The organism is Luteococcus sediminum (genome assembly GCF_054783495.1).
This window is the reverse complement of record NZ_BAAGQL010000019.1, coordinates 111,214-162,246: the sequence shown is the minus strand read 5'-3', so window position 1 is coordinate 162,246 and position 51,033 is coordinate 111,214. Positions and strand designations below refer to the sequence as shown.

The following is a 51,033-nucleotide window of genomic DNA, read 5'->3' as shown; positions in this document are numbered from 1 at the left end:
GGACGATGGGTGTCTTGGCAGAAACCGATCCTGCACCACCCGACCCGCATGCACCCACCCGAGTCGACCATCACCCCTTGCCAGAGCATCACTGCCGATGTTCTACAGGCAGCCCTGATGAGAAAACCTCACTGCTCCACAACTTCATCGACAAGATCACCGCCAGCAAGCACAAGCTGACCATCACGACACGCTACTACGACGACGGGGAACCCATCACCCACGAACAGCTCACCAGACACAACAACATGGGTACTCGTTGAACTCTCAAAGAGAGTTCAACGAGTACCCTCAGGGGGTATTTGTGGAGGTGGCGGGAATTGAACCCGCGTCCTCGAGAGGCGAACCAGGTCTTCTCCGGGCGCAGCTGCGGTTGATGCTTTTCTCGGCCCCCACGCTCTCTGCAGCACGTCGTGGACAGGCCCAGTGGCAGTAAAGTCCCGATCAACCCCTGCCACACGGGTTGATCAGCAAGCCTCCTTGATGAGGCCAGGATCCGGACGGAAGGCTACATCCGGTCTGACCCTTCGGTCACTGCTCAGGCAGCGAGAGCGAAGTCTGCGCGATTGGTGTCGGCAGTTATAGGTTTCCGGGGAACATTAACGTGTTGACCCTGGATTCACGGCCCGCTTCACCTGGAACTACCGTCCCAAGTCGAAACCAGTCACCCCCTGTTGAGTTGTACCCCGGGCTGCACCAACAGCCCGGTTTTTCCATACTACCTGCCCGCCGGCATCAGGCCAAGCGGTTACCCTGCCAGCCGTGCGCCGGTGACGCCCGAATCAGCGCCCCAGCTGGCGCGGCGCGCGCCCCTCATCGAGCAGCTTGAAGGGCACGACGCGCGAGACCGGATTGGTCCAGTCCTCGCCGCTGGCGGCTCTGGCACCACCCACGACGGTGAGCACCAGCCAGACCAGCGCGCCGACCGGCATCGCCAGCTCGCCTGCACCCAGGACGCTCGTGAGCATCCCCACCAGTCCAGCGAGCACGCCCATGACCAGCTGGAAGTTGAAGGCCTTGGCGGCCTCCCGGTGGGTGTGGCTGTGCCGGGGCGTGGCCGCGTAGAAGACAGCTGGGCCGAAGACCCAGGTGCCCAGGCCACTGAGGTGTGCCAGCGCGCTGCCGGTACGAGCCACCGGGCCCGGCTGGCCCGAGGCGCGGCGCGCCATCAGGACGGCGCCGGTCCCCACCGGGATGCGGGCCAGACCGTCGAAGGCCCGGTTCATCTCACGACGCGTGCGCGCCTGGAGCACCATCTCGATGCGCTGGTCGAGCTCCCACTCGGTCAGCCGTTGCTCGGCATAGGCCTGCTGCAGGTAGCCCAGCGCACGCTCACGGTCTGGAGCGGTGACGGGCAGCTGGAGGCTGGGGTGTTCGAAGGCCGAAGGCATCTGTGCAACTCCGCGAGGGGCGAGGGCGTCGAGAGGGCTTGACGTGGTGCGGCTGGACAGGGTGGTGGACATGGTCCAATCCTTGTTCACCAGCGTGGGCAGGCCAATCGGGGCCGGCCCTGAGCCGACCCCGACTGGTGTGGTTCGTTCGCGCCACAGCGGACGCGGAGGATGGCTCAGCGCACGCCCAGCAGGTCGCAGACGAAGATCAGCGTCTCGCCGGGGGCGATGACGCCGCCGGCGCCACGGTCGCCGTAGGCCAGATGGGCGGGGATGACCAGCTTGCGACGGCCACCCACCTTCATGCCCTGGATTCCGGTGTCCCAGCCGGAGATGACCTGGCCGGCGCCGAGCTGGAACTGCAGCGGGCCGCGGCCATAGCTGGAGTCGAACTCCTCGCTGCTGGAGTAGGCGACGCCCACGTAATGGACGGCCACGGTCATGCCGGCCTTGGCCTCGGGTCCGTCGCCGATGGTGATGTCGGTGATCTGGAGCTCGGTCGGGGCCGGGCCCTCGGGGAAGTCGATCTCAGGCTTTTCAGTCATGCCCACCAGCCTGCCACATGAGCAGCGAACCCAGTGTCACCAGCTGCCGATGCCACCGCCGCCACCGCCGCTGCCCGAGAAGCCCCCACCGCCACCGAAGGCCGAGGGCCCACCGAAGCCGGTACCCGAGGTGCCGATCGAGGTGGGTGCCGGCATGGCCGGCGTCGCCGCGTGGTCGATGGTGTTGAGCGAATGCGTGAAGACGTAGAAGTTCCACTGGTCGTAGGGGCCGTAGTACCAGACCGGCGGCTCAGCACTCAGCCGACCCATCCGCACCAGCTCGGCACACAGGTCGGCCCAGCGGTCAGCGAGGCCGAACATGATTGCCCACGGCAGGTAGCGGGAGAAGATGTCCTCCCCCTCCTCGAAGCGCAGCTGCTCCGCCTCGGCGGTGGCCAGGTAGGTGCGGAAACCCTCCACCTGGTCGGTGATTGCACGCCCCAGCCCGGTACGTTGGCCACGCCGCAGCCGGCGTCGGACCACATAGCTGGTGATGATGAGCGGGACCACCGGAGCCAGCAGCCACAGCGCGGGCGAGAGCTCGCCGCCCAGGAAGAACCAGACGAAGACCAGCATGAGCACGCCGGAGCAGCCGACCCCGGCGCCCGCGGCCGAGGGGATCGCGGTGAACCAACCGCGCTGGGCCACCTGGTTGCGGACACTGGTGACCATCGCCTCGTGCGCCGAATGCATGCTGCCCTGGCCGGCCAGGTCGATCTCGCCCCTTGTGCCGGCGAAGAGCCGGTTGAGCAGCACCTGCTCGTGGGGCTCCGTGGCACCCGAGGGGTCGACCAGCGCCACCCGCGTCGAGCCCTGGTCATTGGCCAGCTGCACGACGCCACGCACCGCCAGGTCAACCAGGGTCGCCGTGGTCTCGCGGGTGTCGACCACTCCGTCCACGAGCAGCCCCGCCTCGGCGACGCTCACCTTCGGGGGCGAGAAGGCCACCGGGATCTCGATCTTCCCGGACGGCTTCTGGGCCACCCGCTCCCCCGGCCCCGGCACCACACCGGGCGGCAGCCCGACGAATCGCAGGTCGCGCCCACGTCGTCGCCACCACAGCAGCCCCAGCACCGGCGAGGCCACCAGGCTCGCCAGCCCGGCACCCATGCCCACGCGCTGCAGGGCCAGTTCGTCGGCATCGGCCCGCGGCACCAGCTGCGCACCGCCTCCGGCGACCGCCCCTTGGGCCAGTTTCGCCGAGACAGTCATCACCTCGCCGGGCATCTTGCCGCGCTGCACCCAGGTGGCGCGGCCGTCGGTGAGCGTGCCCGAGGTGCAGTCGCGCTCGGTCGGCGGCTTGGCCGTCGAGCACTTGATCGCCTGCACACCCTTGGGCACCTCGGCGGTCACGGTGATCTCGTCCACCGGGGGCGTTTCGCCGCTGACCGCATCCCAGCTGAACTCGCGGTGGTCTGCATAGTCGCGCAGCGCGCCGTTGACGGTGTAGCGGATCGTCCACGAGGCGGTGCGGCGCGCGATGTAGCGTCCCGGCGTGCCGATCCTCAGGGTGACGAACTCCACCCGGCCTTCGGAGTCGCGCTGGATCGCGTACTGGCCGGAGGCGTCATCACTGGTGACCTGCTGCACCTGCACGTCGTAGACGATGTCCTTGCTGTCGGCATCCTTGCCCGGTGCCGGCTCGCGCACCACGAAGCTGCGCGTGATGCCCTGCTGGTTACCCGGGTTGCCGAAGCGGTAGTCGATCGTCTCGACTGCCTCGACGATGCCGTCGGGACGGAGCCGGTAGTCGATGGTCCACGAGTCGATGGAGTCCTGCGCCGCCCAGGCCGGCTGGGGTGCCAGGGCCCCCAGGCAGCCGAGCAGCAGGGCCGCCCAGAAGGCCCCCCAGCGCCTGGTCATCACTTGCGCCGGCGATTGCGCTCGGCCAGCTCGCGCTGCGTGTCGCGGTTCATGTCGCGCTCGCGGATCGTCTGGCGCTTGTCCCAGTCCTTCTTGCCGGTGCCGACGGCGATCTCGACCTTGGCGTAGCCGTCCTTGAAGTAGATGCTCAGTGGCACGATGGTGCGGCCCGAGTCGCCGACCTCGCGCTCCAGCTTGTCGATCTCGCGACGGTTGAGCAGCAGCTTGCGGGTACGCCGGGCGGCGTGGTTGGTCCAGGTGCCGAAAGCATACTCGGGGATGTGCGCATTGCGCAGCCAGACCTCGCCGTCATCGACCGTCGCGAAGGCATCGGCCAAGGAGGCGCGCCCACTGCGCAGGCTCTTGACCTCGGTGCCCTGCAGCACCATGCCAGCCTCGATGCGATGCCCGATGTGGTAGTCGTGCAAGGCCTTCTTGTTCTGGGCGACGAGCTTTTGCCCCTTTTCGCGTGGCACCTGTATCCCCTTGTCGAGGTCGAATGTGGTGGGCACCGTCACGGTTGACGATCCCACATCACCCTAGCTCGTGCAGCCCACCGGATCGAGCGACGATCCGGGGGCGCCGCTCAGAAGATCGAGGCAGGATCGACCAACACACCGTCCGACCAGGTCATCAGGTGCAAGTGGCAGCCGGTGGAGTAGCCGGTGTTGCCGACGAAGCCGAGCACGTCGCCCTTGCTGACCCGCTGCCCCGGTGAGACCACGTAGTGCGTCGCGTGGTTGTAGCTGGTGGTCACGAAGCGGCCGTCGACATTGCCGTGGTCGACCACCAGGCGGTTGCCGTAGCCCTCATTGAAGTAGCTCTCGGTCACCACCCCACCGCGGGGGGCGATGATCGGGGAATTGCAGGCGGCTGCGTGGTCGAGTCCGTCGTGCAGCTTCCAGATCTTCAGCACCGGGTGCAGCCGCATCCCGAACAGCGAGGTGGTGCCACCGGCGACCGGGGCGATCCAGCCCGAGCCGGAGGTGACGAACCGCGCCGCCTGGCCCCCACCGCCGGTCTCGCTCTCCGCCCGGCTCGCAGCGGCCTCCGCACGACGGGCCGCTGCCGCCTTCTGGGCGGCATCGGCGGCACGCTGCCGGGCAGCCTCGGCGGCGGCCTTCTGGGCAGCGGCCGCCTGCGCCCGGGCACGAGCAGCTGCCGCGGCCCGCGGCCTTCTCGGCCGCGATCCTCTCGGCGATCCGCCGTTCGACGGCGCTGGACTCCTGGGTCCACGCCTGCTGCCGGCGCTGCTCGGCGGCCAGCTTGTCCTCGACTGCCGCCTGGGCCCGCTCATTGCTGGCCACCAGGTCGGTGACGGCCGCAGCCGCCTGGTCGGCAGCCCTCTCAGCCGCAATGGTGGACGCCACCTGGGCCGCGGCAGCCTCCTTCTGGCGCGCGACCGTCGCCTCCGCGGACGCCTGCTCCTCGCGAGCGGCCTCGAGCTTCATCTGCAACTCCTGCAGGCGGTCCATCTGCGCCTGGGTGGCGTTGAAGACCGTGGTGGACCACTGGAACTTCTGGTTCACGTCGCCGGTACTGACATCGGTGACGAAGGCCGCCAGCCCGACCAGCTCGGCGTTCTGCTGGTGGGTCTCGCGCACGCTGTTGCCGATCAGCCGGGCCTCGGCGTCCACCTTCTCCTGGTTCTCGGCCACGTCCTGCTGGGCCTTGCGCAGCTGGGCACGGGCCTGCTCAAGGGCCTTCGCCAGACGGGCATCCTCCGCCTCGGCGCCCTGACGCTGCTGCTGCGCCTGCGCGAAGTGGGCCCTGGCCTGCCCAAGTTGGGTCCTGGACTGCTGGAGGGCTGCCGCCGCTTGGTTGAGCTCTCCGGAGAAGGCGGTCAGCTCCTGCTTGCTGCGGGCCTGTTCGGCAGCAATCCGGTCGCGCTGGTCGGTCAGCTCGTCGGCACCGGCCAGGGGCGCGGCCCAGACGGCCAGGCCGAGGGCACACAGGGTGGCCAGGGCGGTACGCACTGGGTGGGGGCACAGCATGGACGAGGGGGCCGTACGGAGCTCGGGGGAGCCATTCGAAGTCACGTGCATGTCTCTCTTCCAGTACCGAGCAAGGACGCGGGGGCGTCAGACGCGCAGGTACTTACGGGTTGCCAACAGCGTGGGAATGATAGACAGCACGATTCCGACCACTGCAACTCCGGCCATCGCGATCCCCGCGTGGTCCCATCCGATCCAACGTAAAGCCTTGATCGAGACTTCAGCGTTCTTGACGATGATCGTCCAGTAGCCGAAGGCCAGAGTCGCGCAGGCCAGCGCCGCCCCCACAACGCCCGCCACCAGGCTCTCCAGCAGGAAGGGCAGCATGATGTAGAGGTTGCTCGCGCCCACCAGCCGCATGATGCCCAGTTCCCTGCGACGGCTGAAGGCCGCCATCCGGATGGTGTTGCCGATCTGCAGAGCCGCGGCCAGCAGCAGCAGGCTGCTCATGCCGATCGTGGCCCACTTCAACGCGTTGAGCCAGCTGAACAGCGGGTCGAGGACCGTGTGCAGGTCCTGCACGTTCTGCACCCCCGGCAGTGCCTGCGCTTCGTCGACGACGCCGGCGTACTGGGCCGGGTCCTTCAGCTTCACCCGGAACGAGTCCTGCATCTGGTCGATGTCCAGGCTCTCCAGGATGGGCGAGTCGGCGAAGGTCTTGCGAAACTCCTGGTAGGCCTCCTCCTTGCTCTCGTAGAAGACCTGCTGCACCTGCGGATTGGACTCCAGGGTGGTCCTCACCTGCTCGCGCTGGGCGTCGGTGATCCCTTTGCCCCGCTCGCAGGTGCCGCCCTGGGAGTCCTCGACGCACAGGAAGACCGAGATCTCGATCTTGTCGTACCACTTGCCCTTGATCAGGTCGACCTGTTGCATCGTCATCAGGCCGGCGCCGAACAGGCTCAGGCTCACCCACATGGTCACGATGACGGCCAGGGTCATCGAGACATTGCGGCGCAGTCCCGACCATGTCTCGCGCAGTGTGTGTCGCATCTCTTCCTCGTCAGCTGGGGTGGGGCTCAGGCGGTGCCGTAGACGCCCTTGGTCTGGTCACGCACGATGCTGCCGGCGTCGAGCTCGACGACACGGCGGCGCATCTGGTCGACCACCGTCGAGTCATGGGTGGCCATGATGACGGTGGTGCCGGTGCGGTTGATCCGGTCGAGCAGCTTCATGATGCCGACACTGGTGGCCGGGTCGAGGTTGCCGGTGGGCTCGTCGGCGATCAGGATCTGGGGCCGGTTGACGAAGGCGCGGGCGATGGCGACGCGCTGCTGCTCGCCCCCGGACAGCTCCTCCGGCAGCCGATCGGCCTTTCCCTGCAGGCCCACCATTTCGAGGGTCTCGGGGACCACCTGCCGGATCTCTGCCTGCGGGCGACCGATCACCCGCAGGGCGAAGCCGACGTTCTCCTGGACGCTCTTGCCCGGCAGGAGCCGGAAGTCCTGGAAGACCGTGCCGATCTGGCGTCGCAGGGCCGGCACCTTCCAGCTGCGCATCTGCTTGAGGTCCCTGCCCAGCACGTGGATCGACCCATAGGTCGGCAGGTACTCGCGCAACACGAGCCGCGTGAAGGTGGACTTCCCGGAGCCCGACTGGCCGACGAGGAAGACGAACTCCCCCTTGTCCACCTGGACGCTCACATTGCGCAGGGCAGGCTTCTGCTGGCCCTCGTAGATCTTGGTGACGTCGTCGAAGATGATCACGATGATTCCTTGGCCGCACTAGGGGATGGCTGGGGAAGGCGCCGGGAACTGCGTTCTCTGTCGGCCGAGTGGGAGTCTAGGCCCCCGCCCCCGGGCATCCGCGGTGGACACACGAGACGTCAGCCGAAATCTCGGCTGCCGTCTCCTTCCCGTGAGGGTGCCGTTGGTCGCTCAGTCGTGCTCGCGCATGCGCCAGCGGATGCCGGCATCGATGAAGTCGTCGATCTCGCCGTCGAAGACCGCGTCCACGTTGCCCACCTCGTGGCCGGTGCGCAGGTCCTTGACCATCTGGTATGGGTTGAGGACATAGGAGCGCATCTGGTCGCCCCAGCTGGCCTTCACGTCGCCGGCCAGCTCCTTCTTCTTGGCGTCCTCCTCCTGCTTCTTGAGCAGCAGCAGGCGTGACTGCAGCACGCGCATGGCGGCGGCACGGTTCTGGATCTGGCTCTTCTCGTCCTGCATCGAGACCACCAGGCCGGTGGGCAGGTGGGTGATGCGCACCGCGGAGTCGGTGGTGTTGACCGACTGGCCGCCGGGCCCCGAGGAACGGAAGACGTCGACGCGGATGTCGGACTCGGGCACGTCGATGTGGTCGGTGTCCTCGATCAGCGGGATCACCTCGACCGCGGCGAAGGAGGTCTGGCGACGGCCCTGGTTGTCGAAGGGGCTGATCCGCACCAGGCGGTGGGTGCCACCCTCGACGGACAGGGTGCCGAAGGCGAAGGGGGCGCTCACCTCGAAGGTGACCGACTTGAGCCCTGCTTCTTCGGCATAGGAGGTGTCCATGACCTTGACGCCGTATCCGTGGCGCTCGGCCCAGCGGGTGTACATCCGCAGGAGCATCTCGGCGAAGTCCGCGGCATCGACGCCCCCGGCGCCGGCACGGATCGAGACGACGGCATCGCGTTCGTCGTACTCACCGTTGAGCAGGGTCCGGATCTCCAGGGCCTCGATCTCGCCCTTGAGGGTGCCGATTTCCCGCTCCACCTCGGCGGCCGCGTCCGCATCGGACTCCTCGGCGGCCATCTCGATCATCAGCTCGGCGTCCTCGAGGCGCTGGTGCAACTTCTCGACGCGCTCGACGTCGGACTGCAGGTTCGACAGCCGCGAGGTCACCTTCTGGGCATTGGCCTGGTCGTCCCACAGGTCGGGTGCCTGGACCTGCTTCTCCAGCTCGGCGATCTCGGCCCGCTTGGCCTGGGGGTCGAGCACGGCCTCGATCGACGCCAGGGAGGACCGGAGCGTACTGAGGATGTCTGAAAGATCTGCGAGAGCCACGTCGACAGAGTCTACCGGGCCGTCGCGCAATCCCACAGCCGCGGACGGGGCGCCCCACCCGCGCCCTGTGAACGGCCTGTGGTCACCGTGTCCCGCGAGGGCCTGCGTGACAGTGTGGATCCTCTGGGAAGGCACAGCATCCATGCAGGACAAGGAAAGCCTGGGCCGTCCTGATGAGACGGAAGGATTCGGAGGGTCGGGGATGGCAGGTGCACAGCCCGCGCGTCAGGCGTGGATCGACATGGCCAGGGGTGGGTGCGTCCTGCTGGTCGTGCTCTTCCACGTGGTGATCTGGCACCTGCCGATGCTGGACGGTGACCTGCATGCCCAGGCCTGGGCCGCACTCAACAACTTCGTCGGCGGCATCCGGATGCCGCTGTTGCTCCTGCTGTCGGGAATGCTGGCCGCCGGCAAGGTCTCGCGCGGACGTCCTGCGCTGCGTTCAGCCGCCGCCAACTACTGGCTCTACGTGGTGTGGCTGACCATCTACGCCCTGGTCATCCCGCCGCTGCACACCGAGGCCGTCGGGACGGTCCACCCGGGCACCGACTGGCTGGTGCAGCTCGTCGCCCCCGCCACCCCGCTGTGGTACATCTTCGGCCTCGCCGTCTTCATGACCGGCCTGTGGTTGCTGCGCAGCCTGCACGTGCCGATCCCGGTCATCCTGGTGGCCCTGCTGGTCCTCACCCTGTTCGTGCGCCCGGGCGATGTCATCGCCCTCAAGGTGCCCGACCTGGCCTTCTACTACGTGCTCGGCGTCTGGTCGGCCCCGTGGCTGAAGCGTCACGTCCACGCCCAACCATGGCTGCTGCTGGCGGCCGGTGCCGTGCTCGCCGTGACCCCGAGCATCTTCTCGCGTCTGGGAATGCCGCCGATGGCGATGAGCCTGAGCTTCGTCGCCGGCAATGTCGGCAAGGGCCTGGGCGCCCTGGCGATCATGGCGATGTGGGAACGCTGGCTCGGTGCGCTCCGTCCGCTGGCCTGGGTCGGGCGCCGCACCCTGTCGGTCTATGTGATGCACCCGGTCCTGCTGGCCTGCTGGATTGCCCTGGACATGCACTTCGGCGTCGCCTCGAGGCTGGTGGAACTGATGGGACCGGTCGCGGTCATCTACCCGGCCCTGCTCACGATTGCCACCGCCGCCGCCGCGCTGGCCATCGAACAGGTGGTGCGCCGTGGGCCGATGGAGATGGCCTTCGAGCTGCCCAAGCCCTGGATGGCCCGGCTGCAACGCTGGGAGCGCGGGCCGGTCGCGGCCATCGACGCCCCCGCGCGTGGGACGTCGACGCCCCCGGCGCATGGGACACTGTAGGGCGACTAGGAAAGGACATTCCCGTGGGAGCACTCAAGGACCAACTGAAGAGCGAGCTCGTCACCGCCATGAAGGCACACGACGACCTGGCCAGGGGCACGATTCGGATGGCGCTGACCGCCATCCACACCGAGGAGGTCGCTGGCGAGTCCGCCCGCGAGCTCACCGACGCCGAGGAACTGGGTGTGCTCACCAAGGAGGTCAGCAAGCGCAAGGACTCCGCCGAGGCCTACACCTCGGGTGGACGCCAGGAGTTGGCTGACAAGGAGCTCGCCGAGGCCGACTTCCTGTCCAAGTACCTGCCGGCGCCGCTGACCCCCGACGAGGTCACGGCGATCGTCGAGGAGGAGGTGGCAGCCGCCACCGATGCCGAGGGCAACAAGCCGTCGATGCGGCAGATGGGCCAGGTGATGAAGGCCGTCACCGCCCGCACCCAGGGCCGTGCGGAGGGCAAGACCGTCTCCGGCCTGGTGCGCGCCGCACTCGCCTGAGCCCTCGCGGCTGACAGGACCTGCTGCGAGCTGCCACAATGGCTCGCAGCTCCGGGGCACATAGCTCAGTTGGTCAGAGCGCTTCCCTTACAAGGAAGGTGTCGGGGGTTCAAGTCCCTCTGTGCCCACCAGATTGGACGTATTAGAACACCTGACATGGTTGGGTGCGAGGGCGGCGAACGGCTCGTTGAGCTGGATCGCCGCTTTTTCGTCTTCGGTGATGAGGATGCGGTGGTAGAAGGCTTGGTTGGCGAGCCATTTGTCCAAGTCGTCGGTGCGCTCGTACATCCGGCCGCAGTCAGCGAGGAGTCGTAGGGCGGTGGCGAGGTGTTGGCGGGGGCCTTCGTGGTCGTGCCGTTCGGCGTCCAGGCGTTTGGTGACGTCAGCCAGGGCGATCCTGATCCGGTCTTGGTGGCGTTTCAGGGTCGGTAGGTCGATGGCGTCGGCGAAGTGGGCTTCGAGGAGCTTGTCTGCCTCGGCTTCGAGCCGGTGTTTGGTGGTGGTGAGGTCGTCGATGGCTTGGGACCGTTCAGCGAGGCGCTCATCGAAGGTGGCCTCGACTCGTTGCGCGAGCTGCTGGTAGGTCTGCTCGGTGATGGCGATCTGTTGGTAGCAGTCAGTGACGAGTTGTTCGGCGATGCCGACGGGCACGGCCTTCCTCGTGCACGTGGTGCGTTTGGTGGCTCGGCCGGTGCAGATGTAGTAGGCGTAGCGGATGCCTTGTTTGTTGCGGGCGTAGTCGAGCTGTAAGCGGGCGTTGCACGTGCCGCAGTACAGGGTGCCCTTGAGGTAGTGGTCGTGCTTGCGGCGGCGTTCCCCAGCGGTGGCGTGGGTGTCCAAGAGGGTCTGGACCTGCTGCCACGTCTCGGGGTCAACGATGGGTTCGTGTGCGCCAGAATGGAGGGCGCCTTGGTAGCGGACCTGCCCGATGTAGTACGGGTTGCGCAGCAGCTTGAAGAACGTCGAGCGCCCTACGGGTCCAGATGGTCGCTTCGGCGTCGGCACGGTGGTCAATCCTCTCGCGGTGGCTTCGGCCAGCAGGTCGGGGACGGTGTGCTCACCCTTCGCGTAGGTGTCGAAGACCCAGCGGATGAGCGGTGCTCGGTCGGGGTCGATCTCAACGGTGCGGTACTCCCGGCCCTGGTCATCCTTGCATCGGATGTTGCGGTAGCCGATCGGCGCGCGGGATGGGGTGCCGCCGTTGGCGACTTTCTGGGTCATGCCTTTGGTGACTTCGGCGGCGAGGTTGCGGGAGTAGAACTCCGCAATCGAGGACATGATGCCGTGCAGCAGCATCCCGGAGGGGGTCTCGTCGATGTTCTCGGTCGCGGAGACCAACTGGACGCCGGCGTCGATGAGGTGGCGGTGGATGTCGACGTCATCGAGCCGGTTGCGGGCTAGCCGGTCGACCTTGTGCACGATGCAATACGTGACCTGATGGGTCGCGATGTAGTCCAGTAGCTGCTGCAACCCCGGCCGCTTTGCCGACCGGGCCGACTCACCCGCATCGACGATCTCCGCCACCACCTGGGCGCCGAGGGTGTCGGCTTTGCGGCGGTTCGCCTCCCGCTGTGCCGGGATGGAGAACCCTTCGTCGCGGCCACCAGCGGTGGCTTGTTCTTTGGTGGAGACCCGCTGATAGGTCACCGCCGTCACCCGCCCCTCACCCGAGACGGTCAAGGTCTTCGTGCCGGCGGTCGTGGTCATGGTCGGTGGTCCTCATCATCGAGCTTGCATCGGGTTCGGGCTGCGGGGTCTCGGCATGGAGGCAATCGGCTAGGTGCAGCACCAGCGCAATCAGCCGGTCCATGTCCGGCTCGCCCCGGGGCACGGGCTCGGCGATCAACCGGCGCCTGTTCGGTGTGGTGCGTGCATACCTCATGCCCCACAGGTGGACACCCCACCCCAGTACCCGCGGGGACGGTTGGGGTGGTGACGGTTCCGGAAAATGTCCGGGACCGTCTCGTCCTCCGGCGTCGGGCACGAGGGTGCCGGGTGGGGTGGTTCACGGCTGGAGAAAATTTCCCCAGCCGTCCATCCCCACCGAATGACGCACGATCCGAGCCGCTCCACGGCGTCACGCGACACGGCGAGCCCAATGGAGGCTCACCAGCCAGGTACGCACCGCGCCCCGGATGGAGCACCGTGACGGTGGCCTTCACGACTATCTCAGGTGAGGGATACATGTCGAGCAGATCAGCCATGGATGAGCGGATCACCGTCCGATCTGCGCGTTTTCCGGTCATCGGCGGTGGTGGGGAGGGGTTGTCCGCACCACAAGCAACCGGTCAGGTCATCTGCCGTCTGTCGGGTCCGCTGGCGATACTGGTTGCGGTATGCGGTTGGGGTGACTCCCACGAGCTTGGCGAACTGCTCCGCCGCATGGCCTCGATTCCGCCACCCCACCCGGACCCCGATCTCGCCGATCGTCATATCCGACTCCCGCAACAGCCGAGCCATCTCCCGCACCCGCAACCGAGCCAACATCATGATCGGCGGGACGCCGAACTGCTCCACGAACAGGCCCCCGAGCCGAGACGGCGATAGATGTGCATCCTGTGCGAGTTCGGCCAAGGTCCACCGGTGAGCGAGATCAGCCCGCATCCGAACGACCGTGTCACGGATCTCTGTCCTGGCAGGGCCGAGGCCAGAGCGCTCTGTGGCCGTCATCGGGGCAGCTCGCTTCGCTGTCCACAGCACGGGCATTTCAGGCTTGCTCGTTGGGTCGCGGTGAGTCGGTACGCGGATGGACTGACCCCGATGATGGCGGTGAACTGTCGTGCGGCGTGGCCGCGGCTGCGCCACCCGACCCGTGTCATGGCGACACCGATCGGAAGGTCGGTTTCGACCAGGAGCTCGGCCAGTCTGTGGGCTCGGACGTGAGCCAGGTACTGGATGGGCGGCATCCCGAAGCTTTGGCTGAAGGCCCTGCCCAGTTGTGACGTGGACAGGTGCACGAGGTCGGCAAGGTCAGGAAGTCGCCAATCCCGTCCGGGGTCTTGAGCGAGGAGCCGTGCTGCATGGTGTGCGGCTGTTTCGGTCGGGCACGCATGGCTGGGGGTGGTCTCGTCAGGGCAGACTCGCCATGAGGGGTCGATGCTCATCGCCGCCGCCCTCCTGAGGACGACTGCGTGCGGCGGGACGGTGGCGAGGAGCCCGTGGTCTTGAACAAGTCCACCCATGCCTCGACGGGCAGGTCCTTCGGCAGCCCGGCAGCGGTCATACCGTGGCCCCTCAGCCATGCCTGTGCCGCCTGTGGTGAGCCGAGCGAGGTGTTGCGTGCGAGGATCTGGGCGAGCCCACGTCCGGGACCGGTGTAGACGCGGTGGACCAAGGCGTGGAACTGGCGCCGCCATGCCGGGGGCACCAGCGGGTGTTCGCGGCGGTGGATGGTGAGGATTCCGCCGTCGACTCCCGGACGTGGGGTGAACGCGCGAGCGGGAACACGACTGTGCAGCGTGAAGGTGAACCAGGGCGCCCATTGCGCGGTCATCATCGTGGCACCGCCAACGCCTGCTCTGCGCCGCGCAACTTCCCATTGCACGAGCACGATTGCGTCGGTCCATGCCGGGGCGTGCAGGATGCGTCGCAACATGGCTGTGGTCTGGTGAAACGGCAGGTTGCCGACGAGCACATGCGCAGACGGCGGTAGCCGGTAGGTCAGGAAGTCGTCGGTGACGACCTCTGCGTGCGGTGGGAGTCGTGGGGTCAAGCGTCGGGCGAGCCGGGTGTCGATCTCGACGGCGGTTACCGGTCGTCCGAGCTGAGCCAGCGGTGAGGTGAGTGCTCCGTCACCAGGGCCGATCTCAATGATAGGACCCTCGGTGGCGGCCACAAGCCGTGTGATCGTGGCAATGGTGGATGGGTCAGTCAGGAAGTTCTGGCCGTGCTCATGACGGCCACCTCGATAGGTGGGCACTGTTTGCTCCGTGGTTGTTGAGGAGCCGGGCACGCTGAAAGAGCCGCCCGGCCGTGATCACCGGGGGCGGGAGCAACAACCAGTGGAGGGTGCTCGCCGCCGTTAGCGGCTGCGCAGACGCAGCGAAGCAGTGCCGTAAACCAACATGCCAACCAGCGTAGGCGACCCCACCGCCACTCCGCGACCCATTACCCCGTCCACACCCCAAGATGCGCAGATCCGTATCACCCCGGCCAGAAGCAGCTCACAGGCCGTCCGTGCCAGACGAGCCTCCATACCACCGCGAGTGGCCCCCCATGGAGCTGCCACGCGTCTTGCAGATCGAGGAGGGGCGACCTCGGGGCGGCTCGTTGACGCAGCACCAGGTGGTCGCGGGACGTGTGTTCGTCGGGCCTGGACTGACGGGCCGGAGCCTCGATCTGCAAGAGGCGTGAGCACTCAAGGCCGAGCTGCAGCACCAACCGCAGGAAGCCTCGCTGCGGTAGTTCTGCTTCGACGTAGCCAGTTGTGTCAGACCTCACGGATATCCTTGGGGTGGATGTTGGACAACCGTCATGTATGGGCGTGAGTAACGGTGCGGGGTGGACAGTGAGCACAGTAGAGAGCGCATCATCGGCGCCAGCAATCGTCGTGGATCGGATAGGAGACGTGGATGGTGGAGCTCGGAGATCGCGAGAAATACCGACAGCGGCGTCGACGTCCCCGCGCCACGCGGGAGGAGAGCGGTATCGAGATTTCCGACGAGGTTGCTGCCGTCTTTGATCTCGTGCCCGAGGCGGGAGAGGGGTATCGCTGGTATGACTACCCCTACCGTGTGCTGTGGTGGTTGAGCACAGGCTGGCGGCGTAAGTTCACGCCGCCGTTCATGCGGAAATGGCTCAACAACGGCGTTAACTGGCTTATTCCTTTCAATGAGCACGACCGAGACTTCGCAGAGTCGCTCGATGGCTGGATGCACAACATTCGGGCCCCGAGAGATGAACACGTCACGACACCCAGTATCTGGTTGGTCGAACTCTTCCCGCCAGCCGATCTCCCAAGACTTGAAGCGGCACTCCGGAAGAATGGCTGGGATGTGCGCCAGCGTTTTTCGCCGATTGATGAGCGCAATCACGTGATGCTGGCGCGCTCTCGCTCAGGTGGAGGATCGGTGTGGTGGAACCTCATCAACGTCGTGCGACACGATCGCAACTGGTTCGGTATGGACGCTGTCCGCGAGCGTCTCCCGCCGGAGTTTGATTACATCGAACTCAAAGCCGTGCAGGTCGGGCAAGGTCTCACTGCGGTCGTCGCCGAATTTCACCTCCAAGACGAGGCAGCGCAGGCGCTTGACGTTGAGTGGCACAAGCAACACGAACCCTTGCTGCTCTGGGAACGTCCGAGACCTCGCAGTCTTGACCGGCGCTGGGCAACGATCCACCAGGTGCAGCTTGCACGTCGCTCAATGCACTACGCCGCGCGCGACTGGCTTACAGCTCGTCTCCCTGGTTTCTTCGCTCGGATGGAGCGTCCGCAACCATTGCTCGAGCTGATGCTCTTTGACAAGCTCGACCCCACCTTGCTGCCGCAGCCCGCGCAGAATCGCGACCAGCGCGTGTCAGAGGACGATGCCCTGCGTGCCCTTGGCATCGAGCGCCCGGTGTTCCGAATGCTCACCTCACCCGACCTTCCGAAGCTAGTGCTCCACTGTCAGCGGCGCATAGGGAAAGACCCCCTGGGAGATGACCCGACATGGACGCTCTGGGGAAGTCGACCGGCAATACTCAGGGAAGTCGGCCCTGAGAAATTCGAGTACATCGGTGGAAACGACAATCAAAACATCGCCTATCGACTTGCCAACAGTATGAGAAACCTGTTCCTCATGATTTCCGTGTCGGGTTACCTTGAGGCAACTGAGGAGCGCTTCGCCGAGATCCGAGATCGAGCCAGTGCACGACACGGGAAATTCCGTCCGAAGGCGATCCACGAGCTGCGTCAGAGCTTACTTACGTTGAGTCTCGACCTCGCAAGCATGCAACGTGATGTTGCCGCGTTTTGGAAACGGTCTTGGTATTGGGAGGGAGACCCACAGTTCAGCTATGTTCCGACTCCGGACGAGCTTGCACGCGCGCGCAAAGAGAATGAGGCGCCGGAGGTGCCCATCAACTTCAATGAAAGACTCAAAGAGCGACATGAGGATTGGTTCGAGCAGCTGCGGCAAGCGGACAGTGACTACCGCGACATTCTTTCAACCGTTTCATCGCTCGGTTCATCTGCTGACGCTTTCCGGACTGGCCGGCTTGCGCTTTGGGTTGCGATCGTGTCACTTTTCGTTGCGGTCGCAACGGTTCTGATGTCGCAGGTGGGAGGGAGGAGCCTCTTCGAATGGCTCTGGCAGATGATCTCGTGACGATCCTTGCCGCCCGGGTTGTCGTGCGTCGCCGATGGCACTCCCGTGGCCAAGTAGTTGATCGCGGCTCGGAAGGTCGATGTTGCGGTTGGGGAAACCTGAGGTTGCGACCGGTTATTGCACTTTGTCCCCACGACGGTCGCGGACTTAGCTCAACTTGTTCGGGTCTTCTCCCACACCGTCACTCGGTGAATGTCGAATCGGCGGCAGATCGAAAGGACACTCTCGCCGTTGGCGCGAGCGGTTCGAATCGCGTCCACTTCGTTCGGGGCAAGCGGGGTTCGGGATCGTCTCGTTGGGTTCGCCACGACCCCAGGATCTGGCTCGGCCGCCGGTGGTTCTTTGCTCGCGCCACCCCGTTTCGCCTGCTCCCACGCGGAACTCAGCCGTTCCAGCCGCTCCCACGTGTTCGGGCTGAGTCCACCGGCGTCCACCACTCGCGGCAGCACACCGCCGCGTGCCGCCATGGCTGGATCGCGGCATGTCTTACTGCCCAGCAGCAGTTCCCCTCCCCCGATCCCTGGACCAGCGTGCGCCACCACGGAGCCGTCGGAGACCGGGCCGCCGACGACACCCCAGCCATCCAACGAGCCATTGACGCCGCCGGCGTGGGCGGAACCATCTTCCTGCCCCTGGGCACCTATCGCACCAGCGCCCCGCTGCGCGGCCTCGCGCAGCAGACCTTCCGCGGCGCCGGCGGAACCACGGCACCGGGCGAGGCCATGTGCCCGGCACCCAGCTGCGGGGCTCCCATGCGGGACCCGTCCTGGAGCTGGCCCTCAACAGCGCCGTGCGGGAGCTGCGGCTGATGGGTCCCGGAGACCAGGTGGTCGGCAGCGTCGGGATCAGCGCCCGACGCAGCTCGGCCCTGGTCCTGGAAGACGTGACCATCTGGAACACCTCCGCGGGGCTCGACCTCGAGCAGTGCTGGTACGCCCACCTGGTGATGTGCTCCTTCTGGCACAACGCCACCGCGGTGCGCATCGAGTACTGCTACAACGTCTCCGCCCACGGCGTGCGGATCTCCGGACTGCTCGCCGACGGCAGCGGCAATGGCCTCGGCATCGAGATGCTGGACCGCTCGATGCTGACCATCCATGGTGGCGCCATCGAGCAGTACCGGACGGGCATCAGTCTGGGCACCTCGATGTCCGTGACCCTGTTCGGTACCTACATGGAGACCCGGACCGGCGGCGTCAGCGGTGTCCGGGTGGACGGTATCGGCGCCTCGGTCGTGGCGACCGGCGGCCAGGTCTATGTGATGAACCAGGCCGCCTGGATCGACTTCACCCCCGGTTCGGGAGAACGCCAGGTGGCCTCGGGCAACAAGTTCAGGGGCGGCATCGCTGGCCAGCAGGTCCTGGCCTGCCGCTGGCACCCCGCCTCCCACGATCGCCTGAGGGTCAGCGTGACCAGTGACTCGTGGCACGACGTCGTGCCCGACGAGGCGGTGCGCCACCACAGCGAACCCCTGCCGACGGCCAGTCTCGTCAAGACCCCCGCTCCGCCCCCCCGGGGGTGCCGGCGGCCTGGTGACCAGCACCCAGCCACTGGCCGGCACCGGGCAGATGTGGACCTCCACGGGCTCTGGCCGGCGATGTCCCCAGCTGGGATCCACCGAACCCGAACTCGGTGCGCAATTCTTCGACACCGTCCAGGGGCGCCCCCTGTGGTGGGATGGGCGCACCTGGGTCGACGCGCTCGGCGAGCCCGCCGACGGCATGGGCGTGCGCCTGGCGACGGCTGTCCCCGGTGAGGTGCTCGACCGGACCGGTCGAACCACACAGCTGGTGCAGGGCGGGATCCGCGAGGGTGCCGACCGGGTGCGCCGCCTCTTGGCGCGCTGGCGCACCGCGCGCAGTTGAAAGTTGCACGCAGGACATGCCCGGATTGAATTCCTGCCACCGGATGGATCTACTCTTTCCCGGTGATCAAGACCGTGGGACGTGGCTCCCGCTTCAACACCTGGTTCCTCCGCCGCGACGATGCCGGATCGGAGCACACCTCCACGCCTGACCAACCGCTCAGCCAGCAGCACGCCAAGGCCTGGACTGCCGTGATGTGCCTGACTGGCGTTGACTACTTCTCCACCTTGGGCTACCAACCCGGCATCGCCGCCCTCGCCGCAGGCAACCTGGCACCCGTCGCCACGCTCGTCCTGGTGGTCATCACCTTGTTCGGCGCGCTGCCCATGTACCGTCGCGTGGCCCAGGAGAGCCCCCATGGTGACGGTTCGCTGTCGATGCTGGAGCGCCTGCTCACCTTCTGGTCGAGCAAGGTGCTGGTGCTGATCCTGATCGGCTTCATCGCCACCGGGTTCATCTTCACCATGACCCTCTCCGCTGCCGACGCAACCGCCCACATGATCGAGAACCCCCTGCTCAAGGAGTACCTTGAGGGGCATCAGGTGGCCATCACGCTGCTGCTGCTCACCCTGCTCGCGGCCGTCTTCATCAAGGGCTTCAGCGAGGCGATCGGGGTGGCCGTGGTGCTCGTGGTCACCTACCTGGGGCTGTCGATCGTGGTGATGGTGCGCGGTCTGGCCGAGGTGCTGGCCCACCCGGAGCTCGTCGAACGCTGGAGCCAGGGCGTGGTGCAGCAGAACGGCAACTGGTTGGGGGCCTTCGGGGCCTCGATGCTGGTCTTCCCCGCCCTGGCGCTGGGCCTGTCGGGCTTCGAGACCGGCGTACTGGTGATGCCGCAGGTGCGAGGTGACAAGGATGACACCCTTGGCGCCCCGCGCGGTCGCATCCGCAACACCAAGAGATTGCTCACCACGGCCGCGCTGATGATGAGCGTGCTGCTCATCGGATCCTCGGTGGCCACCACCCTGCTGATCCCTGCCCCCGAGTTCCAGCCTGGCGGCGAGGCCAATGGGCGGGCCCTGGCCTACGTGGCCCACGCCTACCTCGGCGAGCCCTTCGCCACTACCTATGACATCGCCACGATCGCGATTCTGTGGTTCGCGGGAGCCTCGGCTATGGCGGGCCTGCTCAACGTGGTGCCGCGCTACCTGCCCCGCTACGGGATGGCCCCCACCTGGGCCAGCGCCACCCGCCCCCTGGTGGTGGTGCTGTGGACGATCGCCTCCGTGGTGACCATCAGCTTCGATGCCAGCGTCGATGACCAGGCTGCGGCCTATGCCACCGGCGTGCTGGCCCTGATGACCTCGGCAGCCGTGGCGGTCACCCTGACCGAGCTGCTGCGGCGCCGGTGGCTGCCCGGAAGCTACTTCAGCCTGATCAGCGCGGTCTTCATCTACACCTTCGTGCAGAACGTCATCACCCACACGGCTGGCCTCTACGCCGCGCTGGTCTTCGTCGCCCTCATCATGCTGGTCTCGCTGTGGTCGCGCACCCGACGCTCCTTCGAGCTGCGCTCGCCCGGGGTGAACTTCGACGACGCCTCCCGCGAGATGCTGCGCGAGGCGATCGCCACCCAGGAGCCGGTGCGCTTCATCGCCCACAAGCCGGGCAAGCACGAGGTGAACGACTACGACATCAAGGCGCTGGAGGTGCGGCTCGACAACCACATCCCCAATGACGCCGAGGTCATCTTCCTGGAGGCGCAGATCGACGATGCCTCCAACTTCGAGGCGCCCGTCGAGGTCACCTGTGAGCGGATCGGGCGTCACCGCATCCTCCGGGCCCGCGGCACCGCCGGGCCGAATGTGCTCGCGGCGGTCCTGCTGGAGGTCAGCAAGCACACCTCGGAGCCGCCGCACTGCTACTTCGAGTGGTCGGAGAAGAGCCCGCTGGGCAATGTCTTCCGCTTCCTGATCTCGGGGCAGGGTGACACGCCGCCGCTGGTCCACGAGATCCTGCGCAAGGTGGAACCGGAGGCACGCTGGCGGCCCCAGCTGCACGTGGGCTGAGGCCCATTTGGGCGACACCGGAAAGATCTCGGAAGATCCGGTCCCCTGGAGGGACCAGATCTTCCGAGATCTTCTAGTTCGGTGTCGCGGTGATGCTCCTGGCGCCTCCGCTCAGCACCTGGTCAGCCCTGCAGCACCTCGTCGATGCGGCGCAGCTCATCCTCGGCGAAGTCGAGTCGATCCAGCGTGGCGAGGTTCGCCTCGAACTGCTCCGGGGAGCTGGCACTGACCAGGGTGGAGGTGACGCGTTCGTCACGCAGTACCCAAGCCAGTGCCATCTGGGCCAGTGACTGGCCGCGCTCGCGCGCGATCGCATCCAGCATCTTCACCTTGGCCAGCGTGGGCTGGTCGATCTGCTCGCGCAACCCCGGGGTGCGCGCCGCGCGGGAGTCCTCGGGGATACCGTGCAGGTAACGGTCGGTGAGGATGCCCTGGTGCAGTGCGGAGAAGGCGATGATGCCCATCCCCTGCTGCTCGCACTCGTCGACCAGCCCGTCCTCCACCCAGCGGTCGAGCATCGAGTACCTGGGCTGGTGGATCAGCAGCGGGGTTCCGAGTTCGCGGGCGATGCGGTTTGCCTCGCAGGTCTGTGCGGGGTTGTAGCTGGAGATGCCGCCGTAGAGGGCCTTGCCGCTGCGCACGGCCTGGTCGAGCGCCATCATCGTCTCCTCCAGTGGCGTCTCGGCATCGAAACGGTGCGAGTAGAAGATGTCGACGTGGTCCAGCCCCATGCGCTGCAGGGACTGGTCCAGGCTTGCCAGCAGGTACTTGCGGCTTCCACCACCCTGGCCGTAGGGGCCGGGCCACATGTCATAGCCGGCCTTGGTGGAGATGACCATCTCGTCACGATGTGCTCGGAAGTCATCGGCGAAGAGCCGGCCGAAATTGAGCTCGGCCTGGCCATAGGGCGGGCCGTAGTTGTTGGCCAGGTCGAAGTGCGTGATGCCGGCGTCGAAGGCGCGGCGGGCGATGGCCCGCTGGGTCTGGCCGGTGGTCAGGTCGCCGAAGTTGTGCCACAGGCCGAGGCTCAGCACCGGGAGCTTGAGACCCCAGCGCCCGCAGCGGCGATAGGTCATCTGGTCGTAACGGTCAGGAGCAGCGAGGTAGCCAGTCATGGAGCCATTGTCCCGCTTCTTGCGGGAGCCGAGGTTGACATTGGTCCGACCGCGGGCGAAGAATTGCCGCCGTCTCGCGCCAGTGTTCGCCGTCGAACTACTGGACGTCCTCCATGCTCCTGCCGGACGTTCTGGGCGCATGTCCACGAAGGGAGCACCTCTCGTGACCCTGATCAATGCCAGTGCCATCGACTACCTCATCCTGGCCCTCTACTTCGCCTTCGTCCTCGGCATCGGGCTCCTTGCCCGACGCCAGGTCTCCGGCTCCCTGGACTTCTTCCTGTCAGGCAGATCCCTGCCGGCATGGGTGACCGGTCTGGCCTTCGTCTCGGCCAACCTGGGAGCCGTGGAGATCATGGGCATGTCGGCCACCGGCGCCCAGATCGGGCTGCCCACCATGCACTACTTCTGGATCGGCGCCGTGCCGGCCATGATCTTCCTCGGCGTGGTGATGATGCCCTTCTACTACGGTTCGAAGGTGCGCTCGGTGCCCGAGTTCATGCTGCGGCGCTTCGGCCCGGGGGCGCACCTGGTGAATGCCATCTCCTTCGCGGCCGCCCAGTTGCTGATCGCCGGCATCAACCTCTACCTGCTGGGCAGCATCGTCCATGCGCTGCTGGGCTGGCCCCTGTGGGTTGCGCTGGTGGTGGCCGCCGCGATCGTCCTGAGCTACATCACGCTCGGAGGCCTCTCGGCCGCCATCTACAACGAGGTGCTGCAGTTCTTCGTCATCATCGCCTCCCTGCTGCCGCTGGTGCTGCTGGGACTCCACCGCGTCGGTGGCTGGAAGGGCCTCACGACCCGCATCGCGGAGGCTGCCGCCAGCGCCCCGGCCTCGGCCGGCGTCGCCCCGGCCGAGCAGCAACTCAATTCGTGGCCCGGCCAGGCCCTGTCCGGTTTCGACAACCCCGTGCTCTCCGTGGTCGGCATCGTCTTCGGGCTCGGCTTCGTACTGTCCTTCGGCTACTGGACCACCAACTTCGTCGAGGTCCAGCGCGCGATGGCCTCCGACTCGCTGTCCTCGGCCCGCAAGACCCCGATCATCGGCGCCTTCCCCAAGATGTTCGTGCCCTTCGTCACGATCGTGCCCGGCATGATCGCCGGCGTGCTCGTCACCGAGATCGCACAGCTCAAGGCAGGTGGGCACCCGGCTGGCGGTGCCTCCGGCACGGGTGTCACCTACAACGACGCACTCTTGCTGCTGATGCGCGACCTGCTGCCCAATGGCCTGCTGGGCCTGGCCATCACCGGCCTGCTGGCAGCCTTCATGGCAGGCATGGCCGCCAACATCTCGGCCTTCAACACCGTCTTCAGCGTCGACATCTGGCAGACCTACGTGGTCAAGGGCCGCAAGGATGACTACTACGTCGGCATCGGCCGGCTCGCCACCGTGCTGTCCACCGTGGTGGCGATCTTCACCGCGCTCATCGCCGCCCGCTTCCAGAACATCATGGACTACCTGCAGACGCTGTTCGGCTTCTTCAACGCGCCGCTGTTCGCCACCTTCGTCCTGGGCATGTTCTGGAAGCGCATGACCCCGGCCGCCGGCTGGGCTGGCCTGGTGACCGGCACCTGCAGCGCCATCGTCGTGTGGCTCCTGAGCGAGCAGGGCTACATCACGCTCCCCGGCCAGGGCACCGCCTTCCTGGCGGCCTCGGTCGGTTTCGTCGCCGACATCGTGGTGAGCGTCCTGGTCTCCCTGGTCACCCGCCCCAAGCCGGTCGCTGAGCTCGTCGGGCTCGTCTATTCCGAGACGCCCGCGAGCCAGCGCACCGATCCCAACGAGGCCGCCATGCCCTGGTACCAGCGCACGGGCCCGCTGGCAGCACTCGCCGGCGTCATGGTCATTGCCCTGAACTTCGTCTTCTGAGCGACAGGAATCCACCCATGAGCAAGAACCAGACACCCCGCCGCCACACCGCAGGGGTCTTCGACATCCGCACCATGATCGGCCTGCTGATGGGCCTCTACGGGCTGCTGCTGACCGGGATGGGCCTGTTCTCCCACGTCCCGCTGGACAAGACCGGCGGCATCAATGCCAACCTGTGGGCAGGCATCGCCCTGCTGGGAGTGGGTGCGGTCTTCCTGACCTGGGCGCGCCTGCGGCCAGTGGTCGTCGACGAGGCCCGCCTGGAGCAGGACCGCCAGGAGGAGCAGCACCTGGACCGTCCCTGATCCTGGCCTCAGCCCAGGATCGGCACCGTGGCGCGGGTCTGGCGCACCTGCGCGAGGTCCAGCTCTGCCACGAGCAGCTGCGGGCCGGGCCCGGCCTCGGCGAGGACCTCGCCCAATGGCCCCGCCACCAGCGAGGCGCCCACACCGAAGGAGGTGCCGGCCTGCTCGTCGAGGGCCTGGTCGCAGCCCAGCACGAAGGCCTGGCAGTCCATTGCCCGGGCGCGCACCAGCAGTCGCCACTGCTCGGCCTTGCGCGGCCCGTCGGCCCAGGCGGTGGGCAGGCAGACCAGCTCGGCACCGGCACGGCCCAGCGCGGTGAACTGGTCGGCGAAGCGCACGTCATAGCAGGTGGCCAGTCCGATCCGGGTGCCCAGTGCCTCGAAGGTGACCAGCCGCTCCCCCGGCGCCGTGCGATCCGACTCACGGGTGCCGAAGGCGTCGTAGAGGTGGACCTTGTCGTAGTGGGCCTCGACATCGCGCCCGTCGGTGGCCAGCACCGTGTTGTGCACCCGGCCGTCGCCGGCCGGACGGAACATGCCCACCACGACGAGCAGGTCATGGGTGCGGGCCAGTTCCCTCACCCGGGAGGCCCACGGTCCGTCCAGCGGTTCGGCGAGCGGGCGGGGGTCGTGGGCGAAGCCCAGCATGGACGCCTCGGGCAGCACCAACAGCTCGGCCCCCTCGGCCGCCGCTGCCACGACATCGCGCTCGACACGTCGCAGGTTCTCCTGCGGGTCCGGCCCGGCAACCCACTGGCCCAGGGCGGCACGGAAGGGGGAGGATCGCTGCTGCACTCTCATGGACCCATCGTCGCGCGACGCGGGGAGTAGGATCAATCTTCGGCCCGGGCCCGGGCCGGCAAGCGTCACACTGGGAGCATCGTGGGCATTCTGGTCAAGATCCTGGCCGCCGTGAAGGAATTGCGGTGGTACTACGTGGGCATCATCGTCTGTTCGGTACTCACCGCCGCCACCACCCTGCTGACGCCCTTCATCGTCAAGCGCGCCACCGACGAGGTGGTCGCCAGCCTGCAGGGCGCAGGTCACGGGCTGCAGGTGATCCTGTGGCTCGCCGTCGCGCTGCTGGTCGCCGACCTCGCCAACACGCTCATCAGCAATGTCGGCGGCTACCTGGGCGACGTGATGGCTGCGCGGCTGCGGACGCGGCTTTCCCAGCGGTACTACCGCAAGCTGCTCCTGCTGCCCCAGCGCTACTACGACACCGCCCTGACCGGCACCGTGATCAGCCGGCTCAACCGCTCGATCACCGAGACCACCCAGTTCCTGCAGAGCGCCAGCAACAACTTCTTCCCGATGATCCTCACCCTGGTCGCTTCGCTGGTGATCACGGCCTTCTACTCGCCCTGGATCTCGCTGCTGCTGCTGCTCGTCTTCCCCACCTACATGTGGCTGACCACGCTCACCAGCAAGCGCTGGCAGAAGCTCGAGGCCGTCAAGAACTCCCACGTCGACATCGCCGGCGGCCGCTTCGCCGAGGTGATCGGACAGATCCGCGTGGTGAAGTCCTTCGTGCAGGAGAAGCGGGAGCTGGCCAGCTTCAGCGGACACTACGACGCCACGGTGGGCCTGACCAGCAGCCAGTCGCGCTACTGGCACACCATGGATGCTGCCCGGCGCGGCGCAATGAACCTGATCTTCTTCGTCATCCACGCGATCGTCTTCGTGCGCACCGTGCAGGGCCAGTTCAGCGTCGGTGAGATGGTGCTGCTGATCCAGCTGGTGAGCCTGGCCAAGCAGCCGGCCATGATGATGAGCTACCTGGTCGACACCGCCCAGCGGGCGATCGCCGGCAGCCGCGACTACTTCGAGGTGATGGCCGAGCAGCAGGAGCGCCCCGCGCTGGCCGCACCGGTGGTGGGCGATCCCGCGGTGGTGGCCGAGGGCGAGCCGATGGTGGAGTTCCGCGAGGCCACCTTCGGCTACGAGGACGGCTCGGACGTGCTCCACGGGGTCAGCTTCGCGATCGACCGCGGCGAGCGGGTCGCCCTGGTGGGCGAGTCGGGCGGCGGCAAGACCACCCTGGTCAGCCTGCTGCTGGGCCTCTACGAGCTGCGCTCGGGCCAGGTGAAGGTGGCCGGCCACGATGTCGGCGCCACTGCCTCGGAACTGTTGCGCGGCAGCGTCGGGGTCGTCTTCCAGGAGGCGAGCCTGTTCAGTGGGACGGTGCGGGAGAACATCGCCTATGCCCACCCCGAGGCCACCGACGAGCAGGTGGAGCAGGCCGCCCGCCAGGCCAATGCCCACGGCTTCATCATGGGCTTCGAGGACGGCTACGACACCCTGATCGGCGAGCGGGGACTCAAGCTCTCCGGCGGTCAGAAGCAGCGCATCGCAGTGGCACGGGCCATGCTCAAGGACGCCCCGATCCTGGTGCTCGACGAGGCCACCAGCGCACTGGACTCCAAGAGCGAACGACTGGTGCAGCAGGGGCTTGACCGGCTGATGGCGGGACGCACCAGCGTCATCATCGCCCACCGGCTCTCGACCATCGCCAGCGTCGACCGGATCGTCACGCTGCGCGACGGGGCCGTCGACGAGATCGGGACCCCCGCGGAACTGGCGACCACCGGCGGCATCTACGCAGAGCTGCTGGCCCTGCAGTCAGGCAGCAAGAATGACCGCAAGCGCCTGAAGAACTACGACATCACTGCCTGATCCCCCCGCCCCGGACTGCGCCGGGAACGTCGGCGGCAGTGTGGGTCACATCTTGGAGCCGCCGGAGCGGACCACCTTGTTGCCCTGCCAGTCGGGGCACAGGTTGGACGGGGCCGTCATGGCCATGCCGGCGGTGCGGACACCCTCTGCCAGGTCGGCCGGGTCGATGTAGCCCTCACGACCCACCTTGGGGGTCATCAGCCAGATGACGCCATTCCTGCCGAGGTCCACCATGGCGTCGACGAGCCCGTCGACCACGTCGCCGTCATCCGAGCGCCACCACAGCAGCACCATGTCGACGGCCTCCAGGGCCTCCTCCACCAGGTCTGCGTCGATCGCGTCCATCACGTCGTCGCGAAGGTCCTCGTCGACGTCGCTGTCCCAGCCGATCTCCTGGACGACCATGCCCTTGCCAAGACCCATCTGGGCAATGCGCTTGTCGGCTTCGTCCGAGTTCCCCGGCTGTGCCGCGGTTACCACCGTCTGTTCCCACTTTCTGCCCGGGCCGGGCACCTCCCGGCTCCACTTCAAGGCCAAGCCTGCCAGATCGATGCCCGCTTGCGGAACCGAGGCACCCCGCACGGCACCCGCGCAGTGCGGGTCCCGTCCTGGAAGACGACGGTGCGCGCCCCCTCGCCGAGGGGGCGCGCACCGTCAGGAGTCGTCCAACCAGCGACTCAGGCGTCGCCGCCCGCATTGCCGGAGGTGCCGGCATTGACGTCGAGCAGGTTGTACTTCTCGGCAGCCTTCAGCGGCCAGTCAGCAGGAACCTCTCCCTTGGCGGCCAGCAGCTGCAGCGCACGCACCGCCATCGACGGGCCGTCGATGTGGAAGAAGCGACGGGCAGCCTGGCGAGTGTCGGAGAAGCCGAAGCCGTCGGCACCCAGGCTGGCGAAGTCGCCCGGGACCCAGTTGGAGATCTGGTCCTGGACGGCACGCATGTAGTCGCTCACCGCGATGACGGGACCGGGACGGTCCTGCAGCTTCTGCGTCACATAGGGAACGCGGGCCTCTTCCTCGGGGTGCAGGAAGTTGTGCTCGTCGGCGGCCAGGCCGTCGCGGCGCAGCTCGCCCCAGCTGGTGACGCTCCAGACATCGGCCACCACGCCGAAGTCCTTCTTGAGCAGCTCCTGCGCCTCCAGCGCCCACGGCACGCCCACGCCCGAGGCGAGCAGCTGCGCGCGGCGTGCATCCTGGCCCACGCCCTCGAAGCTGCCCTCCTTGAGCAGGTACATGCCCTTGACGATGCCCTCGGCGTCGACGCCCTCCGGCTCCTTCGGCTGCACGATCGGCTCGTTGTAGACCGTCAGGTAATAGATGACGTCCTCGGGCTTCTCGCCGTACATGCGACGCAGGCCGTCCTTGACGATGTGCGCGATCTCGTAGGAGTAGGCCGGGTCATAGCTCACGACCGCCGGGTTGGTGGCGGCCAGCAGCGGGCTGTGGCCGTCCATGTGCTGCGTGCCCTCGCCGGTCAGCGTGGTGCGGCCGGCGGTGGCGCCCACCAGGAAGCCGCGGCCGAGCTGGTCGGCCACCGCCCACATGGAGTCACCGGTGCGCTGGAAGCCGAACATCGAGTAGAAGATGTAGATCGGCACCATCGGCACGCCGTGGGTCGAGTAGGAGGTGGCGGCCGCGGTGAAGGCAGCCATCGACCCGGCCTCGTTGATGCCCAGGTGCAGGATCTGGCCGTTGGTGGCCTCGCGGTAGCTGAGCATCAGCTCGTGGTCCACCGGCGTGTAGTTCTGCCCGTGCGGGTTGTAGATCTTGATCGTCGGGAAGAACGAGTCCATGCCGAAGGTGCGGGCCTCGTCGGGGATGATCGGCACGACGTGCGGAGCGAAATCCTTGTCGCGCATCAGGTCCTTGAGCAGTCGCACGAAGGCCATGGTGGTGGCGATCTGCTGGTTGCCCGAGCCCTTCTTGACGCCGGCATAGGACTTCTCCTCCGGCAGCTTCAGCTCCTTCTTCGGCGTGCTGCGACGCTCCGGCACGAAGCCACCCAGCTCGCGACGGCGCTCCAGCATGTACTTGATGCGCTTGTCCTCGGGACCGGGGTTCACATAGGGCGGCTGGTAGGGGTCGGCCTCCAGCTGCTCGTCGGTGATCGGCATCTGCAGGCGGTCGCGGAAGCCCTTGAGGTCGTCCAGCGCCATCTTCTTCATCTGGTGGGTCGCATTGCGGCCTGCGAAGTGGGTGCCGAGGAAGTAGCCCTTGATGGTCTGGGCCAGGATCACGGTCGGGGCGCCGGTGAACTCGGTGGCGCTCTTGTAGGCCGCGTAGACCTTCTGGTAGTCGTGGCCGCCGCGCTTGAGGTTCCAGATGTCCTCGTCGGACCAGTCGGCCACCATGGCGGCGGTGCGCGGGTCCTTGTTGAAGAAGTGCTCACGCACATAGGCGCCGTCATTGGCCTTGAAGGTCTGGTAGTCACCGTCGCGGGTGGTGTTCATCAGGTTGACCAGCGCGCCATCGGAGTCGTTGGCCAGCAGCGGGTCCCAGCCACGGCCCCAGATGACCTTGATGACATTCCAGCCGGCACCGCGGAAGAAGGCCTCCAGCTCCTGGATGATCTTCCCGTTGCCGCGCACCGGGCCGTCGAGGCGCTGCAGGTTGCAGTTGACCACGAAGGTGAGGTTGTCGAGCTCCTCATTGGCCGCCCACTGCAGTGCACCGCGCGACTCGACCTCGTCCATCTCGCCATCGCCCAGGAAGGCCCAGACCTGCTGCTGCGAGGTGTCCTTCAGGCCGCGGTTGTGCAGGTAGCGGTTGAACTGCGCCTGGTAGATGGCATTCATCGGGCCGAGGCCCATGCTCACCGTCGGGAACTGCCAGAAGTCCGGCAGCTGGTGGGGGTGCGGGTAGCTCGGGAGCGCCCGGATCTTGCCGTCGACGATGTGGCTCTTCTCCTGGCGGAAGCCGTCCAGGTCGGCCTCGTCCAGGCGGCCCTCGAGGAAGGCGCGGGCGTACATGCCGGGGCTGGCGTGGCCCTGGAAGAAGATCTGGTCGCCACCGCCGGGGTGGTCCTGTCCGCGCCAGAAGTGGTTCAGACCGACCTCGTAGAGGGTGGCGGCCGAGGCATAGGAGGCGATGTGGCCGCCGACGCCGATGCCGGGGCGCTGTGCGCGGTGCACCATGACTGCGGCATTCCAGCGCAGCAGCCGACGGTAGCCGCGCTCCAGCTCCTCGTCACCGGGGTAGGCGGGCTCCTGCTGTGGCGGGATGGTGTTCACATAGTCCGTGCTGGTCAGCGACGGCACGCCGATCTGGCGCTCCCGGGCGCGCTCCAGCAACTTCAACATCACGTAGCGGGCACGGTTGCGGCCCTGCGCGTCGATGATGCCGTCCAGCGACTCCAGCCACTCCGCTGTCTCCGCAGTGTCGGCGTCCGGCAGGTTGGTCGGCAGGCCATTGATGATGGGGCCGGGTTCCTCGCGTGGGATCACGCTGCGTCCTTTCTCGTCACTGGGCTCGGGCCACGAGGCCTTGCGCCTCAGTTCATTGTCCACCCGCTGCGTCGGAATTGCCACAGCGGGGGCCTTGTCAAAGCCTAGGTCCGGGGCGGTGCCGCTGGGCGGCACGGGTACTGCTCCCAGTCTGTCACGTTCCGGTCCGAATCGGCCTGTCAGGATCGCTGATCCACTCTGACCACGACCCGGCATGGAGCACCAGTCCATCCAGGCCGATGCTCGAGGCGGCCAGTACCACCTGGCTGGCAGTCAGTCCCGAACCACAGCTGAGCACGTCGCCCGCCTGGGCCGGGGCGAGGACCTCGCGCAGCTGCTCCGGCATCCCGAAGCCTCCCTGGGCTCCGGCCAGCAGGCTGGCGGGCAGGTTGCGTGCGCCGGGGATGTGGCCGGCGAGGGGATCGATCGGCTCGAGCTCGCCGCGGAAGCGTTGCGGGGCGCGCACGTCGAAGAGCTGGTGCCCGCGGGCCTGCAGGTCCGGCAGCGCATCGGAGCCCACCACCGGCAGGTGCCCGGGAACGGCGGTGAAGCTGCCCGCACCAGAGGGAGGTTCGACTGTCGTGAGCCCGCCCCCGGCCCGCCGCCAGGCCTCCATGCCACCGTCCAGGACGAGCACCTGCTGGTGGCCGTGGTGGCGCAACAGCCACCACAGGCGCGCCGCGGCCAGGTTGTTGCCCTGGTCGAGGGCCACCACGACACTGTTCTGCTCGATCCCGCAGCGTCGCATCACCGCCTCGAAGTCGGTTGCCTCCGGCAGCGGGTGGCGTCCGCGTCGCCCGTCACCCACGGGCCCGGACAGCTCGGTCTCGACGTCGACGAAGTGGGCCCCGGGAATGTGCCCGGCACGGTACTGCTCGCGCCCCCAAGCGGGCGCGCCAAGCTGGTGGCGAACGTCGACCACCACGGTCTTTGGGTCCTCGCGCAGCACTGCCAACTGGGCCGCGTCGACCAGCGGCCCTCGCCCCACCAGCGGGCTCATGGCTGCTGCCCTGCCTCGCCGGAGTCCTCGAAGGGCAGCGGCTCGTGGTGGGACTCGTGGCCTGAGCGCAGCTTGGTGAGCCGCGCCCGGTGGTGGCGGCGGCACAGGACCTCGTAGCGGAGGCTGGCGCGCGAGTCGGGGTCGCTGCCGATGTCACCGACGGCCACCTGGTCTCCCTCCACCACCATCACGCCGTCGATGGTGCGGGCATTGTGCGTGGCCCGGCGGCCGCACCAGCACAGTGGCTGCACCTGCAGCATCTCCATCCGGTCGGCCAGTTCCACCAGTCGCTTGGAGCCGGGGAACATCTGGGTGCGGAAGTCCGACAGGATCCCGAAGGCGAAGACGTCGATGTCCAGCTCGTCGACGATGCGGGCCAGCTCGTCGACCTGCTCGGGCAGGAAGAACTGGGTCTCGTCGCAGATCACGTAGTCCAGGCGTCCCCCGCAGGTCAGGTGGGCCACGACGTGATCCATGAAGCTGAACTGGTCATCCACCTCGATCGCCTGCCGGGAAAGCCCGATCCGGCTGGTGATGACCGCCTCGCCGGCCCGGTCGAAGCGGGTGAACAGCTGCCCCACGCGGTCGTGCGAGCTCTGGGTGTAGTCCATCTGCAGGGCCAGGGTGGACTTGCCACAGTCCATCGGACCGGTGAAGAAGACCAGTTCGGCCACGGGATTCTCCTCTGGGATGGTGTCGGTGCGGCTGGGGTCACCAGCTGGCGGGATGGTCGACGAGCAGGGGCACCTGCAGCTCGGCCGGGGTCAGCGAGCCGTGCTGGCCCACCAGCTCCATCTCGCCCGGCAGGGCACGGGTCATCACGGCCCAGTCCTGGCGCATCGCCACCAGCACATCGCCGAAACGACCCGCCAGGGCGGGATCGAGCGGCCCGAACCAGCCCTCGGTGACGGCCTGTTCCCGGGTGCGGACCACGGCACGCTCCTGCAACTCGTCCTGCCAGGTGTCGGCGACCTTGTCCGGCGAAGCCGTCCACAGCTGACGCATCCGCCCCTCGCCGGCCAGCAGGTCCACTGCGCGCAGCATCCGGGGATGGTCCTCGACCACCACGTGGCGTTCGGCCGGGACGTCGACCATCCCGTGGTCACCGGTGACCAGCAGGCAGACATCGTCGTCGAGGGCCTCGCGCAGCCGGCCGGCCAGCCGGTCGGCGCCAGCCAGGGCCTGGAGCCACTGGGGCGAGGCAACGCCCTTGCCGTGGCCGGTGTGGTCCAGCTGGCGCTCGTAGACGTAGACCAGGCTACGATCACCGCGGCGGCTGGACTCGACGACCGTGTGGACCCGGGCCTCGACCTCTGCCTCGGGATGGCCGACGAAGTCCGCGCCCCGCAGGGCCGACGTGGTCAAGCCCGAGTTCTCGAAGTGTGCCGGACCGGTGGAGGTGACGGCGACGCCCGCGTCCGCCATCCGTTGCAGCATCGTGGGGCGTGGCTGGAAGCCCGCGACGTCCTGGGGCCCTCCCTCCCAGGTCAGCGCATTCATGGCCCGGTGGGTGCCCGGGCAGCGGAAGGAGTAGCCGGCCATGCCATGCCGTCCCGGCGGCAGTCCGGTGCCCAGGCAGGTGATGGAGGTGGCCGTCGTCGACGGCACGCCACTGGTCAGGGCCGTCGCGTCGCCGTAGACCTCGGCGAAGTACTCGGTGTGCTGAAGGCTTCGGCGCAGCAGCGCATCGCCCAGCCCGTCGACCAGCAGCAGCACATAGCGCTGGGCCGAGGGCAGTGACAGGCTGTCGTACTCGCATCCGGGCACGCCCAGGTGGGCACCGATCGAGGGCAACAGGTCGGCCAGGGTGGAGCTGCCGTAGCGGGGCAGCAGCAGGTCTGCCGGCAGATCGGGCTCGCCCGCCGGCGAAGGGCTCATCGGACGCATCCCGTGCGTCGCTGGAGGCTGGTGGCGAAGTCGACCAGCCGGCGCACCTGTTCGGACCCGTCGGCTGCCTGGCTCATCCGCACCGTGATGTCGTCGCCCACCAGGGTTCCGGTGTAGCCGTGGTCGGCGTCGCAGCTGGGGTCGCCACAGCCGGCGGGCTCGAGGTCGAGCCGGCGCATCGTGCCCCAGGCGACGGTCAGCCAGGTCTCCTCCACCTGGGAGGACGCGGTTCCATAGCTCTGCGGGGAGGACACGACGCGGGACAGGGCCACCTGGGTCACCTCGGACAGCGCCATCGCCTCGCTCGAGGTGACCGCGCACCCGGGAGCGGCGGGACGCCCCAGCGCGTCGGTGGCCGGCCCGTCGTCGGTGTGCACCACCAGCAGGCGGGTCTGCGTGGTGACCAGCACCGTCACGTGGCGATGGATCTCCTCCCCGGCAAAAGTCGCCTCGTGGTGCACGAGGTGGGTCTGGACCTGCTCGTCACCCAACGCGAGGGCGACCGAGTCAGCGACGAATTCCGGGAAGTAGCCGCAGTCGTCGATCTCTTGCGTCAGCGCGGCGGGCAACAGGGAGGCATTCACCCTCGCATCGTCCCATGTCGGTACAGTTCGACGCATGTCGACCAGACCCTTCCTGGGTGCCAGGGCCGAGGAGGCCCTGCGGCGCCGCGTGAACAAGCGCCTCATCTCGCGGGGCTGGCGGCCCTCCGTGATCCCCTTCGTGGGCTACGGGACCACCGACCACATCAGGGTGCTGGCCAGGGTGGTGCTGCGCAGCCGCGAGCCCCAGTCCCACCTGGGCATGGCCACCGAGTCCTTCCTGCAGCAACGGGGCTGGCGCAACTTCTTCACCGCCCCGGCACCGCGTGCCCAGGTGCAGGTGCGGTTGGACGGCTCCCGGGTGGACGTGCAGGCCGACCGCGGTGGCTATGTGGACGTGCGGCTGCGCATACAAGGCCTCTCCTCCGGCGTGCACGACGTCGAGGTGGTCACCGAGGACGGGGCGGTCAGCCTGGTGCCGGTGACGGTGGTGCCCAGTGAGGAGACCTTCGGCCTGGTCAGCGACCTCGACGACACCGTCATCTCCACCTCCCTGCCCCGTCTGTTCATCGCGGCCTGGAACTCCTTCGTGGTCACCGAGGAGGGACGTCGTGCCATCCCCGGCATGGCACGGATGTACCAGCAGATGCTGGCCGACCACCCCACTGCCCCGGTCATCTACGTCTCCACCGGCGCCTGGAACACCCACGCCTTCCTCAACCGCTTCCTGGAGCGCCACGGCTTCCCGCGCGGGGCGATGTTGCTGACCGACTGGGGACCCACCAACACCGGCTGGTTCCGCAGCGGCCCCGACCACAAGCGACAGTCGCTGCGCGAACTGGCCCGCGACTTCCCCAATGTCCGCTGGGTGCTGGTGGGTGACGACGGCCAGCACGACCCCGCCCTCTACGGCGAGTTCGCCGAGCTGCAGCCCGACCGGGTGCGGGCGATCGCGATCCGCCAGCTGTCCATGGCCGAGCAGGTGCTGGCCCACGGCTCCACCACCGTCCTGGCCGACGACGACCACGTCACCTGGAGCCCCGAGCGGGCCCCCGAGGTGCGCGCCCCCAATGGTGACGAGCTGTGGCCGCTGCTGCGCGAGGCCCTGGACGAGGTCGACGGGTGCGGGCCGAAGAACCAGGAGCGTCCGCAACACGGCTGAGCCGCCGACCCGCACGCGGTCCTGTCCCCTCCCGTGGGTGGAGGGCAGTAGTCTTCACGACGCGAGGAAGCGCGCCCTGGACGGACGCGCCCCGGGTCTGCCGCCGCGGGCCCCCGCCACGCACCCCAGCACCTAGTGAGGAGCAGTACGCCTTGGCACCCAGGAGCAGCCGATCGGTCGAGGAGCCCGAGGAGGACTTCACCGAGCGGATCACCGACATCGACGTCACCAGCGAGATGGAGACGAGCTTCCTCGAGTACGCCTACTCGGTGATCTACTCGCGCGCCCTGCCCGATGCCCGTGACGGGCTCAAACCGGTGCAGCGTCGCATCCTCTACTCGATGGAGGAGATGGGCATCCGGCCCGACAGGTCGCACGTCAAGAGCGCCCGCGTGGTGGGCGAGGTGATGGGCAAACTGCACCCGCACGGCGATACCGCCATCTACGACGCCCTGGTGCGCACCGCCCAGGCCTGGTCGATGCGGCTGCCCCTGACCGACGGCCACGGCAACTTCGGCTCCCTCGACGCCGGCCCGGCCGCCATGCGCTACACCGAGTGCCGGATGGCGCCCTCAGCACTGGCGATGACCGCCGGCCTGGACGAGGACACCGTCGACTTCAAGCCCAACTACGACGGCAAGCAGACCGAGCCCTCGGTGATGCCGGCGGCCTTCCCCAATCTGCTGGTCAACGGCGCCACGGGCATCGCGGTGGGCATGGCCACGAACATGGCCCCACACAACCTCGGCGAGGTGGTGCAGGGGCTGCGCCACCTGATCAAGCATCCCGATGCCGACCTCGACGAGCTGATGCGCTTCATCCCCGGGCCGGACCTGCCCACCGGCGGCAAGGTGATCGGCCTGGACGGCATCCGTGACGCCTACGAGACCGGCCGCGGCTCGTTCAAGATCCGCGCCACCACCCGCATCGAGCAGGTGACCCCGCGCCGCAAGGGCATCGTGGTCAGCGAGCTGCCCTTCGCCGTCGGCCCGGAGAAGATCATCGAGCAGGTCAAGAGCCTGGTGCAGAACAAGAAGATCACCGCCATCGCCGACATCAAGGACCTGTCCGACATCAACAACCACACCCGCTTGGTGATCGAGGTCAAGAACGGCATCAATCCCGAGGCGATCCTGCAGCAGCTCTACAAGAGCACCAAGCTCGAGGACTCCTTCGGCATCAACAATGTCGCCCTGGTCGACGGGGAGCCGCGCACGCTGGGACTCAAGGAGCTGATGGAGGTCTACCTCCAGCACCGCTTCGACGTGACGCTGCGGCGTACCCAGTTCCGCCTGGCCAAGGCCACCGACCGGCTGCACATCGTCGAGGGCCGGCTGCTGGCGATCGTCGACATCGACAACGTCATCGCCATCATCCGCGGCTCGGAGGATGCCGCCAGCGCCCGAGCCAAGCTGATGGAGGTCTTCGAACTCACCCCGGTCCAGGCCGAGGACATCCTGGACATCCCGCTGCGCCGGCTCACCAAGTTCAGCGTCATCGAACTGGGGAAGGAACGCGACGAGCTCCACGAGCGCATCACCGCGCTGACCGAGATCGTCGAGGACCGCGACGTGCTCGCCAGGCTCGTCAGCGACGAGCTGGCCGAGGTGGCCCGCACCTACGGCGACCCACGACGCACCGTGCTGCTGGCCAGCTCCGGGCAGGCCAGCGTGGCCAGCACACCCCTGGAGGTGCCCGACGCCCCCTGTTGGGTGATGCTCAGCTCGGCCGGCCTGATGGCCCGGATGGACACCGACGCACAGATCCCGGTGGGCGGCCCCCGGGCCCAGCACGACGTGGTGGTCTCGGCGATCCGGGCCACCAGCCATGCCGAGTTCGGGGTGGTGACGAACAAGGGACGCCTGATCCGGGCACGTGCGATCGAACTGCCCACCGTGGTGGCGGGGGCCAACTCCCCCACCCTGCGCGGGGGTTCGAGGGCGCGGGAGCTGTACGACTTCGACAAGGGTGAGCACCCGCTTGCCCTGACCAGCCTCGAACCGAACTCCTTGGGCCTGGCCCTGGGCACCCGACACGGGGTGGTCAAGCGGGTCCGGCCCGAGGTGCCAGCGAACAAGGACAGCTGGGAGGTGATCCGTCTGGACGGCAAGGACGAACTGGTCGGTGCCGTCGAGCTGGTCAGCGAGGAGCACCACCTGGTCTTCGTCTCCAGCGATGCCAGTCTGCTGCACTTCCCCGCCTCGCTGGTGCGCCCCCAGGGCCGCACCGGTGGCGGCGTGGCCGGCATCAAGCTGGCCAAGGGCGCGACCGCACTGTGGTTCGGCGCCGCCAGCGAGGACGGGGCCGTCGTGGCAACCGTCGCCGGGAGCTCCAGCGCCATCGACGGCACCGATCCGGGGACGGTGAAGCTCACCGGCTTCAGCGAGTACCCGGCCAAGGGCCGTGCCACCGGCGGCGTGCGCTGCCACCGCTTCCTGCGAGGGGAGGACACCCTGCTGCTGGCCTGGGCGGGTGCGGCGCCGGCGATCGCGGCGGCAGCCAGTGGCGCCGCCATTGACCTGCCCGAGGCGACGGGCCGGCGCGACGGCTCGGGGGTTCCTGCCAGCCAGCCGATCGCGGCGATCGGCTCCCGGCTGGCGGCCTTGCCCCAGGAGGCCGAGGTGGATGGCCACACCGGCTCCGACGAGGCCCCCGCCGGTGCCGGTTCCCCGGTGCCCGGCGACGACCCCGTCCCCGGTGACGAGGCGACCGAGGACCTGGACGGCCAGGACAGCCTGTTGTGAGGCCGTGGCCTGTCGTGCTCTCCTGCGGGACGGATCGCGTCAGGCCGCGCCGGCACGATAGTTTTCGCACCATGGCTGACTTCAAGGACCTGCTGGAAGCAAACGACCACTACGCGGAGAACTTCCACGACGGAGGTTTCGACGGCATCGCCCGGGCCGGTGTCGCCGTCGTCACCTGCATGGACTCGCGCATCGAACCGCTGGCGATGCTCGGGCTCAAGCTGGGCGACGCCAAGATCATCCGCACCCCTGGTGGCCGCATCACCCCCGACGCGTTGATCGGCTGCATCCTGGGCGTGCACGTGCTCAACGTGGACCGGATCATGGTGATGCCGCACACCCGTTGTGCCATGGCCCAGGGCACCGATGCCGAGATTGCCGAGATGATCGTCGAGGCCGACGGCACCGACCTGCGCGGCATGACCTTCGGGGCCAATCCCGACCAGGCCAGCACCCTCGACTTCGACGTCCGCCTGCTGCGCACCCACCCCGCCCTCAAGGGCCGCTGCCTGGTGGGCGGCTTCAGCTATGACGTCGACTCGGGCAAGCTCACCCAGCTCCACTGAGCCCCGGCCCTGCCCCATCCGGCCCTGCCCCATCCGGCCCTGCCCCATCCGGCCCTGCGCCGCCAGCCTTTCGCTGGCAGCGCAGGGCCGATGCCTTGAAAGCAGGGCGGCCCGGGGGTGAGGTGGAGTCATGACTGGATCCACGACCCCCCTCCGCGACCGATCCCTCGATCTTGTGACCCAGGGCTACCTGTGGACGACCCGCCTGCGCGCCGCCAGCAGTGACCCCCAGGCCGACGTCAGGCTGCCGATCCGACTGCTCGGCAAGCCCGCCCTGCTGGTCAACGGCGAGAAGGGCGTGGACCTGTTCTACGACTCCGAGCGCATCCAGCGCGGCGGGGCGATGCCCTCGGTGGTGGGCGGTGGCCTGTTCGGCGAGGGCTCGGTCCACGGCCTCGATGGCGAGCAGCACACGGTGCGCAAGGCCATGTTCGTGCGGGCGGCGATGAACCGCCCCCGCGTCGACAACCTGCTGGCCGACGCCCAGCAGGAGTGGGCTGGGATCATCGAGCTGTGGCGCGGCGGCGAGGACCTGAGCGTCTACGACGCCGCGGTGCTGGTCTACGGCCGTTCGATCATCCGCTGGGCCGGCTTCGACGTCGACGCCGAGACCCTCGACCACATCGCCACCACGCAGGCCGAGATCGTCGACGGCTTCGCCGCCGCCGGCCCCGCCATGGTCCAGATGCACCGCGACCGCAAGAAGATGGATGCCTGGTTCACCGAGCAGGTGCGCCTGGCCCGTGCCGGCGAGATCGTCGTGCCGGAGGGCTCGCCCTTCCAGATGGTGCTCGACCACGTCGATGCCGACGGCCAGCCGCTGGACGACCACCTGGCCGGGGTCGAGGTGCAGAACCTGATCCGTCCCACCATCGCGGTGGCCCGCTTCGCCGCCTTCGTCGCGATGGCCCTGGCCGGCCATCCTGAGTGGCGCGACCGGGTGCGCGCCGAGACCGCCGAGCGCGGCACCACCATCGAGGGCCCGGTGGCCACCGCCGTCGCCGAGGAGGTGCGCCGCCACTTCCCTTTCGTGCCGCTGCTGCCGTCGGTGGCGAAGAAGGACTTCGTCTTCGAGGGCGAGCAGGTGCGCAAGGGGCAGCGGGTGCTGCTCGACTTCTACGGCACCAACCACGACGAGAACAGCTGGGACAAGCCGGGCAGCTTCGACCCGCAGCGCTTCCTCGACGATCCCTCGCACCGCGAGAGCGACCACTTCATCCCGCAGGGCGGCAAGACGGCCGAGACCGGCCACCGCTGCCCGGGCGAGTGGATCGCGGTGGGCCTGCTGGCGCTGACCGTCGCTGAGCTCTCCGAGCTCGCGATGGAGCTCCCCAGCGACCTGGACTGGAAGATGACCCGGATGCCCACCATGCCCAGGGACGGGGTGCGGCCGGTCTCGGTCGACAAGGCCTGATCCACGACGCCTGGAGCCACAACTGTCGAAGGGCCCGGTGGGATCTTCCCGCCGGGCCCCTCGCATGCTCAACGACGGTGGGTGATGCCCTCGACGCGCAGTGGCCAGAAGGCCAGCAGCCCCAGCAGCAGGGTGACGACGATGCCCATGATCCCCCAGCGGGCACCGAAGAGGCCGGTGAAGGCGCCGACAAGCGCCGGCGCGATGAAGCTCGCCACGCGCCCCACCGTCGCGTAGAGGCCGAAGGTCTCGTTCTCCAGCCCCACGGGGATCATCCGGGTGAGCAGGCTGCGGCTGGCTGACTGCACCGGCCCCACCATGGAGGCGATGAGGATTCCGGCCACCCAGAAGACTTGCGAGCTGTCCGCCGCGACGGTCACCAACCCGAGCACGACGATCGAGGCGAGGCTGGCCAGGATCACCGGACGGGGGCCGAGGCGGTCGTCGAGGCGTCCCAGCAGCCAGGTGCCTACGGCGGCCGCGACGCTGGCCGCCAGGCCGAAGTAGATCACCTGGGCCGGGCTGAAGCCGTAGGCGGTGGCCGCGATCACGCCGGCGAAGGCGAAGACCGCATTGAGCCCGTCGCGGTAGATCGCCGCGGCCACCAGGAAGTGCAGCAGGGGCCGCTCGGAGCGCCACATGCGCGCGACCCGACGGGCAATGGCGGCATAGGCGACCGCGGGGCGAAAGGGTGCCCGGGAGGCGGGGTGCCCGTCGGGGCCGAGCAGCATGATGGGCAGGCTGAAGACCAGCATGAAGCCGGCACACAGCAGCGCCACCGAGCGGGCATTGAGGGCCTCGGCGCTGGGGATGCCGAGCATGCCGCCGTCCAGGATGAAGCCGAACAGCGCCAGCACCAGGCAGACGACCCCTCCCAGGTAGCCCAGCGCCCAGGCGGTGCCGGAGATCCGTCCGACGGTGTCCGGGGTGGAGACGTGTGGCAGCATCCCGTTGTAGAAGACCCCGGCCAGGTCCTGGGTGATGCTGGCGGTGGCGAGCAGTCCGGCACCCCACCACAGGTAGGAGTCCTCGGGCCTAATCCAGAAGCAGGCCGCCATCAGCGCGATCGTCACCATCGTGGTGGCCGACAGCAGCACCCGGCGCCGCCGCACCCGGTCTGCCAGGGCCCCCATCAGGGGCGCCAGCACCGCCAGCACCAGGCCGGCGATGGTCTGCAGCTGGCTCCACACGAGCTGTCCGTGGGCCTTGTCGTCGGCCACCGTGCCGGTGAGGTAGACGCTGAAGACGAAGCTCAGCATCACCGTGTTGAAGGCATTGCCGCCGAAGTCGTACAGGCTCCAGGCGGCGACGACGCGGCGGGAGGCCGGGCTCGGGTCGAGGGCCTTGTGGGGGAACTCGTCCGCAGGGGTGCTGGTCACGCGAGAACGCTAGCCGGTGCCGGTGAACGCAGAGGGGACGAGGCACCCGAGTGGGTGCGGTGCCGGACTTCGGGTCCGTCCGCCGACTGCGAAAGGCCTTGGATGCACGCCCCGGATGTGGTTGCGTACAAGGCATGAGCGAAATTTCCAAGGTCACCGCCAGCCGTCAGGTCCCTGCCGCGCCGCAGGAGATCTTCGACCTGCTGAGCAACCCCGAGCGTCACGCCGAGACCGATGCCAGCGGTTCGGTCGTGTCCACCGACAAGGGCGAGCGCCTCAAGAAGGTGGGCGACACCTTCCGGATGAACATGGTCAAGGGCGACGGCTCCGAGTACCAGACCGAGAACGAGGTCTTCGCCTTCGTCGAGAACCGCGTGATCGGCTGGAAGAACCTGCGCAACCTCACCAGCGAGGTGGAGGTCGGCGCCAAGTGGCTCTACGAGCTCGAGCCCATCGATGCCGAGAACACCCAGCTCTCGCTGAACTACGATCCCACCGAGATCGAGAACCCGCAGGTGCAGGCCCTCGCCAAGGAGAAGTTCGCCGTCAAGTCGAACCTGGAGGCCTCGCTGGCCGCCATCGCCGAGGCACTGGCCTGATCTCCTGCCGGACTCTTCCGGCACCAGCACGCACGTCGCCACAGCTCTTCACCAGCTGTGGCGACGTCGCCTTTCACCTCTGCTCGACGCTGAACAGGTCCCCGGGGGCACAGCCCAGGGCGTCGCACAGTGCGGTGAGGGTGGTGAAGCGCACCGCCTTGGCGCGGTTGTTCTTGAGGATGGACAGGTTCACCACGCTCAGCCCGACCCGCTCGGCCAGCTCCGTGAGCGTCATCTCGCGCGCGGTGAGCAATTCGTCGATGTGGCAGACGACGCGGTGCTCGTCGGCCGGCATCAAATGACCTCGTCGAGTTCGCCCTGCAACTGCCCACCGCGCCGCAACACCAGTTCGAAGGCGAAGACCAGGTAGAGGGCGAGGACGGGCAGGAACATCTCGCCGATGGGCGTCCATGGGCGCAGCCCCGCATCGAGGGAGCCGATCACCCAGTTCGCCCCGAGGACGCGCAGACCGTAGGCGACGACCAACGCCACCAAGCTCCACCGGATGCCCGCCACGGCCTTCATCACCGGGCTGCCGAAGGTGCCGTCGACATGGGAGGTGGCCCGCAGGAGGAAGGCGATGGCCAGCGCCACGACCCCCCAGAGGATCGGGACCATGGCCGCGCCCAGCTTGAGCATGATCATGCCGCCGGTGGCCGCTGCGGAGGCGTCCACCGCGACGGTGTGGGGTGCCACCAGGTGCACCCCGGCGGGTAGTCCTGTCAGGGTCGCTGTCGCAACCGATGAGACGGTGGTGACCACCTCCTTGGCGGTCAGGGCAGCCACGGCATTTCCCCCGCCGTACAGCAGGCCCAGGGCGGCGAAGAAGAAGCCAACCCCGGTCGGCCCCTGCAGGGTGGACCGGTGCTCGCCTGCTGTCCTGTGCTGGTCGGTGCACATCTCGAACTCCCTCCATATCGAATGTCGTTATTAACGATACTCGATATGGAGGCTTTGGCAAGGTGCCGCGGCAAGCTCAGCCGGCGGGAAAGGATCAGGCGTCGATCTGCTCGGTGTCCAGGCGGTAGGCACCCCCGATGATGAACTCCTTGCGCGGGGCCACCTCATTGCCCATCAGCATCTCGAAGGTCCTCTCCGCCGCCTCGGCATCGTCGACGGTGATGCGTCGCAGCAGCCGGTGGCGGGGGTCCATCGTGGTCTCCTTGAGCTGGTCGGCGTCCATCTCGCCCAGGCCCTTGTAGCGCTGCGGCTCCTTGAAGTTGACCTTCTTCTTGGTGAGCTCGGCGAGCTTTCGCTGGTACTCGGCGTCGGAGTAGGTGTAGATGTAGCGGTCCTGGCCCTTGCGGGGATTGGTCAGCTCGAAGCGGTGCAGCGGCGGCACCGCCGAGTAGACCCGGCCAGCCTCGATCATCGGGCGCATGTAGCGGAAGAACAGGGTGGCCAGCAGGCAGCGGATGTGGGCGCCGTCAGAATCGGCGTCAGCCATGAAGATGACCTTGCCGTAGCGGGCCTGGTCCAGGTCGAAGGTGCGTCCGGAGCCGGCGCCCACCACCTGGATGATCGAGGCGCATTCCTGGTTCTTGAGCATGTCGCCGACGCTGGCCTTCTGCACGTTGAGGATCTTGCCGCGGATCGGCAACAGCGCCTGGTGCTCGGAATTGCGGGCCCGGCCGGCGGTGCCCAGCGCCGAGTCGCCCTCGACGATGAACAGTTCGGACTTCTCGCCGTCGGCGCTGCGGCAGTCCTTCAGCTTGGGAGGCAGGGTGGAGCTCTCCAGCGCATTCTTGCGGCGCACGTTCTCCTTGTGCATGCGCGCGGCCACGCGGGTGCGGGAGGCCCCGATCACCTTCTCCATCACCTGGCGGGCCTGGGCCTTCTCGGCCGGCTTGGACGAGTTGAGGAAGGCGCCCAGCTCGGACTCCACCACCCGCTGCACGATCCGGGTGGCGGGCGGGGTTCCCAGTACCTCCTTGGTCTGTCCCTCGAACTGGGGCTCTGCCAGACGCACCGTGACGACGGCGGTGAGCCCCTCCAGGCAGTCGTCCTTGACCAGCTCGTCGCCCGACTTCATCAACCGGGTGCCCTCCATCGCCCGGGTGAAGGTACGGGTCAGCGCCCGCTCGAAGCCCTGCACGTGGGTGCCGCCCTTGGGCGTGGCGATGATGTTGACGAAGCTCTTGACGGTCGTGTCATAGGCGTTGCTCCACCGCAGGGCGATGTCGACGCTCATCTCGCGGTCGACGTCCTGCGGGGTCATCGCGCCGGTGGCGGCGTCGAGCATGGGAACGGTCTCGGTGAACTGCCCCTTGCCCTGCAGACGGATCACGTCGGTGATCGGCGCGCCCTGGCTGAGGTAGTCGGCAAACTCACTGATGCCGCCCTCGTGGTGGAAGACCTCCACCAGGCCCTCGCCCAGCCGGTCGTCGGTGACAGTGAACTTGAGCCCCGGCACCAGGAAGGAGGACTGGCGGGCACGGGCCACCAGCGAGGCGAGGTTCAGCTCGGCATCCTTGAGGAAGATCTGGCGGTCGGGCCAGTAACGCACCCGAGAGCCGGTCACACCGCGCTTGGCCTTGCCGACCACGCGCAAGCCGGACTGGGGCGTGAAGGGGGCCTCTGGGCCGTCCCCGTCGAAGACGCCCGGCACTCCCCGACGAAAGCTCATCTCGTAGGTCTTGCCGCCACGGTCCACCTGCACGTCGAGCCGGGCGCTGAGGGCATTGACCACCGAGGCACCCACGCCGTGCAGGCCACCGGTGGCGTTGTAGGCGCCGCCGCCGAACTTACCGCCGGCATGCAGCTTGGTGAAGATCACCTCGACGCCGCTCAGGCCGGTGCGCGGTTCGGTGTCCACCGGCATGCCGCGGGCGTGGTCGTCCACCTGGATCGAGCCGTCGGCATGCAGGTGGATCTCAATGGCATCGCCGCTGCCGCCCAGGGCCTCGTCGATGGCATTGTCGATGATCTCCCACAGGCAGTGCATCAGTCCCTTGGTGTCGGTGGAGCCGATGTACATCGCGGGACGCTTGCGCACTGCCTCGAGCCCTTCGAGGACGAGAAGGTGCTTGGCCTCATAGTCGCGTCCGCCCTGCGCACCCGTGGGCTGCTGGGCGGTGGTCTTCTTACTGGTGGGGATCACATTGCTGGGCACCCCGACAGGCTACCGGGCAGCTGTGACAGTTCAGCCCACGGCGCACGGCAAGGACCCGGGCTGCAGCGCGCCACCGGATAGGGTGGAGGGAACAAAGTGTGGAGCGCGTGCGTTGCACATGATGTCACCACCCGGCAGGCGGACCGCCTGTCACCCGATCAAGGAGGCCGAAGTGACCACCACCGTCATCGACGAGCGCCAGCTGGACGCAACCGACCGTTGCGATCGCTGTGGAGCCCAGGCCTACCTGCGCGTCATCCTCGCCTCGGGCGGGGAACTCCTCTTCTGCGCCCACCACGGCAAGGCACACCAGGACAAGCTGCAGCAGGTCGCTCTCAAGATCCAGGACGAGACCAGCCGCATCAGCTGACTCGACGGCACGACCAGGGCAGGGCTCCACACCTTCGGGTGGGAGCCCTGCTCTTTGTCTGCCGTGGACTGCCCAATGTGGCAACGTGGGGACCATCCCCGACGAAAGGAAGGCCCATGAGCGAGGTCACCGACGCCAGCACCACCTGCACCTGCGAGAAGTGCAAGCCCGAGTGCACCTGCCAGGAATGCAGCTGCTCCGACTGCGCCTGCTCCACCTGCCAGCACTGAGTCGCGGTCAAGGGCGGGCATGCCGCCCTTGACCGCGCAGACGGCGAGGCCCGTGCCCTGTGACCAGTTCACTGGGGACGGGCCTCGTCTCGTCGAGCGCCTCAGCAGCAGCGCGCCGAGGGGGCGCGGGACTCGTGGTCCCACCTGGCCCGGTAGAACTCGCCCCGGGTGGGTGCCTCGAGGCCCGGATGGCGGTGCCGGCGGTGGGCCAGGTAGCGGTCATAGGCGTCCAGCCCACCCATCCCGCGCGCAACGCGCCGCGTCCAGTGCCACAGCTCACGGGCCGTCATCGTGGCGCTCCGCTGGCCTGCAGGTCGAGGTGCTCACGGCTGGCATCGAGCCCTGCCTCGCGCCACTGCTGCGAGACCCGTCGTTCGACGTCGCTGGCCGCGAAGCTCGAGGGTGCGAAGATCCGCGAGTCCACGCGGGGCGTCTCGGCATCGAGCAGCCCACCGGCGCGCCAGGCCTTCCAGCTCACCCACGCACCGATGCCGAGCACCGCCAGAACCAGGGCCGCATAGAGGATGGACAGCACCCCCTGGACGGCGGTGTTGCGGATCACCATGGCGATCTCGTTCGGGTTCCTGGCGGTGAGGTAGGTCTGCTCCCCGGCGGCGGGCGCGGCCTTGGCTGCGACGTGGTTGGCCCAGTAGCCGATCTTGGGATTGCTCGAGAAGATCTTCTCCCAGCTGGCCCACATGGTGATGAACACGTCCCAGGCCAGCGGCAGGCCGGGGATCCAGGCCCAGCGGAAGCAGCCCTTCTTCATGGTGACGGTGAAGCACAGCGTCAGGGCGATCGCGGCGAGCAGCTAGTTGGCGATGCCGAACAGCGGGTAGAGCATGTTGATTCCACCCAGGGGGTCGGTGACGCCCATCACGACGAGCGCTCCCCATCCGAGCACGGTGAGTGCGGTGGTGATCCAGGCACCCGGGCGCCACTGGTGGTCGGCGAAGCGACCCAGGCCCGGCACATTGGCCAGCAGGTCCGAGATCATGGAGCGGGCGACGCGAGTGCCGGCGTCGATGGTGGTGAGGATGAACAAGGCCTCGAACATGACGGCGAAGTGGTACCAGAAGGCCTTCGCGGCACCGATCAGCGGGATCTCGCCGAAGATCTGCGCCATGCCGAAGGCCAGCGTCGGCGCACCGCCGGTCCGGGAGATGATCGTCTGCTCGCCGACGCCGGCGGCGGCCTGGCTGAACACCTCCGGCGTCGCGTCGTGCAGCGGCTGCCCGCCGGGACCGACCAGACCCAGGCCATTGGTGTAGGCGGCCGCACTCTCGGGCGTGCCGCCGGTCAGCCCGAGCGGGGCCTTCATGCCGAAGTACAGGTGCTGGTCGATCACGCAGGCGGTGATCAGCGCCATCATCGCCACGAAACTCTCGGTGAGCATGCCGCCGTAGCCGATGATGCGGGCCTGTGACTCCTTCTGGATCAGTTTCGGGGTCGTGCCGGAGCTGATCAGGGCGTGGAAGCCGCTCAGCGCCCCACAGGCGATGGTGATGAACAGGAAGGGGAACAGGTTGCCGGCGAAGGCCGGCCCGGTGCCGGTGCGGGCGAAGGTGGTGACCGCGGGCATGCCCATCACCGGCAGCACCACCAGGATGGGCAGTGCCAGGAAGACGATGGTGCCCACCTTCATGAAGGTGCTCAGGTAGTCGCGCGGCGCCAGCAGCAGCCAGACGGGCAGCACGGCGGCGGCGAAGCCGTAGATGGCGATGGCATAGGCGAGCTGCACCGGGCTCAGGATGAAGGTCTCGGCCAGGCTGGGGTGGTGGCTCACCCAGGAGCCGCCGGCGATGGCGGCCACCAGCAGCACGATGCCGATCAGGGAGGTCTCCCCCACCCGTCCCGGACGGATGCAGCGCATGTAGACGCCCATCAGCAGGGCGATCGGGATGGTCATGGCGATCGAGAAGACGCCCCACGGGCTGTGGGCCAGGGCACCGATGATGACGATGGCGAGCACGGCGATCAGGATGACCATGATGCTGGTGACGCCGAGGATGGCGAACCAGCCACCCACCGGGCCCAGCTCGTCCTTGGCCATCTGGCCCAGGGAGCGGCCGCGTCGCCGGATCGACAGGTGGAGCACCATGTAGTCCTGCACGGCGCCGGCCAGGATCACGCCGAAGACAATCCACAGGGTGCCGGGCAGGTATCCCATCTGGGCTGCCAGCACGGGTCCGACCAGGGGCCCGGCGCCGGCGATGGCGGCGAAGTGGTGACCGAACAGCACCACCCGGTGGGTGGGCATGAAGTCCTTGCCATTGGCCAGTTCCTCGGCCGGGGTTGCCCGGGTGTCGTCGGGGCGGTGCAGCTTGCGCTCGATGAACTTGCCGTAGAAGCGAAGCGCCAGCACATAGCTGCCGACGGCGGCAATGACGAACCAGGCGGCGCTGACCCGTTCGCCCCGCTGGACCGCGATCACGAACCATACGACGGCCTCAAGCAGCGCGATCGCGCCGAAGACGACCTTCTCTCGTCCGGAGAGCCGGTGGTCGGGACGGACCGCGACGGGCGGCAGCGCGGGGTCGGTGTGGATCATCCGCTGGCTCCCAGGGTCGGCCTGGGCCGGTGTGGTGCTGGACACGTCTCATCCTTCGTGGTCGTTGGCTGGCCAGAGGCCAGCCAACGACCATGAAGTGGGATTCTCGTCTCACATCGCCATCACTACCCATGGCTGACCAGCCCCATCCCCTGCACCTCGCGCAGGGTTTCGATGCGGGTGGCGACGTCGAAGGTGGTGGCGGTGAGCATCAGCTCCTGCACGCCGGTGCGGTCCACCAGGGACTGCAAACGGGGTGCGACCGTCTGCGGGGTACCAGTGAACTTGGTCGCCGGGAGCTGGCGCAGCATCTGCTCGTCCAGCGGGCTGACGCCCCGCTCGGCGGCCGTCTCGGGCGAGATGACCGGGCCCAGCCGGTTCGTGCGCAGCGCCAGCGCCATGTGCTTGGACGGGCCGGCCAGCCAGTCCGCCTCCTCGTCGCTGTCGGCCGTGATGACACTGGTGCAGATCATGGCGTGCGGCTCGGCGAGTGCGGGCGAGGGCTCGAAGCGGGAGCGGTAGGCCTTCATCACCGAGACCTCGTCCATCTGCCCGAAGTGGTGGGCATAGCAGTAGCGCACGCCGAGCATGCCGGCCAGCTGCGCCGAGTAGGCCGAGCTGCCCAGTAGCCAGACCTCCGGGGCGGTGCGGGCACTGGGAGTGGCGGCGAGGGTGGCCGACATCGGCTCCTCCAGGCGGTTGTCGCCCAGCCAGCTCATCAGTTCCAGCACGTGCTGCGGGAACTCCTGCACCCCCAGGGCATCCGAGCTGCGACGAAGGGCCGCGGCGGTGCGCTGGTCGGTGCCGGGAGCGCGCCCGATGCCCAGGTCGATCCTGTTCGGGTAGAGGCCCTCGAGCAGGGCGAACTGCTCCGCCACCACATAGGGGGCGTGGTTGGGCAGCATCACACCACCGGAGCCGACGCGGATGCGCTCGGTGTGGGCGCCCAGCGCGGCGATGATCACCGGCGGATTGGTGGAGGCGACGGCGGGCATGTTGTGGTGCTCGGCCACCCAGAAGCGGTCGTAGCCGAGACGGTCGGCGGCCTGGGCCAGCTCGATCGAGCGCTGCAGCGCCGTCGGTGTGTCGGATCCCTCGACGACGGTGACCAGGTCCAGGACGCTCAGTGGCAGTGGGGTGCTCATGCCTGCTCAACCGTCGAGGCGGTGGCTGCTATTCCAGCCCCGCCGCGACGGTTGCGGTCCCCGATCCCCCAAAGGTTTGCCGGGTCAGTCCAGCAGGCTGTGCGGGGCACGCTCTTGGTCGCGCACGGGAGGCGGAGGGGTGCCGTCGCCGAAGGGGCGTCCGCCCAGCGCCTCGCGGCCGTGCTCGGTGAGCCAACCGTCGAGGTCGGGGCCCTTGGGGACGATGGACAGCGGATTCAGGTCGGTGTGCACGACGTAGTAGTGCTGCTTGATCTGCTCGAAGTCGATCGTGTCGCCGAAGCCGGGCGTCTGGAAGAGGTCGCGGGCATAGGCCCACAGCACCGGCATCTCGGCGAGCTTGTTGCGATTGCACTTGAAGTGTCCGTGGTAGACCGCGTCGAAGCGCACCAGCGTGGTGAACAGGCGAACGTCGGCCTCGGTGATGGTCTCGCCCATCAGGTAGCGCTGCGCGGCCAGGCGCTCCTCGAGCCAGTCCATGGCCATCCAGAGCCGGTCATAGGCGGCGTCATAGGCCTCCTGCGAGCCAGCGAAGCCGCAGCGATAGACGCCATTGTTGACCTCGGTGAAGACGCGCTTCATGACCGCGTCCATCTCCTCGCGCAGGTGCTCGGGGTAGAGCTCGGGAGCGCCCGCGCGGTGGAAGTCGGACCACTGCGTGGAGAAGTCGAGGGTGATCTGGGCGAAGTCATTGGTGACCACGGCACCGGTGGTGGTGTCGACGATCGCCGGGACGGTGATGCCGCGGCTGTAGTGCGGGTCGCGGGCCAGGAAGGCGTCCTTGAGCTTGTGGATGCCCAGCACCGGGTCCTTGCCGTCGGGGTCCAGGTCGAAGGTCCAGGAGTCGGCGTCGTGCGTGGGGCCGGGCATGCCGACGCTGATGGCATCCTCGAGGCCGAGCAGGCGGCGCACGATCAGGGTCCGGTTGGCCCAGGGGCAGGCGCGGGCGGCAACCAGGCGGTAGCGGCCCGGCTCGACGGCGACGGCATCCTGGCCCGGCTCGACGGACTTCACGATGCGCGTGGAGATGTAGCGACTGTCACGCTCGAAGGCCTTGCCGTTGGAGCTGTAGACGCCGCCGGTGACATGTTCCTCACGGTCATTTTGATTATCCATTCAACTATCCTAGCCCTCACATCGCCCCCGGGCCACCAACGAGCCACGCCTTGGGCGCGTTCCCACCAGCCCAGCCACGCACTCAGACGGTTGTCAGACTGGCTGACTAGAATCGCTGCCGATGAGCTATCTCGATGTCGTGGCCGATGCGCTGTGGCCCACCCGACCCACCAGCTGGCGCGAGCTTCCCGCGCGCCTCATTCCGGTCTTCGGCAACATCGCCAAGCTCACCGCCGCGAGCGTCGCCGCCTATGCGATCACCCGCGAGGTCGTCGACGGCCCCATCGACCTCACCGCCGCGCTGACCGCAATGCTGGTGATGCAGGCCTCCGCGGCCCGGACCGTCAAGAAGGGCCTCTTGCGGGTGGTGGCCGTCGGCTCCGGCGTCAGCCTCGCCCTGGGAGCCACCTACCTGTTCGGGATGCACTGGTGGAGCTTGGCGCTGGTGGTCTCCTGCGCCCTGGTGCTCGCCAAGATCCTGCGGCTGGGCGACTCGGCGCTGGAGATGCCCATCTCAGCCATGCTCATCCTGGGACAGGGCACCGACGTGGCCGCCGAGACCCGTGTCGTCGCCACCTTGATCGGCGTCACCGTAGGAGTGCTGCTGCCCCTGGTGCTGCCGCCCTCCATCCCCTACCGTTCGGCAGCCTCGGCAGTGCGCAAGGTGGGCGCCGACCAGCGGGCTCTGCTCGTCAAGGCGGCCGACGCCATGGAGCAGGGCCCCATCACCCGTGCCCGCGTGGCCGATTGGAGTGACCGCGCCCGCACCCTGACGGGCAACATCGCCAATGCCCACGACCACGTCGTCAAGCTCACCGACGTGCGCAAGTACAATTCCCGAGCCATGGGACGTGCCGACATCGCGCCGATCCTCACCAGCGGCCTGCACACCCTGGAGAGCTGCCTGCTCAGCCTGCGCTGGATCTTCATGGCGATGGAGCGCGAGGTACCGGCACCGATGCACCCCTCATTGAGCAACGTGACCAGCCGCCAGCCCACCGTCGACGACCATGCCCAAGCAGCCCTCGCCG

Annotated in this window: 46 protein-coding genes, 1 tRNA gene, 1 other RNA gene and 1 pseudogene (1 of these 49 only partly in view); 18 read left to right on the top strand and 31 right to left on the bottom strand. The window is 67.9% G+C overall.

What is annotated here, in order from left to right; all coding sequences use genetic code 11:
• On the top strand, positions 1–263 hold a 263-nt coding region (locus ACYVKA_RS11260; protein WP_460705468.1), incomplete at its 5' end, for a hypothetical protein.
• Between the two features lie 39 nt (positions 264–302).
• Here the strand turns inward: ACYVKA_RS11260 and ssrA are convergent.
• The 10 genes from ssrA to prfB form a co-directional block, all read right to left on the bottom strand.
• Positions 303–672: a transfer-messenger RNA gene (gene ssrA, locus ACYVKA_RS11255) on the bottom strand.
• A gap of 110 nt (positions 673–782) precedes the next feature.
• Complete coding sequence (locus ACYVKA_RS11250) at positions 783–1,463, bottom strand: DUF4870 domain-containing protein (RefSeq protein WP_460705466.1); 681 nt, start codon at positions 1,461–1,463, stop codon at positions 783–785.
• A gap of 104 nt (positions 1,464–1,567) precedes the next feature.
• Entirely contained in the window at positions 1,568–1,936 is a 369-nt protein-coding gene (locus ACYVKA_RS11245) for an FKBP-type peptidyl-prolyl cis-trans isomerase (RefSeq protein ID WP_460705464.1), read from the bottom strand.
• Between the two features lie 36 nt (positions 1,937–1,972).
• Complete coding sequence (locus tag ACYVKA_RS11240; protein WP_460705462.1) at positions 1,973–3,799, bottom strand: DUF2207 domain-containing protein; 1,827 nt, start codon at positions 3,797–3,799, stop codon at positions 1,973–1,975.
• Positions 3,799–4,275 (bottom strand): SsrA-binding protein SmpB, encoded by a 477-nt coding sequence (gene smpB / locus ACYVKA_RS11235; protein WP_394275628.1) that lies wholly within the window; start codon positions 4,273–4,275, stop codon positions 3,799–3,801. Before smpB ends, ACYVKA_RS11240 begins: the two co-directional genes overlap by 1 nt.
• A 110-nt stretch (positions 4,276–4,385) precedes the next feature.
• Positions 4,386–4,715 (bottom strand): M23 family metallopeptidase, encoded by a 330-nt coding sequence (locus ACYVKA_RS11230; protein WP_460705460.1) that lies wholly within the window; start codon positions 4,713–4,715, stop codon positions 4,386–4,388.
• Complete coding sequence (locus ACYVKA_RS11225; protein WP_460705458.1) at positions 4,609–5,844, bottom strand: hypothetical protein; 1,236 nt, start codon at positions 5,842–5,844, stop codon at positions 4,609–4,611. The genes ACYVKA_RS11230 and ACYVKA_RS11225 overlap by 107 nt, the downstream gene beginning before the upstream one ends.
• 36 nt (positions 5,845–5,880) lie before the next feature.
• Positions 5,881–6,783, bottom strand: coding sequence for a permease-like cell division protein FtsX (gene ftsX / locus ACYVKA_RS11220; protein WP_460705456.1), 903 nt, complete (start codon positions 6,781–6,783; stop codon positions 5,881–5,883).
• Between the two features lie 26 nt (positions 6,784–6,809).
• Entirely contained in the window at positions 6,810–7,496 is a 687-nt protein-coding gene (gene ftsE, locus ACYVKA_RS11215; protein WP_460705454.1) for a cell division ATP-binding protein FtsE, read from the bottom strand.
• A 171-nt stretch (positions 7,497–7,667) separates the two neighbouring features.
• Complete coding sequence (prfB, locus tag ACYVKA_RS11210; protein WP_460705452.1) at positions 7,668–8,774, bottom strand: peptide chain release factor 2; 1,107 nt, start codon at positions 8,772–8,774, stop codon at positions 7,668–7,670.
• A 202-nt stretch (positions 8,775–8,976) separates the two neighbouring features.
• Here prfB and ACYVKA_RS11205 point away from each other — a divergent pair, with 202 nt between their 5' ends.
• The 3 genes from ACYVKA_RS11205 (at position 8,977) to ACYVKA_RS11195 (ending at position 10,708) form a co-directional block, all read left to right on the top strand.
• On the top strand, positions 8,977–10,086 hold the full coding sequence (locus ACYVKA_RS11205; protein WP_394275633.1) for an acyltransferase family protein: 1,110 nt from the start codon (positions 8,977–8,979) through the stop codon (positions 10,084–10,086).
• 23 nt (positions 10,087–10,109) lie between these two features.
• Entirely contained in the window at positions 10,110–10,577 is a 468-nt protein-coding gene (locus ACYVKA_RS11200) for a GatB/YqeY domain-containing protein (RefSeq protein ID WP_394275634.1), read from the top strand.
• Between the two features lie 54 nt (positions 10,578–10,631).
• Positions 10,632–10,708: transfer RNA gene (locus tag ACYVKA_RS11195), tRNA-Val, on the top strand.
• Here ACYVKA_RS11195 and ACYVKA_RS11190 read toward each other — a convergent pair.
• The 5 genes from ACYVKA_RS11190 to erm form a co-directional block, all read right to left on the bottom strand.
• A complete protein-coding gene (locus ACYVKA_RS11190) occupies positions 10,665–12,284 on the bottom strand; it encodes a recombinase family protein (protein WP_460705487.1) in 1,620 nt (539 codons plus the stop codon). The genes ACYVKA_RS11195 and ACYVKA_RS11190 overlap by 44 nt on opposite strands.
• The gene (locus tag ACYVKA_RS11185; RefSeq protein ID WP_460705450.1) at positions 12,241–12,423 is read right to left on the bottom strand and encodes a hypothetical protein; all 183 of its coding nucleotides are present in this window, start codon (positions 12,421–12,423) and stop codon (positions 12,241–12,243) included. The genes ACYVKA_RS11190 and ACYVKA_RS11185 overlap by 44 nt, the downstream gene beginning before the upstream one ends.
• A gap of 350 nt (positions 12,424–12,773) precedes the next feature.
• Positions 12,774–13,181, bottom strand: a complete 408-nt coding sequence (locus tag ACYVKA_RS11180) for a helix-turn-helix domain-containing protein (RefSeq protein WP_460705448.1) — start codon at positions 13,179–13,181, stop codon at positions 12,774–12,776.
• 62 nt (positions 13,182–13,243) lie between these two features.
• Positions 13,244–13,681 carry a helix-turn-helix transcriptional regulator gene (locus ACYVKA_RS11175; protein WP_460705446.1) on the bottom strand — a complete coding sequence of 146 codons (438 nt, stop codon included), beginning with the start codon at positions 13,679–13,681 and terminating at the stop codon, positions 13,244–13,246.
• Positions 13,678–14,496 carry a 23S ribosomal RNA methyltransferase Erm gene (erm, locus tag ACYVKA_RS11170; RefSeq protein WP_460705485.1) on the bottom strand — a complete coding sequence of 273 codons (819 nt, stop codon included), beginning with the start codon at positions 14,494–14,496 and terminating at the stop codon, positions 13,678–13,680. The genes ACYVKA_RS11175 and erm overlap by 4 nt, the downstream gene beginning before the upstream one ends.
• A 652-nt stretch (positions 14,497–15,148) precedes the next feature.
• On the opposite strand from erm, the gene ACYVKA_RS11165 reads away from it, so the two are divergent.
• From ACYVKA_RS11165 to ACYVKA_RS11150, 4 genes are all read left to right on the top strand, one after another.
• A complete protein-coding gene (locus ACYVKA_RS11165; RefSeq protein WP_460705444.1) occupies positions 15,149–16,885 on the top strand; it encodes a hypothetical protein in 1,737 nt (578 codons plus the stop codon).
• Positions 16,861–17,694 (top strand): glycosyl hydrolase family 28-related protein, encoded by an 834-nt coding sequence (locus ACYVKA_RS11160; protein ID WP_460705442.1) that lies wholly within the window; start codon positions 16,861–16,863, stop codon positions 17,692–17,694. Before ACYVKA_RS11165 ends, ACYVKA_RS11160 begins: the two co-directional genes overlap by 25 nt.
• On the top strand, positions 17,610–18,641 hold the full coding sequence (locus ACYVKA_RS11155) for a right-handed parallel beta-helix repeat-containing protein (RefSeq protein ID WP_460705440.1): 1,032 nt from the start codon (positions 17,610–17,612) through the stop codon (positions 18,639–18,641). The genes ACYVKA_RS11160 and ACYVKA_RS11155 overlap by 85 nt, the downstream gene beginning before the upstream one ends.
• Before the next feature lie 171 nt (positions 18,642–18,812).
• Entirely contained in the window at positions 18,813–20,759 is a 1,947-nt protein-coding gene (locus ACYVKA_RS11150; RefSeq protein ID WP_460705439.1) for an APC family permease, read from the top strand.
• A 122-nt stretch (positions 20,760–20,881) separates the two neighbouring features.
• On the opposite strand, the gene mgrA is transcribed toward ACYVKA_RS11150, so the two are convergent.
• The gene (mgrA, locus tag ACYVKA_RS11145) at positions 20,882–21,874 is read right to left on the bottom strand and encodes an L-glyceraldehyde 3-phosphate reductase (protein ID WP_460705437.1); all 993 of its coding nucleotides are present in this window, start codon (positions 21,872–21,874) and stop codon (positions 20,882–20,884) included.
• 139 nt (positions 21,875–22,013) lie between these two features.
• Between mgrA and ACYVKA_RS11140 the strand changes: the two genes are divergently transcribed.
• On the top strand, positions 22,014–23,744 hold the full coding sequence (locus ACYVKA_RS11140) for a sodium:solute symporter family protein (RefSeq protein WP_460705435.1): 1,731 nt from the start codon (positions 22,014–22,016) through the stop codon (positions 23,742–23,744).
• A 17-nt stretch (positions 23,745–23,761) separates the two neighbouring features.
• Positions 23,762–24,049 carry a hypothetical protein gene (locus ACYVKA_RS11135; protein ID WP_460705433.1) on the top strand — a complete coding sequence of 96 codons (288 nt, stop codon included), beginning with the start codon at positions 23,762–23,764 and terminating at the stop codon, positions 24,047–24,049.
• Positions 24,050–24,057: 8 nt separating this feature from the next.
• Here the strand turns inward: ACYVKA_RS11135 and ACYVKA_RS11130 are convergent, their stop codons facing one another.
• Positions 24,058–24,849: a nitrilase-related carbon-nitrogen hydrolase gene (locus tag ACYVKA_RS11130; RefSeq protein ID WP_460705431.1), complete on the bottom strand. Its 792-nt coding sequence runs from the start codon at positions 24,847–24,849 to the stop codon at positions 24,058–24,060.
• Positions 24,850–24,930: 81 nt separating this feature from the next.
• On the opposite strand from ACYVKA_RS11130, the gene ACYVKA_RS11125 reads away from it, so the two are divergent.
• Complete coding sequence (locus ACYVKA_RS11125) at positions 24,931–26,724, top strand: ABC transporter ATP-binding protein (protein ID WP_460705429.1); 1,794 nt, start codon at positions 24,931–24,933, stop codon at positions 26,722–26,724.
• Positions 26,725–26,769: 45 nt separating this feature from the next.
• Here ACYVKA_RS11125 and ACYVKA_RS11120 read toward each other — a convergent pair whose 3' ends face one another.
• The 6 genes from ACYVKA_RS11120 to ACYVKA_RS11095 all read right to left on the bottom strand — a co-directional run bounded on the left by ACYVKA_RS11120 (position 26,770) and on the right by ACYVKA_RS11095 (position 33,674).
• Complete coding sequence (locus ACYVKA_RS11120; protein ID WP_460705483.1) at positions 26,770–27,147, bottom strand: DUF3052 domain-containing protein; 378 nt, start codon at positions 27,145–27,147, stop codon at positions 26,770–26,772.
• Positions 27,148–27,401: 254 nt separating this feature from the next.
• The gene (gene aceE, locus ACYVKA_RS11115) at positions 27,402–30,167 is read right to left on the bottom strand and encodes a pyruvate dehydrogenase (acetyl-transferring), homodimeric type (protein ID WP_460705427.1); all 2,766 of its coding nucleotides are present in this window, start codon (positions 30,165–30,167) and stop codon (positions 27,402–27,404) included.
• A 154-nt stretch (positions 30,168–30,321) separates the two neighbouring features.
• The gene (locus ACYVKA_RS11110) at positions 30,322–31,167 is read right to left on the bottom strand and encodes a sulfurtransferase (protein WP_394275276.1); all 846 of its coding nucleotides are present in this window, start codon (positions 31,165–31,167) and stop codon (positions 30,322–30,324) included.
• Positions 31,164–31,841, bottom strand: a complete 678-nt coding sequence (locus tag ACYVKA_RS11105; RefSeq protein ID WP_394275277.1) for a thymidine kinase — start codon at positions 31,839–31,841, stop codon at positions 31,164–31,166. The genes ACYVKA_RS11110 and ACYVKA_RS11105 overlap by 4 nt, the downstream gene beginning before the upstream one ends.
• A gap of 37 nt (positions 31,842–31,878) precedes the next feature.
• Positions 31,879–33,045 (bottom strand): alkaline phosphatase family protein, encoded by a 1,167-nt coding sequence (locus tag ACYVKA_RS11100; RefSeq protein WP_460705425.1) that lies wholly within the window; start codon positions 33,043–33,045, stop codon positions 31,879–31,881.
• Positions 33,042–33,674, bottom strand: a complete 633-nt coding sequence (locus tag ACYVKA_RS11095; protein WP_394275279.1) for a DUF5998 family protein — start codon at positions 33,672–33,674, stop codon at positions 33,042–33,044. The genes ACYVKA_RS11100 and ACYVKA_RS11095 overlap by 4 nt, the downstream gene beginning before the upstream one ends.
• On the opposite strand from ACYVKA_RS11095, the gene ACYVKA_RS11090 reads away from it, so the two are divergent.
• The 4 genes from ACYVKA_RS11090 to ACYVKA_RS11075 all read left to right on the top strand — a co-directional run bounded on the left by ACYVKA_RS11090 (position 33,673) and on the right by ACYVKA_RS11075 (position 39,482).
• A complete protein-coding gene (locus ACYVKA_RS11090; RefSeq protein WP_460705424.1) occupies positions 33,673–34,758 on the top strand; it encodes an App1 family protein in 1,086 nt (361 codons plus the stop codon). The genes ACYVKA_RS11095 and ACYVKA_RS11090 overlap by 2 nt on opposite strands.
• Before the next feature lie 236 nt (positions 34,759–34,994).
• The gene (locus ACYVKA_RS11085) at positions 34,995–37,502 is read left to right on the top strand and encodes a DNA gyrase/topoisomerase IV subunit A (protein WP_460705481.1); all 2,508 of its coding nucleotides are present in this window, start codon (positions 34,995–34,997) and stop codon (positions 37,500–37,502) included.
• Between the two features lie 71 nt (positions 37,503–37,573).
• A complete protein-coding gene (locus ACYVKA_RS11080) occupies positions 37,574–38,068 on the top strand; it encodes a beta-class carbonic anhydrase (protein WP_460705422.1) in 495 nt (164 codons plus the stop codon).
• Between the two features lie 130 nt (positions 38,069–38,198).
• On the top strand, positions 38,199–39,482 hold the full coding sequence (locus ACYVKA_RS11075) for a cytochrome P450 (RefSeq protein ID WP_460705420.1): 1,284 nt from the start codon (positions 38,199–38,201) through the stop codon (positions 39,480–39,482).
• A gap of 68 nt (positions 39,483–39,550) precedes the next feature.
• Here the strand turns inward: ACYVKA_RS11075 and ACYVKA_RS11070 are convergent, their stop codons facing one another.
• Positions 39,551–40,861 (bottom strand): MFS transporter, encoded by a 1,311-nt coding sequence (locus ACYVKA_RS11070; protein ID WP_460705418.1) that lies wholly within the window; start codon positions 40,859–40,861, stop codon positions 39,551–39,553.
• A gap of 134 nt (positions 40,862–40,995) precedes the next feature.
• On the opposite strand from ACYVKA_RS11070, the gene ACYVKA_RS11065 reads away from it, so the two are divergent.
• Positions 40,996–41,460, top strand: a complete 465-nt coding sequence (locus ACYVKA_RS11065; protein WP_460705416.1) for an SRPBCC family protein — start codon at positions 40,996–40,998, stop codon at positions 41,458–41,460.
• A 73-nt stretch (positions 41,461–41,533) separates the two neighbouring features.
• Here the strand turns inward: ACYVKA_RS11065 and ACYVKA_RS11060 are convergent, their stop codons facing one another.
• From ACYVKA_RS11060 to ACYVKA_RS11050, 3 genes are all read right to left on the bottom strand, one after another.
• The gene (locus ACYVKA_RS11060; protein WP_394276066.1) at positions 41,534–41,755 is read right to left on the bottom strand and encodes a helix-turn-helix domain-containing protein; all 222 of its coding nucleotides are present in this window, start codon (positions 41,753–41,755) and stop codon (positions 41,534–41,536) included.
• Complete coding sequence (locus ACYVKA_RS11055) at positions 41,755–42,360, bottom strand: hypothetical protein (protein WP_460705414.1); 606 nt, start codon at positions 42,358–42,360, stop codon at positions 41,755–41,757. The genes ACYVKA_RS11060 and ACYVKA_RS11055 overlap by 1 nt, the downstream gene beginning before the upstream one ends.
• A gap of 94 nt (positions 42,361–42,454) precedes the next feature.
• Positions 42,455–44,560: a DNA gyrase/topoisomerase IV subunit B gene (locus ACYVKA_RS11050; protein ID WP_460705479.1), complete on the bottom strand. Its 2,106-nt coding sequence runs from the start codon at positions 44,558–44,560 to the stop codon at positions 42,455–42,457.
• A gap of 133 nt (positions 44,561–44,693) precedes the next feature.
• Here ACYVKA_RS11050 and ACYVKA_RS11045 point away from each other — a divergent pair, with 133 nt between their 5' ends.
• A complete protein-coding gene (locus ACYVKA_RS11045; RefSeq protein ID WP_460705476.1) occupies positions 44,694–44,942 on the top strand; it encodes a DUF7455 domain-containing protein in 249 nt (82 codons plus the stop codon).
• Positions 44,943–45,273: 331 nt separating this feature from the next.
• On the opposite strand, the gene ACYVKA_RS11040 is transcribed toward ACYVKA_RS11045, so the two are convergent.
• The 4 genes and pseudogenes from ACYVKA_RS11040 to ACYVKA_RS11025 form a co-directional block, all read right to left on the bottom strand.
• A complete protein-coding gene (locus tag ACYVKA_RS11040) occupies positions 45,274–45,462 on the bottom strand; it encodes a CstA-like transporter-associated (seleno)protein (protein WP_460705412.1) in 189 nt (62 codons plus the stop codon).
• Positions 45,459–47,723, bottom strand: a pseudogene (locus tag ACYVKA_RS11035) (carbon starvation CstA family protein). Before ACYVKA_RS11035 ends, ACYVKA_RS11040 begins: the two are co-directional and overlap by 4 nt.
• 125 nt (positions 47,724–47,848) lie before the next feature.
• The gene (locus tag ACYVKA_RS11030) at positions 47,849–48,868 is read right to left on the bottom strand and encodes an LLM class flavin-dependent oxidoreductase (protein ID WP_460705410.1); all 1,020 of its coding nucleotides are present in this window, start codon (positions 48,866–48,868) and stop codon (positions 47,849–47,851) included.
• A gap of 84 nt (positions 48,869–48,952) precedes the next feature.
• The gene (locus ACYVKA_RS11025; protein ID WP_460705408.1) at positions 48,953–50,002 is read right to left on the bottom strand and encodes a glutathione S-transferase family protein; all 1,050 of its coding nucleotides are present in this window, start codon (positions 50,000–50,002) and stop codon (positions 48,953–48,955) included.
• A 121-nt stretch (positions 50,003–50,123) separates the two neighbouring features.
• On the opposite strand from ACYVKA_RS11025, the gene ACYVKA_RS11020 reads away from it, so the two are divergent.
• Positions 50,124–51,033 carry the 5' portion of an FUSC family protein gene (locus tag ACYVKA_RS11020; RefSeq protein WP_460705406.1) on the top strand. 506 nt of this gene lie beyond the right edge of the window, so only the first 910 of its 1,416 coding nucleotides appear in the window; its start codon is at positions 50,124–50,126; its stop codon lies beyond the right edge, outside the window.

Excerpts from the sequence above, each read along its gene's own strand:
- ACYVKA_RS11120 (WP_460705483.1), bottom strand. The coding sequence starts at position 27,147 with ATGGGTCTTGGCAAGGGCATGGTCGTCCAGGAGATCGGCTGGGACAGC.
- ACYVKA_RS11250 (WP_460705466.1), bottom strand. The coding sequence starts at position 1,463 with ATGTCCACCACCCTGTCCAGCCGCACCACGTCAAGCCCTCTCGACGCC.
- ACYVKA_RS11225 (WP_460705458.1), bottom strand. The coding sequence starts at position 5,844 with ATGCACGTGACTTCGAATGGCTCCCCCGAGCTCCGTACGGCCCCCTCG.
- ACYVKA_RS11055 (WP_460705414.1), bottom strand. The coding sequence starts at position 42,360 with ATGTGCACCGACCAGCACAGGACAGCAGGCGAGCACCGGTCCACCCTG.
- ACYVKA_RS11130 (WP_460705431.1), bottom strand. The coding sequence starts at position 24,849 with ATGAGAGTGCAGCAGCGATCCTCCCCCTTCCGTGCCGCCCTGGGCCAG.
- ACYVKA_RS11160 (WP_460705442.1), top strand. The coding sequence starts at position 16,861 with ATGGCTCTGGCAGATGATCTCGTGACGATCCTTGCCGCCCGGGTTGTC.
- mgrA (WP_460705437.1), bottom strand. The coding sequence starts at position 21,874 with ATGACTGGCTACCTCGCTGCTCCTGACCGTTACGACCAGATGACCTAT.
- ACYVKA_RS11175 (WP_460705446.1), bottom strand. The coding sequence starts at position 13,681 with ATGAGCATCGACCCCTCATGGCGAGTCTGCCCTGACGAGACCACCCCC.
- ACYVKA_RS11085 (WP_460705481.1), top strand. The coding sequence starts at position 34,995 with ATGGAGACGAGCTTCCTCGAGTACGCCTACTCGGTGATCTACTCGCGC.
- ACYVKA_RS11090 (WP_460705424.1), top strand. The coding sequence starts at position 33,673 with ATGTCGACCAGACCCTTCCTGGGTGCCAGGGCCGAGGAGGCCCTGCGG.
- ACYVKA_RS11065 (WP_460705416.1), top strand. The coding sequence starts at position 40,996 with ATGAGCGAAATTTCCAAGGTCACCGCCAGCCGTCAGGTCCCTGCCGCG.
- ACYVKA_RS11110 (WP_394275276.1), bottom strand. The coding sequence starts at position 31,167 with ATGAGCCCGCTGGTGGGGCGAGGGCCGCTGGTCGACGCGGCCCAGTTG.
- ACYVKA_RS11205 (WP_394275633.1), top strand. The coding sequence starts at position 8,977 with ATGGCAGGTGCACAGCCCGCGCGTCAGGCGTGGATCGACATGGCCAGG.
- ACYVKA_RS11240 (WP_460705462.1), bottom strand. The coding sequence starts at position 3,799 with ATGACCAGGCGCTGGGGGGCCTTCTGGGCGGCCCTGCTGCTCGGCTGC.
- ACYVKA_RS11165 (WP_460705444.1), top strand. The coding sequence starts at position 15,149 with ATGGTGGAGCTCGGAGATCGCGAGAAATACCGACAGCGGCGTCGACGT.
- ACYVKA_RS11245 (WP_460705464.1), bottom strand. The coding sequence starts at position 1,936 with ATGACTGAAAAGCCTGAGATCGACTTCCCCGAGGGCCCGGCCCCGACC.
- ACYVKA_RS11095 (WP_394275279.1), bottom strand. The coding sequence starts at position 33,674 with ATGCGTCGAACTGTACCGACATGGGACGATGCGAGGGTGAATGCCTCC.
- ACYVKA_RS11135 (WP_460705433.1), top strand. The coding sequence starts at position 23,762 with ATGAGCAAGAACCAGACACCCCGCCGCCACACCGCAGGGGTCTTCGAC.
- ACYVKA_RS11045 (WP_460705476.1), top strand. The coding sequence starts at position 44,694 with ATGTCACCACCCGGCAGGCGGACCGCCTGTCACCCGATCAAGGAGGCC.
- ACYVKA_RS11180 (WP_460705448.1), bottom strand. The coding sequence starts at position 13,181 with ATGCGGGCTGATCTCGCTCACCGGTGGACCTTGGCCGAACTCGCACAG.
- ftsX (WP_460705456.1), bottom strand. The coding sequence starts at position 6,783 with ATGCGACACACACTGCGCGAGACATGGTCGGGACTGCGCCGCAATGTC.
- ACYVKA_RS11190 (WP_460705487.1), bottom strand. The coding sequence starts at position 12,284 with ATGACCACGACCGCCGGCACGAAGACCTTGACCGTCTCGGGTGAGGGG.
- ACYVKA_RS11030 (WP_460705410.1), bottom strand. The coding sequence starts at position 48,868 with ATGAGCACCCCACTGCCACTGAGCGTCCTGGACCTGGTCACCGTCGTC.
- ACYVKA_RS11140 (WP_460705435.1), top strand. The coding sequence starts at position 22,014 with ATGTCCACGAAGGGAGCACCTCTCGTGACCCTGATCAATGCCAGTGCC.
- ACYVKA_RS11075 (WP_460705420.1), top strand. The coding sequence starts at position 38,199 with ATGACTGGATCCACGACCCCCCTCCGCGACCGATCCCTCGATCTTGTG.
- ACYVKA_RS11080 (WP_460705422.1), top strand. The coding sequence starts at position 37,574 with ATGGCTGACTTCAAGGACCTGCTGGAAGCAAACGACCACTACGCGGAG.
- ACYVKA_RS11060 (WP_394276066.1), bottom strand. The coding sequence starts at position 41,755 with ATGCCGGCCGACGAGCACCGCGTCGTCTGCCACATCGACGAATTGCTC.
- ACYVKA_RS11040 (WP_460705412.1), bottom strand. The coding sequence starts at position 45,462 with ATGACGGCCCGTGAGCTGTGGCACTGGACGCGGCGCGTTGCGCGCGGG.
- ACYVKA_RS11100 (WP_460705425.1), bottom strand. The coding sequence starts at position 33,045 with ATGAGCCCTTCGCCGGCGGGCGAGCCCGATCTGCCGGCAGACCTGCTG.
- ACYVKA_RS11025 (WP_460705408.1), bottom strand. The coding sequence starts at position 50,002 with ATGGATAATCAAAATGACCGTGAGGAACATGTCACCGGCGGCGTCTAC.